This window comes from Rossellomorea vietnamensis (assembly GCF_008180615.1).
GTDB lineage: Bacteria > Bacillota > Bacilli > Bacillales > Bacillaceae_B > Rossellomorea > Rossellomorea vietnamensis_D.
This window is the reverse complement of sequence record NZ_VTEH01000028.1, coordinates 1-57,577: the sequence shown is the minus strand read 5'-3', so window position 1 is coordinate 57,577 and position 57,577 is coordinate 1. Positions and strand designations below refer to the sequence as shown.

Annotated in this window: 59 protein-coding genes, 2 pseudogenes and 1 riboswitch; of the genes and pseudogenes, 28 read left to right on the top strand and 33 right to left on the bottom strand. The window is 38.9% G+C overall.

Annotated elements, in window-relative coordinates:
- Positions 1–11: 11 nt before the first annotated feature.
- From FZC79_RS23405 to FZC79_RS22210, 3 genes and pseudogenes are all read left to right on the top strand, one after another.
- The gene (locus FZC79_RS23405; RefSeq protein WP_187442619.1) at positions 12–164 is read left to right on the top strand and encodes a DUF5348 domain-containing protein; all 153 of its coding nucleotides are present in this window, start codon (positions 12–14) and stop codon (positions 162–164) included.
- Between the two features lie 116 nt (positions 165–280).
- Positions 281–883: pseudogene (locus FZC79_RS22215) on the top strand (DUF3427 domain-containing protein); the annotation flags it as partial.
- Between the two features lie 24 nt (positions 884–907).
- Positions 908–1,744, top strand: coding sequence for a hypothetical protein (locus FZC79_RS22210; protein WP_252183438.1), 837 nt, complete (start codon positions 908–910; stop codon positions 1,742–1,744).
- An 85-nt stretch (positions 1,745–1,829) separates the two neighbouring features.
- Here FZC79_RS22210 and FZC79_RS22205 read toward each other — a convergent pair whose 3' ends face one another.
- The gene (locus FZC79_RS22205; protein ID WP_148948809.1) at positions 1,830–3,212 is read right to left on the bottom strand and encodes a reverse transcriptase domain-containing protein; all 1,383 of its coding nucleotides are present in this window, start codon (positions 3,210–3,212) and stop codon (positions 1,830–1,832) included.
- Positions 3,213–3,535: 323 nt separating this feature from the next.
- Positions 3,536–5,017 (bottom strand): hypothetical protein, encoded by a 1,482-nt coding sequence (locus FZC79_RS22200; protein WP_215727449.1) that lies wholly within the window; start codon positions 5,015–5,017, stop codon positions 3,536–3,538.
- A 351-nt stretch (positions 5,018–5,368) separates the two neighbouring features.
- On the opposite strand from FZC79_RS22200, the gene FZC79_RS22195 reads away from it, so the two are divergent.
- Complete coding sequence (locus FZC79_RS22195) at positions 5,369–7,027, top strand: DUF2075 domain-containing protein (protein ID WP_148948807.1); 1,659 nt, start codon at positions 5,369–5,371, stop codon at positions 7,025–7,027.
- Positions 7,020–7,328, top strand: coding sequence for a nucleotide pyrophosphohydrolase (locus FZC79_RS22190; protein WP_148948806.1), 309 nt, complete (start codon positions 7,020–7,022; stop codon positions 7,326–7,328). Before FZC79_RS22195 ends, FZC79_RS22190 begins: the two co-directional genes overlap by 8 nt.
- A gap of 233 nt (positions 7,329–7,561) precedes the next feature.
- Here FZC79_RS22190 and FZC79_RS22185 read toward each other — a convergent pair whose 3' ends face one another.
- The 4 genes from FZC79_RS22185 to FZC79_RS22170 form a co-directional block, all read right to left on the bottom strand.
- Positions 7,562–8,044 carry an EcsC family protein gene (locus tag FZC79_RS22185; protein ID WP_252183437.1) on the bottom strand — a complete coding sequence of 161 codons (483 nt, stop codon included), beginning with the start codon at positions 8,042–8,044 and terminating at the stop codon, positions 7,562–7,564.
- A gap of 258 nt (positions 8,045–8,302) precedes the next feature.
- The gene (locus tag FZC79_RS22180) at positions 8,303–8,974 is read right to left on the bottom strand and encodes a hypothetical protein (protein WP_148948805.1); all 672 of its coding nucleotides are present in this window, start codon (positions 8,972–8,974) and stop codon (positions 8,303–8,305) included.
- Entirely contained in the window at positions 8,961–9,338 is a 378-nt protein-coding gene (locus tag FZC79_RS22175) for a hypothetical protein (RefSeq protein WP_148948804.1), read from the bottom strand. Before FZC79_RS22175 ends, FZC79_RS22180 begins: the two co-directional genes overlap by 14 nt.
- Entirely contained in the window at positions 9,335–10,222 is an 888-nt protein-coding gene (locus FZC79_RS22170; RefSeq protein ID WP_148948803.1) for a ParA family protein, read from the bottom strand. Before FZC79_RS22170 ends, FZC79_RS22175 begins: the two co-directional genes overlap by 4 nt.
- A 478-nt stretch (positions 10,223–10,700) precedes the next feature.
- On the opposite strand from FZC79_RS22170, the gene FZC79_RS22165 reads away from it, so the two are divergent.
- Positions 10,701–11,423 carry a hypothetical protein gene (locus FZC79_RS22165; protein WP_148948802.1) on the top strand — a complete coding sequence of 241 codons (723 nt, stop codon included), beginning with the start codon at positions 10,701–10,703 and terminating at the stop codon, positions 11,421–11,423.
- A 120-nt stretch (positions 11,424–11,543) separates the two neighbouring features.
- Here FZC79_RS22165 and FZC79_RS22160 read toward each other — a convergent pair whose 3' ends face one another.
- The 5 genes from FZC79_RS22160 to FZC79_RS23725 form a co-directional block, all read right to left on the bottom strand.
- Positions 11,544–12,563: an ABC transporter permease gene (locus FZC79_RS22160; protein ID WP_148948801.1), complete on the bottom strand. Its 1,020-nt coding sequence runs from the start codon at positions 12,561–12,563 to the stop codon at positions 11,544–11,546.
- Positions 12,532–14,067 (bottom strand): sugar ABC transporter ATP-binding protein, encoded by a 1,536-nt coding sequence (locus FZC79_RS22155; RefSeq protein WP_148948800.1) that lies wholly within the window; start codon positions 14,065–14,067, stop codon positions 12,532–12,534. Before FZC79_RS22155 ends, FZC79_RS22160 begins: the two co-directional genes overlap by 32 nt.
- 69 nt (positions 14,068–14,136) lie before the next feature.
- Entirely contained in the window at positions 14,137–15,219 is a 1,083-nt protein-coding gene (locus tag FZC79_RS22150) for a sugar ABC transporter substrate-binding protein (RefSeq protein ID WP_148948799.1), read from the bottom strand.
- Positions 15,220–15,361: 142 nt separating this feature from the next.
- A riboswitch (SAM riboswitch) is annotated at positions 15,362–15,525 on the bottom strand.
- A gap of 372 nt (positions 15,526–15,897) precedes the next feature.
- Positions 15,898–16,488 carry a hypothetical protein gene (locus tag FZC79_RS22145; protein ID WP_252183436.1) on the bottom strand — a complete coding sequence of 197 codons (591 nt, stop codon included), beginning with the start codon at positions 16,486–16,488 and terminating at the stop codon, positions 15,898–15,900.
- 54 nt (positions 16,489–16,542) lie between these two features.
- The gene (locus tag FZC79_RS23725; protein WP_252183435.1) at positions 16,543–16,740 is read right to left on the bottom strand and encodes a hypothetical protein; all 198 of its coding nucleotides are present in this window, start codon (positions 16,738–16,740) and stop codon (positions 16,543–16,545) included.
- A 246-nt stretch (positions 16,741–16,986) separates the two neighbouring features.
- On the opposite strand from FZC79_RS23725, the gene FZC79_RS22140 reads away from it, so the two are divergent.
- From FZC79_RS22140 to FZC79_RS22130, 3 genes are all read left to right on the top strand, one after another.
- Entirely contained in the window at positions 16,987–17,793 is an 807-nt protein-coding gene (locus FZC79_RS22140) for a VOC family protein (protein WP_148948798.1), read from the top strand.
- Between the two features lie 86 nt (positions 17,794–17,879).
- Positions 17,880–18,347: a hypothetical protein gene (locus FZC79_RS22135; protein ID WP_148948797.1), complete on the top strand. Its 468-nt coding sequence runs from the start codon at positions 17,880–17,882 to the stop codon at positions 18,345–18,347.
- 269 nt (positions 18,348–18,616) lie between these two features.
- On the top strand, positions 18,617–18,961 hold the full coding sequence (locus tag FZC79_RS22130; RefSeq protein WP_148948796.1) for a hypothetical protein: 345 nt from the start codon (positions 18,617–18,619) through the stop codon (positions 18,959–18,961).
- A gap of 107 nt (positions 18,962–19,068) precedes the next feature.
- On the opposite strand, the gene FZC79_RS22125 is transcribed toward FZC79_RS22130, so the two are convergent.
- Positions 19,069–19,308: a hypothetical protein gene (locus FZC79_RS22125; RefSeq protein WP_148948795.1), complete on the bottom strand. Its 240-nt coding sequence runs from the start codon at positions 19,306–19,308 to the stop codon at positions 19,069–19,071.
- A 470-nt stretch (positions 19,309–19,778) separates the two neighbouring features.
- Entirely contained in the window at positions 19,779–20,222 is a 444-nt protein-coding gene (locus FZC79_RS22120; RefSeq protein ID WP_148948794.1) for an Rrf2 family transcriptional regulator, read from the bottom strand.
- Between the two features lie 338 nt (positions 20,223–20,560).
- Between FZC79_RS22120 and FZC79_RS22115 the strand changes: the two genes are divergently transcribed.
- From FZC79_RS22115 to FZC79_RS22090, 5 genes are all read left to right on the top strand, one after another.
- Positions 20,561–21,439, top strand: a complete 879-nt coding sequence (locus FZC79_RS22115) for an SDR family oxidoreductase (RefSeq protein ID WP_148948793.1) — start codon at positions 20,561–20,563, stop codon at positions 21,437–21,439.
- 340 nt (positions 21,440–21,779) lie between these two features.
- Entirely contained in the window at positions 21,780–22,790 is a 1,011-nt protein-coding gene (locus tag FZC79_RS22110) for a DUF3231 family protein (protein WP_148948792.1), read from the top strand.
- A 715-nt stretch (positions 22,791–23,505) separates the two neighbouring features.
- Positions 23,506–25,050 carry a spore germination protein gene (locus FZC79_RS22100; RefSeq protein ID WP_148948790.1) on the top strand — a complete coding sequence of 515 codons (1,545 nt, stop codon included), beginning with the start codon at positions 23,506–23,508 and terminating at the stop codon, positions 25,048–25,050.
- A gap of 17 nt (positions 25,051–25,067) precedes the next feature.
- Entirely contained in the window at positions 25,068–26,144 is a 1,077-nt protein-coding gene (locus FZC79_RS22095) for a Ger(x)C family spore germination protein (RefSeq protein WP_148948789.1), read from the top strand.
- 25 nt (positions 26,145–26,169) lie between these two features.
- Entirely contained in the window at positions 26,170–27,273 is a 1,104-nt protein-coding gene (locus FZC79_RS22090; RefSeq protein WP_148948788.1) for a GerAB/ArcD/ProY family transporter, read from the top strand.
- 417 nt (positions 27,274–27,690) lie between these two features.
- Here the strand turns inward: FZC79_RS22090 and FZC79_RS22085 are convergent, their stop codons facing one another.
- Positions 27,691–28,047, bottom strand: coding sequence for a winged helix-turn-helix transcriptional regulator (locus FZC79_RS22085; RefSeq protein ID WP_148948787.1), 357 nt, complete (start codon positions 28,045–28,047; stop codon positions 27,691–27,693).
- A gap of 638 nt (positions 28,048–28,685) precedes the next feature.
- On the opposite strand from FZC79_RS22085, the gene hxlA reads away from it, so the two are divergent.
- From hxlA to FZC79_RS22070, 3 genes are all read left to right on the top strand, one after another.
- Positions 28,686–29,318, top strand: a complete 633-nt coding sequence (gene hxlA / locus FZC79_RS22080) for a 3-hexulose-6-phosphate synthase (protein WP_148948786.1) — start codon at positions 28,686–28,688, stop codon at positions 29,316–29,318.
- Between the two features lie 8 nt (positions 29,319–29,326).
- Positions 29,327–29,884 (top strand): 6-phospho-3-hexuloisomerase, encoded by a 558-nt coding sequence (gene hxlB, locus FZC79_RS22075; RefSeq protein ID WP_148948785.1) that lies wholly within the window; start codon positions 29,327–29,329, stop codon positions 29,882–29,884.
- A 110-nt stretch (positions 29,885–29,994) separates the two neighbouring features.
- A complete protein-coding gene (locus FZC79_RS22070; RefSeq protein WP_148948784.1) occupies positions 29,995–30,714 on the top strand; it encodes a 3-ketoacyl-ACP reductase in 720 nt (239 codons plus the stop codon).
- 58 nt (positions 30,715–30,772) lie between these two features.
- On the opposite strand, the gene FZC79_RS22065 is transcribed toward FZC79_RS22070, so the two are convergent.
- Entirely contained in the window at positions 30,773–31,036 is a 264-nt protein-coding gene (locus tag FZC79_RS22065; RefSeq protein WP_148948783.1) for a hypothetical protein, read from the bottom strand.
- A 438-nt stretch (positions 31,037–31,474) separates the two neighbouring features.
- Here FZC79_RS22065 and FZC79_RS22060 point away from each other — a divergent pair.
- Positions 31,475–31,777: pseudogene (locus FZC79_RS22060) on the top strand (DbpA RNA binding domain-containing protein); the annotation flags it as partial.
- Positions 31,778–31,900: 123 nt separating this feature from the next.
- Here FZC79_RS22060 and FZC79_RS23720 read toward each other — a convergent pair.
- Entirely contained in the window at positions 31,901–32,188 is a 288-nt protein-coding gene (locus FZC79_RS23720; RefSeq protein WP_252183434.1) for a hypothetical protein, read from the bottom strand.
- 881 nt (positions 32,189–33,069) lie between these two features.
- Between FZC79_RS23720 and tnpB the strand changes: the two genes are divergently transcribed.
- On the top strand, positions 33,070–34,242 hold the full coding sequence (gene tnpB / locus FZC79_RS22050; protein ID WP_148948782.1) for an IS200/IS605 family element RNA-guided endonuclease TnpB: 1,173 nt from the start codon (positions 33,070–33,072) through the stop codon (positions 34,240–34,242).
- Between the two features lie 80 nt (positions 34,243–34,322).
- Here the strand turns inward: tnpB and FZC79_RS22045 are convergent, their stop codons facing one another.
- The 6 genes from FZC79_RS22045 to FZC79_RS22020 all read right to left on the bottom strand — a co-directional run bounded on the left by FZC79_RS22045 (position 34,323) and on the right by FZC79_RS22020 (position 39,569).
- Positions 34,323–35,222 (bottom strand): aldo/keto reductase, encoded by a 900-nt coding sequence (locus FZC79_RS22045; protein ID WP_148948781.1) that lies wholly within the window; start codon positions 35,220–35,222, stop codon positions 34,323–34,325.
- 145 nt (positions 35,223–35,367) lie between these two features.
- Positions 35,368–36,084, bottom strand: a complete 717-nt coding sequence (locus FZC79_RS22040) for an SDR family oxidoreductase (RefSeq protein WP_148948780.1) — start codon at positions 36,082–36,084, stop codon at positions 35,368–35,370.
- A 77-nt stretch (positions 36,085–36,161) separates the two neighbouring features.
- Complete coding sequence (locus FZC79_RS22035; RefSeq protein ID WP_148948779.1) at positions 36,162–36,674, bottom strand: type 1 glutamine amidotransferase domain-containing protein; 513 nt, start codon at positions 36,672–36,674, stop codon at positions 36,162–36,164.
- A 106-nt stretch (positions 36,675–36,780) separates the two neighbouring features.
- The gene (locus FZC79_RS22030; protein WP_148948778.1) at positions 36,781–37,299 is read right to left on the bottom strand and encodes a DJ-1/PfpI family protein; all 519 of its coding nucleotides are present in this window, start codon (positions 37,297–37,299) and stop codon (positions 36,781–36,783) included.
- Between the two features lie 250 nt (positions 37,300–37,549).
- On the bottom strand, positions 37,550–37,864 hold the full coding sequence (gene trxA, locus FZC79_RS22025) for a thioredoxin (RefSeq protein ID WP_148948777.1): 315 nt from the start codon (positions 37,862–37,864) through the stop codon (positions 37,550–37,552).
- 724 nt (positions 37,865–38,588) lie between these two features.
- Complete coding sequence (locus tag FZC79_RS22020) at positions 38,589–39,569, bottom strand: SDR family oxidoreductase (RefSeq protein ID WP_148939707.1); 981 nt, start codon at positions 39,567–39,569, stop codon at positions 38,589–38,591.
- Positions 39,570–40,088: 519 nt separating this feature from the next.
- On the opposite strand from FZC79_RS22020, the gene FZC79_RS22015 reads away from it, so the two are divergent.
- The 6 genes from FZC79_RS22015 to FZC79_RS21990 all read left to right on the top strand — a co-directional run bounded on the left by FZC79_RS22015 (position 40,089) and on the right by FZC79_RS21990 (position 46,229).
- Complete coding sequence (locus FZC79_RS22015) at positions 40,089–40,412, top strand: ArsR/SmtB family transcription factor (protein ID WP_148948811.1); 324 nt, start codon at positions 40,089–40,091, stop codon at positions 40,410–40,412.
- Positions 40,413–40,432: 20 nt separating this feature from the next.
- Positions 40,433–41,380, top strand: a complete 948-nt coding sequence (locus tag FZC79_RS22010; RefSeq protein WP_148948776.1) for a TIGR03571 family LLM class oxidoreductase — start codon at positions 40,433–40,435, stop codon at positions 41,378–41,380.
- A 161-nt stretch (positions 41,381–41,541) separates the two neighbouring features.
- Positions 41,542–42,567, top strand: coding sequence for an LLM class flavin-dependent oxidoreductase (locus tag FZC79_RS22005; protein WP_148948810.1), 1,026 nt, complete (start codon positions 41,542–41,544; stop codon positions 42,565–42,567).
- Positions 42,568–42,724: 157 nt separating this feature from the next.
- The gene (locus tag FZC79_RS22000) at positions 42,725–43,846 is read left to right on the top strand and encodes an NADH-dependent flavin oxidoreductase (RefSeq protein ID WP_148948775.1); all 1,122 of its coding nucleotides are present in this window, start codon (positions 42,725–42,727) and stop codon (positions 43,844–43,846) included.
- A gap of 248 nt (positions 43,847–44,094) precedes the next feature.
- Positions 44,095–44,895, top strand: a complete 801-nt coding sequence (locus tag FZC79_RS21995; protein WP_187442925.1) for an SDR family NAD(P)-dependent oxidoreductase — start codon at positions 44,095–44,097, stop codon at positions 44,893–44,895.
- A gap of 236 nt (positions 44,896–45,131) precedes the next feature.
- A complete protein-coding gene (locus FZC79_RS21990; protein ID WP_148948773.1) occupies positions 45,132–46,229 on the top strand; it encodes an L-dopachrome tautomerase-related protein in 1,098 nt (365 codons plus the stop codon).
- A 628-nt stretch (positions 46,230–46,857) separates the two neighbouring features.
- On the opposite strand, the gene FZC79_RS21985 is transcribed toward FZC79_RS21990, so the two are convergent.
- The 8 genes from FZC79_RS21985 to FZC79_RS21950 all read right to left on the bottom strand — a co-directional run bounded on the left by FZC79_RS21985 (position 46,858) and on the right by FZC79_RS21950 (position 52,184).
- Positions 46,858–47,157: a spore coat protein gene (locus FZC79_RS21985; protein WP_148948772.1), complete on the bottom strand. Its 300-nt coding sequence runs from the start codon at positions 47,155–47,157 to the stop codon at positions 46,858–46,860.
- A gap of 14 nt (positions 47,158–47,171) precedes the next feature.
- Positions 47,172–47,369: a hypothetical protein gene (locus FZC79_RS21980; RefSeq protein ID WP_148948771.1), complete on the bottom strand. Its 198-nt coding sequence runs from the start codon at positions 47,367–47,369 to the stop codon at positions 47,172–47,174.
- Positions 47,370–47,428: 59 nt separating this feature from the next.
- Positions 47,429–48,565 (bottom strand): zinc-dependent alcohol dehydrogenase, encoded by a 1,137-nt coding sequence (locus FZC79_RS21975; protein ID WP_148948770.1) that lies wholly within the window; start codon positions 48,563–48,565, stop codon positions 47,429–47,431.
- An 18-nt stretch (positions 48,566–48,583) separates the two neighbouring features.
- Positions 48,584–48,952: a spore coat protein gene (locus FZC79_RS21970; protein ID WP_148948769.1), complete on the bottom strand. Its 369-nt coding sequence runs from the start codon at positions 48,950–48,952 to the stop codon at positions 48,584–48,586.
- On the bottom strand, positions 48,949–49,215 hold the full coding sequence (locus FZC79_RS21965; RefSeq protein WP_148948768.1) for a spore gernimation protein GerQ: 267 nt from the start codon (positions 49,213–49,215) through the stop codon (positions 48,949–48,951). The genes FZC79_RS21970 and FZC79_RS21965 overlap by 4 nt, the downstream gene beginning before the upstream one ends.
- 370 nt (positions 49,216–49,585) lie before the next feature.
- A complete protein-coding gene (locus tag FZC79_RS21960) occupies positions 49,586–49,942 on the bottom strand; it encodes a DUF488 domain-containing protein (protein ID WP_187442924.1) in 357 nt (118 codons plus the stop codon).
- A 216-nt stretch (positions 49,943–50,158) separates the two neighbouring features.
- Entirely contained in the window at positions 50,159–51,076 is a 918-nt protein-coding gene (locus FZC79_RS21955; RefSeq protein WP_113928773.1) for a pseudouridine-5'-phosphate glycosidase, read from the bottom strand.
- A gap of 1 nt (position 51,077) precedes the next feature.
- On the bottom strand, positions 51,078–52,184 hold the full coding sequence (locus FZC79_RS21950; RefSeq protein WP_148948766.1) for a carbohydrate kinase: 1,107 nt from the start codon (positions 52,182–52,184) through the stop codon (positions 51,078–51,080).
- 328 nt (positions 52,185–52,512) lie between these two features.
- On the opposite strand from FZC79_RS21950, the gene FZC79_RS21945 reads away from it, so the two are divergent.
- On the top strand, positions 52,513–53,607 hold the full coding sequence (locus FZC79_RS21945; RefSeq protein WP_148948765.1) for a carbohydrate kinase: 1,095 nt from the start codon (positions 52,513–52,515) through the stop codon (positions 53,605–53,607).
- Between the two features lie 154 nt (positions 53,608–53,761).
- On the opposite strand, the gene FZC79_RS21940 is transcribed toward FZC79_RS21945, so the two are convergent.
- From FZC79_RS21940 to FZC79_RS21930, 3 genes are all read right to left on the bottom strand, one after another.
- A complete protein-coding gene (locus FZC79_RS21940) occupies positions 53,762–54,685 on the bottom strand; it encodes a hypothetical protein (protein ID WP_148948764.1) in 924 nt (307 codons plus the stop codon).
- A 431-nt stretch (positions 54,686–55,116) separates the two neighbouring features.
- On the bottom strand, positions 55,117–55,383 hold the full coding sequence (locus FZC79_RS21935; protein ID WP_148948763.1) for a hypothetical protein: 267 nt from the start codon (positions 55,381–55,383) through the stop codon (positions 55,117–55,119).
- 62 nt (positions 55,384–55,445) lie between these two features.
- Entirely contained in the window at positions 55,446–55,832 is a 387-nt protein-coding gene (locus FZC79_RS21930; protein WP_148948762.1) for a type II toxin-antitoxin system HicB family antitoxin, read from the bottom strand.
- A 486-nt stretch (positions 55,833–56,318) separates the two neighbouring features.
- Here FZC79_RS21930 and FZC79_RS21920 point away from each other — a divergent pair, with 486 nt between their 5' ends.
- Together FZC79_RS21920 and FZC79_RS21915 are read left to right on the top strand one after the other, a co-directional pair.
- Entirely contained in the window at positions 56,319–57,125 is an 807-nt protein-coding gene (locus FZC79_RS21920; protein WP_148948760.1) for a VOC family protein, read from the top strand.
- Between the two features lie 86 nt (positions 57,126–57,211).
- Positions 57,212–57,577 (top strand): hypothetical protein (locus FZC79_RS21915; protein ID WP_148948759.1); only part of this gene is annotated, 366 nt, incomplete at its 3' end.

Here is a 57,577-nt window from a genome sequence, read left to right as displayed (position 1 = left end):
AAGGTTACAAACTGAGGTGTGGCGAATGGTTCGAGCTGAATCTTGGTTATGGAAAGGTGTTGTCATGCAGGCTTGAGCTCGGCAGAGATTGGTACATTATCACCGGCAGTCACGAAGTCCGTTTTTATTTGAAGCAAAATGAAACCTATGAGGTAGATTTATAGATGTTTTGGGGAGGCCTCACAAGCCTCCCTTCTGTATCTTTAATAGGCAATAAATCCGTCAAGTTCAGGACAAAATGAGCCGTCAGTTTCAGGACATTATGGAGCGTCATTAACACTCTTCCATAATGGAAGGTATGGAAAAAGTATTGAAGCATCCTAGATTCAAAGAGGAAATTCAACAAATTATCGGGGTATTATACGACTCATTAGAAACGGTAGAACTGCAGCCTAACTTTGACTTCCCTTGCCCGCTTCAAGTCCACAGCCGCTACTCAACAGCACAAGTGCTGGCCGGATTTGACTACAACAACGAAGAGCAAAGCCCGGCGTTCCGGGAAGGAGTCAAATACTTCAAGGACAAGAAGCTCGACATCTTTTTCATCACCCTGAACAAATCAGAAAAAGACTTCTCACCATCAACACTGTACGAGGACTATGCCATAAACGAAAAGCTGTTCCATTGGGAAACACAGAGTAAAGTGGGCGAAGAAAGCCGGACCGGCCAGCGGTATATCCATCATCGCCAAACCGGAAACAAAATCGCCCTGTTTGTCAGAGAATACAAAAAAGAGAAAGGCAGCATTCCTTCACCTTTCATCTTTCTTGGTACTGCGAATTATATTAAGCACTCAGGAAACAAACCAATGAGTTTTGTTTGGGAGCTTGAAGAGGAAATGCCTTCTTATTTAGTGCCTCGGGCTAATAAGAATATCCTATAAGACTTTACTATTTAAAAATCAAATATGCTAAAAGGGGGATTTATCATCGAAGAGTATTTACCATATCTGCCTGTAGTTATTGCTATACTGGCAGCTTCTTTAGGATATATAAGTGGACAAAGAAGCGGCAAAATAAATAGGTTTTTATTACAAGTGGACACTAATCTAAAGGAAGTTTGTGGGCCATTAAACTTCACATTACAGCATATCTCTGAAACCAATGACCCTGCATTGCGAGAAGGACTAATTGATGACTTTTTTCGCGAATTCAACTCACTAAATCCCACTCTATACAAACTCGGTAACAAATTCATCATTCGCTGGCATTTTAAATGTGAAAAGCTATATCAGACATTTAAGATAAGTCGAGATGTTAAAGACTGGGAAGAGTTCTGGAGACAGTTAGAATCTCTTAGAATTATGGTAGATGAGGAATATTGGAAGAATTTTGATTCATTATATGGGGAGTATAGGTGGTTTCAGAGCACCTTAACCTCTAATATCTTCATTAAAATTTGCAAAGAAGTTCTCCACTTCCTATTTCAAGCTATTCACTTTACAACCTTAGCATCACTAATCTTTGTCTTTTATTCAATATGGGATTACTTTCTTATAAAATATTTTCCGAGTGGGACGATATTGCTATCTGTCCTTGTATTAACCTTATCTATAATGATTTATGGATTCTTAATGATAATTGGAGCAAGTATTGCTGGTTTAAGAAATCAACGAGAGTCACTTATTAAGAAGGTTCTTGAAAAACGCTCCCCAAAAATAATCGATTTTTGGGAGGATAGAGTTTTACGGAGTTCAAAAAAAGAGATCCCTGAGATGTATAAACAAAGGAATATTGAATTATAATTTGCACGCGTATTAAAACTGAGGATGAGAACGAGAAAAAGTTACCTCGTCTACATCCTCAGGTTTTCATTTATTAACTATAATTTTATTTCAATCTCTTATGCACTCTATACCAATGTCTTTTTACTTGTCTACGGATTAAACTATGACATGGCAATTGATTCATTTTCTCATGAGCTTTATAAGCATAGGATACAAAATTACCGTAGCCCTTGTAACGATGACCTAAGTGAGTATATAGATTATAAAGTTCTTTCTTAGGACCTGGTCGTTTGGTTGCTAACGATATCCGTTTGCTAGTTTTTGCTTTCCTAAAAGCTCTAGAATAATATTTAAATAAACTCTTTTCTCTTAAGCTGATAAATTCTCCATCAGTAACAAACCCTAAATAATCTAACTTAGATAGCTCTAGGTTTTCGGTATATATTCTCCCATTCTTAAATAGTCGAATTTCTGTCTTCTCTTTTTGTATGTTTAGTCCATCTTTTTTATATTTTTTAACAATATCTAATATTTGATCACTTATCGATTGGAAAGTATCTCTTCCTTCATCAGAAATAGGTATTACTAAAATAAGATCATCACAATACCTTCTATATAAGATACTCCTATTTTTTCTTTCTGCCCAGTTAGAAATCTCCTTATCAAATTCAATTAAGTGGACATTAGAACACACTGCACTCATACCAGAGCCTTGTGGAATTCCGAATTTTTCCCTATTCACATGCAAATTGCCTTTTTTAAACTCTCTAAATTCTTTAGGTGCCATAAACTTAGAGGGTTTTACTTTTTTCAGTTGCTTTACACCATACTTATTTTTTAAGAACTTATCCAAATCAGTTTTATTAACATATGTATATTTAGTTATATTTTTAAATATCTTGTACCAATCTTCTGGTAATTCATCAACATTTAAGACCTTTTTTAAATTTTGTTTTAATGTTTGATGGGTGATATTATCAAAAAAACTTGTGAAATCCATTGAAATAATAACTGCTTTCTCTTGCTTGAACATGTAATCGAATACCTCAAAAGAAAAGTCTACGCTATTCTTACCCTTTTTATTATTTCGATAAGCAGTAGCGATATTGTCTATTCCAATTGACTCAGCATATATATTATAAGCATTATTTAACAAATCTCCATAGTATTTATAAATAAAACTATCTTTATGAGCCGCATAAAAAATCTTACGAACTTTGCGTTTAATCTCTTTCCTTTTTCTCTTCTTTCCCTGGTCATCTCTCTCTGTGATAGTGATATACTTCTTGAATATTATTTCAAAATGAATCGACGGCAAAAAAGCATAAGAAGCAATCCAATTGCTGTCTTGGATTTTAGGCTTCAAATGCTCAATTTTCACTCGATCATCAATATGTATATAACTCTTTTGCTTGTATTTGGACCAGTCAATATTAGAAGAGCTAGGAAGGTTATGTAATCGTCGTGGCCCCTTACTCCGTTTCATAACAGAACAACCTCCTAGCATACTGTTTTGGGATCTATTTAAATAAAACAGATTGCCCGTTGACCACTTTATTTCACTTTGTAAAAAGCGAAAGTCTTTAAACATTCAATTATAATTACATTAAGGAGGTAACTATAACTGTGATAAGTTTGACTGATGTCCAAGAACTGCAATTAATTGTACAGTATTTAGAAACCGTCTGGTTGCTTGGGAAGGTTCTTTATGTAAAGAAGCTTGCCAAGCCAGAAACCTATCTCTCTTGTAACTATTTTTACAAGACTATTAAATTATACATTAAATTCCATTGCCGGTCAATTTATCCATCAAACGTCCATATCTTCAAGTTCAAATTCCTCTTCCATTTCCTCTATTCTTAAAGCCAAATACTCATTAATCGCATCAAGTACACCTTGAATGTCTTTAATAATAGATATTCCCGATTCGATATTTTTTTTATAAAATCTTCTATATGATTTTTTTTTGTTTTCCTTGTTTGCGCTTTTAGGTATTAAATATCTTTCAATACTATTATCTATATCACCTCTTAAATCGGCAGTATACAAAATTAAATGATAATTTTGAAACCAATATTGCTCCTCACCCATATTTTTAAGAATATCAATATCTTTTTTTTCAAAGAGTCCTTCTTTAAGATAATGTGATATTAACAGCTGATTGTTTGATTCAATTACACCATCCTTTGTTTCTGATAAGATATCTGAAAAACCAAACATCTTAATAGCATAATAAAAATATAATTGTTCTTCGTTAAATCGCTTTTGGAGTACTTCCTTATACCTCACATGAAGAAACTTCTTTAACCTTTCATTATCAAAGTTACTCATCCCATTAAATTTATCAGCTACAAATAACAATGATTCTGGAGATAATTTGAGTAGGAAACACAACTGATGGTAATCATAGTCCTTAACTTGATACCTCTCAAGATCTAACTCTCTAAAGTATTTCGTCTTGAAAAAGTTGTTAATGAAGACCTTCTTAAGTTTATCATCTTCCAATTTGGAAAGTCTGAAAACAAGTTGATTAATGAAATAGAGTTTGTTATCAGTTTTTTCATCATTAAAACGCAAATTGCAATGTGCGATAATTTTTTTCCAATACCTAGCAACTAGGTTATAATTATTAAAAGTCTCATAGGTCCAGACCTCCTTTTTAGCATCATTCCTCTCTAGTTCATATTTTTCTAAGACTTGATCGAAAATTTTTATTACTTCAGACTCATCAGTGCTGTTACAAAAGAAGTAAAAGTCATCGGAAAAATAAGAGAACTCACAGTCTATTCCCGATTCTCTTATTTCAACTTCTATTTCATGACTAATATTTTTTAAGTTTGTTTCTGCAAAATATAAGGACAAGTAATTCCCCATGATTAAACCGTTTGTCTTCCCAAGATTCATATTTGATAGAAATCGCTCTTGGTGATCTTCAAAATCTATTAAATGTGTATATATTCGTCCATAGTATTCCTTTATATCTACCTTGATTAAATAATCATATATACATAATCGGTTAAAATCTTCCTCTAGTTGCCTATCATATTCACCTGATACAAAGTCCCCAGTATTAATGTTTGCAGATAAACGTTTATGTAGAGGATCCATACCCTGGATAGTATCAAAGTTTGATAAATCTTTATAATGTTCATATGCAGCCACAAAGTTCAAGATATTTGGAATTTTTAGCGTGCGATATTTATCATCTTGCTTTTTTACTCTAAAATTAAAAGGTTCAACCCAGCTCAAATCGTTAATATCAAAGGACGAAATATTATCTGGATACTCCATACTGTCTATATCCAAAAAATACTTCACAGTGTTTTTAAAATTGTACAGATTATTAAGTTTCATATTTATCCACGCTTCTTTCAATGAATTTTTACTTATTATCATTCTATAACCTAGTCTACAAATATACATTAATACTATTATTTTACCGTTTCTTACACAAACTTGTTCTGTAAATCGCGTTATTATGCAACCATTTGGTATGGGTGAGTATCAATTAATTGATGGCTTTTTGCCACCATACTATATTATGGTGGCAACCGAAGTATTGGACTGAATAGATTCTACTTTGTTAAATTTTACCTTGTTGTTATGTTACTATTTAAAGAAAAGAAACTTGAGGTTATAAGAATGAACGAACTTATCGTAGAAAAGAAAGACTTCAATCATGACCATCTCAATCATGTAAAAACTGTCCACTTAAACAACTATCCAATCGTATATATTCTTTACAATGACAAGAAAAAGCCCTCTGCCTATATAGGACAAACGGTTCAAGCTGCACGGCGTTTGAAGAATCATTTAGAAGATAAAAGGCGGAAGAACTTAAATCGTTCGATCTTAATTGGTCATGAGAAGTTTAATCAGTCGGCGACCTATAACATCGAGTCTAATCTTATAAACTTCTTTATTGCTGATAATCGCTACCAGCTGCAGAATGTGAGCCAGACGAACTCCAGGGAAATGCACGATTACTATAAGAAATGCTTTTATGATGTAAAACTTTTTCAAGAGATTTGGGAGAAGCTTAGAGAAGAGAAGGTCGTTTATGAAACTATCGAAAACCTGAGAAATAAAGATATTTACAAGTTATCTCCCTATAAAGAGCTCACATCTCAGCAGCTTGATATTAAAAATGAAATTCTTGAGTTCTGCAAAGAAAATATCAACCGTGAAGGCAACCACGTGATTGCGATTGAAGGTGACGCCGGATCAGGAAAGAGCGTTCTGTTAAGCTCTTTGTTTAACACTATTCAAGACTTAGCTCATGATAGCAGCTCCTCCCTCCACGGAACGGATAATTACCTCCTGGTGAATCATGGAGAAATGCTGAAGACTTATAAAGGGATTGCTAACAGCTTGCCTAATCTAAAGAAGAAGAGCCTCATGAAACCTACACCCTTCATTAATCAGAAGACAAAGGAAGACTCGAAGGCTGATATCGTTTTAGTAGACGAAGCTCACCTTCTCCTTACAAAGGAAGATTCCTATAATAACTTCCGGTATCAGAACCAGCTGGATGAAATTATTAAACGCAGCAAAACCACCATTGTTATTTTTGACCCGAAGCAAGTGCTGAAAATTAAAAGCTACTGGGATGATCGATTGCTTGAGGAAATTACAAATCAGTACAATGCCAAAACCGTAAAGCTGACTGATCAATTGAGGATGAACGCCAACCCTGAAACAATGAGGTGGATTGATCACTTTGTTGCGAAAGAGTTGCTTCCTTTACCACCTAAAAAGGAAGATTCAAAGTTTGAACTGAAAATTTTTGAAGAAGCTTCAGCCTTTAAAGAAGCCATTGAGTGTAAGAATGATGAAGTCGGTCTTTCACGTATCGTCTCAACATTTGATTACCTGCATAAAAAAGATAAGAAGACCTACATCGTAGACGAAGAAGGAATCAACATGCCCTGGAATAGTACTCAAGATAACATCACGTGGGCGGAATATCCCGAATCCATCAAAGAGGTCGGCTCAATCTACACTGTTCAAGGATTTGACCTAAATTATGTCGGCGTGGTCCTTGGCCCCTCTGTCAGTTATGATGAAGAAAATGATCGGCTGGTAATTGACCCTTCAAAATATAAAGACACCGGAGCGTTTTTTTCAAGAACAGACCTATCCCCGGAAAAGAACCAGGAGATAAAAGAAGAAATCATTTTGAACTCTATCAACGTTCTGATGAAGCGCGGGATCAGCGGCTTATATATATATGCTACAGATTCTACATTAAGGAAAAGATTACTGGAGTTGCAAAGCAAAGGAGAAAATCAATATGAGTGATATACAGAGTCTAATTGATTCAGTAAATAAATTCAGGGATGACCGCAACTGGCGTCAATACCATAACCCTAAGGACCTTGCCATCTCCATCTCAATAGAAGCAGCAGAGCTTCTGGAAGATTTCCAATGGATCAGCAGCGAAAAAGCACTTCATGAAAATAAAGAGAACATCCGGGAAGAAATCGCGGATGTTCTCATCTATTCGCTGATGCTTTGTTCTGATCTTGATTTGGATGTGAAGAAGATTGTTGAGGAGAAGTTGGAGAAGAATGGTGTGAAGTATCCTGTAGAAAATAAATAATCCAAATTAAACTTGGGACAGGACCACCACCTTGTCCCAGAGTACAATCTGTCTATCAGGCAGAGAGGAAACGTTGAGAACCTTGCCCCTTTTTTAAACAAATACCCTCTTTGCTGTTTTTCCTATAATATTTGTACCAATTCCATCGACTGTCCCACCAATAAAGCCTCCAACTAGAGGAACAGCTTTTCCTAAGTTAACAACACCTTTTTCTCCAAATTTCGTTACCAGCCTTATACAACTGCTTTGTTTATTGATCTAATGATTTCTACAGGTATTTTTTTAATAGCCTGTGTTGTAAGGGCTGTACCTACTTTTATGCCGGTTTGTTTTAGTATGTCCGATGCTGCTTGACCTGTTAAACATACAAATACAAATGATTTAACTTGGTCATCTTTTAAATCGTAGCCTTTCATATGGGCAATGGCTGCAATCATTCTAATTTGTACATATGTAACAGAAGCAATATTAGCCGGAATAGCTACAGGCAAAGTGATCAATCCACCTAATCCTGATAAAAAACCACTTGTTGCAGATTTTGTGTTCTGCCAGCGAATAAGGCTATTAATAGCTTTATCTATTGAATCGTGCTTCGACATAAAATTCTCAGCTAATTCATAGGCTGTATCGGTGCCTGGTATTCCATTTACAGACTTTTCATAAGCCCAATCCAACAATTTACCTACTTTGCTTTCTGTTATTTCATGATCTGACATATAAGGCTCCCCCCCAAAAAAGGATGTATAGTAATTTTATTTTAATATACAACACATAATCAGTATATAAATCACTTCAATAGAAGGAGGGGTGTCCTGAAATATTTTTTCGCATAAAGGGAAGGTGGGACAGGTTCCTTGTCTAATCTATAGTGAATTTCTTGAAGACTCAATCCTCAAATTTCACATATTCGACAGGAGCATCGGAATAATCATTTTGTCTATTATCAACTTGGGACAGTTCACCTGTCCCTTTAACTAATCAAGTTTATACTGTTCGAATTTTTGATATGACTGTTGGCCAACTAAGAATTTTAATATTGTCTTCCTTCTGTGGTAAGCAGCGTCTACAATAGAATTTTGACTAACTAAAATTAAATCAAATAACTCTTTAATCAATTTGACAAGCACATTTAATTTTTGGGATAAACCTTTAATGGGTTTGTTTTCCATACAATTATTATAAAATTGAGCTAGCTCCATTTTAGCATCCTCATTTCCATGTACGTATAGACATGAGGTATTATACTCGTCTTTAATAATATCTAAGTTAATTTCTACACTGTGTTCACTTACTAATTCTTGAGTTTTTTCCATTATACTTGCATTACTTATTGTATCTTTAGAGGTGATACCATTTATAAGTCGCAGACTTTGTTCAATGATTGACCTTAGATTAAAATAATAATATCTTGTTTCCCCTTTTTTTATTGAACTTATTAAATACATAATGTCAGAAGTTAATGCGTTTAATCTGTAATCCTCGCCATTTTGTCTAATCAAATACTTCAAAAACACAATCCTTTTTAAAATGAATCTTAGATGGTTTTTCTCTTGTTCATCTAGATTATTAAACTCAAGTTCAATAAAACTATTTATTTCTTCTTTAAGATCTACAAGTTCTGGTAATGTTATGTCAATTGTGCCCATCTTTAATTCCATCCATCCATTTACTAAAATCATTATTTGAAGAGTTTTTCATTTCATTTATATGAGCAGACTTCTCTAAGTAAATACTTACAAAGTCTAGCAACCTTTTTCTTGCAGACTCGTACTCTTTGTTTTCCATTTTATAAATATCCCTAGCTGTCCTAGCAAGTATCATTGTTCTAGATTTAATAATATATTCTTTATAAGTAAGATTATAAACGGCGTCTAAAAAAGGAATTATATCCTCATTTTTTAAAAAAATAGAGGTATTCAAGATAAGTTCTGTTGTGATACCTATCAGCTTATACTTGGGAACATTCTTGGACTTTAGCTCGCTTCTATAATAGTTTAGCTTACTATTCATTCATCACTAACTCCTTGTTCTATTCTATCTATAAGCTCTGCACAAATATCTTCTAAATCTTCTCTAGATTTCTTATACCTAGTCGGAATTGGGCCTTGCTTTCCTACTTGAATATCCTTTACATTACTAGTATAAGAGGTAAATATATATATTTGTTGAACTTCTTCTTTTGCTTCAAAACTATCCTTCATCTCTTGTTGCTTTTGGGTCAATTCATCATCAAGAATAGTGTAAATTAAACCTAAACATTCTAAATTGATATCCTCTTCTCCTGTTAAATTTCCAATTGCCTTTTGTAATGATGATATACCAATTATTGAATACCTATCAATTCGGTTTGGAATTAGGTAATAGTCTGATGCAAATAAGGCACTATCTGTATATATCGTTAACGTTGGTGGACAATCAATAATTATCAAATCGTAAATTTCTCTAAGACTATTATCTTTTATGAATCTTTTCAGTCTCTTAATATGTGTATAATCACTTGATTTATTTGCTAGAACTAGACTTAAGTCACCACAAACTATATGTAAATTACTTGAAAGTTGTATAATCATTTCCTCAGGAGAAGGAGATTGATATTGTTGAGAGAATTGTACTTGAGGCTTAAATAACTTATTAATTGTTTTCTCCACTGGCAAAATATCTTTAAAATAATCACCCTCGTAATAACTATCTAATAAAGCTTGTGTTGCATTAAATTGTGGATCAGCATCAATTATTAATACTTTTAAATTAGTATCCCCTCTATAATGCGCTAAGAAGTCAGCAACTCCAACGCTTAGAGTTGTTTTGCCCACTCCACCTTTCATATTTATAAAAGACACGATTTTTCCATTTTTCCCTCTTTTTTCGAACGGTAATTCTATTTGTTGATACATTAATTCATCCTCCAATGGTCACAAAATTCAAAGTAATTATCTCATAAATCAAACTTTTTCAAAACATATAAATTGTAATTAAGATACAGGCCTAGTCCTAATGAGACCTTATTTGTGAATAAAATTGTAGTATATTGTTTGGTTAATAATTTTAGATAAGGTAGGTAGCCATTACATTTCAAAAAGTTGATAATGTCACATCTGCCCTATTCTTGAATTTAGTTGCAATCAACCTTATGTATTTCCCAGTTACGCTAATTTGATAATTAAGTAGGAACTAGTTCATACTTAGCAGTATATTTTCGTGAGTTATCTTGTAGAAGTGTTCACGAATAAAAATAGGATTTTTCCAGAGCCTACTCAACAACTGCCTTTGTTTATTCTCGGCCAATATAAAGAAATAAGAATAAATGTTTCCCTATCCTGATCCACTACATGGTAAGATATTCATATTATTTTAGAAAGGAGGAAGATAAAAATGAATAAAGCCGTGTTTTTAAAAGATTTTCTAATTAATAATATTGAACATTTAGAGACTAGCTCTTCTTCAGGTACACACGCTATATACCCAACATTCGATTTACACCCCAGGGATTTCTTGAAATTCGCAAAAAATGAACTAGAAAACTTCACTCAAAAGAAAGATAAATTAATTCATATTATCAATTGTCTCTCGCATCTAAAAAGAGCACTAGATTGTCAGCTTGACTCCTTCTTTCACCACTTTGGTTTGTATTCAATAGTAAGAAAGAACAACCTAAAGTTTGATAAGAAAATGGATTTTTTAAAGGACATAGGTGTAATTGAATCAGCATCACTTTCAAGACTAAACAGAATAAGAAACAAAATGGAACATGACTACAAAATTCCAGATATTCAAGAGATTGAAGTTTATTATGATTTAGTAGTAGCTTTTATCTCAGTAATAGAATCAACAATAACCATGTTTCTTTCTAATTATCATGTACAAATTGGGTCAAATAATGAGAATTCCTTTAGATTTTTCGATCTAGAATACAAATTTAATGACGGACCTAAAATTACTTTTTATATTGTTTATCAAGATAAGAAGAAATTCAACTTAGAGGTTAATGTAACCGAAAGAAAAGAATTTGTATATTTCTTGAGAGCATTAATTTTCATGTCAAAATTAGAATATATGAGACATGAAACTATCATTGAACACCTTAGTTCTGAGTAATTTAATGTTACAGCCACATCCCAATATTCGTCGAATGCTAATAAATAAAAAAGGCCTGACCCCCAACAAGTAAATACGTTCGTGTACTGGGGATCAGGCCTTATTTTCATCTGCCAATCATCAACCAGCACTCTTCATTTGCACTTTCGTACGCACTGATCTTTTCGCACTAAGCCGAAAATACGTAACCGTAAGCGCAAGAACAAGAACGGTACCTTTTACAATTTCAAATGCGTAGTATGGTAAATTCAGCATGGTCAGCCCATTGAGGAGCACTCCTATTAAAGCTGCTCCGAAGAAAGTTCCTAATGCATTGGGTTTTCCCGCTCCAAGAACGGAGAATCCGACGAAGACAGCGGCTACAGCCTCCATCAGCAAGGAAGCCCCTGAATCTATTTGTCCCGAGCCAACCCTCGCTGTAAAAAGAATTCCTGCCAGCGATGCAAATATGCCGGAAACGACATAAGCAAGGGTTTTCACCTTTTTTACGTTAATTCCTGACAGCCGGGCTGCTTCTGCATTCCCCCCGGTCATGTACAGGATTCTTCCCCACCGGGTTTTATTCAATATCACGTAAACAGCAGCCACCAATACCAGCATTAAGATTACAGGTACAGGAATTCCCCATAGCCTTCCCTGCCCGATCCAAAGGAAGCTTTGATAGAACTCCCCGGGTGCCTTTCCTCCTGTTGTCAGTTCCATGTGGCTGTAGATAGAATATCCCTCCGTGTATGTGCGGTGCAGCCCGGAAATGATATACATGACCCCTAAGGTTGCCAGCAGATCGGGTATTTTAATTTTTACAATAAGAAGGGAGTTAAAGAGCCCCACCGCAGCGCCCGCCAAAATCGGGAGGATCAGGACTGCCCAAAGCGGGAGCTGAAACCATACCATCAAAGAAGCGGTTATGACCGTCGCAAGGGACATTGTGGATCCTACCGATAAATCAAATCCGTCCACTATCAGGGTGAATGTCACTCCTAGAGCGAGCAGGGTGACAATGGAAATGGAACGCAGAATATCGGATATATTACTGTAAGAAAAAAATGCCGGGTTCACGATGCTGAAATAAATCAAAATCAGCGCCATCAATAGGATGGCACCATATTTATATACAAACTGAAACACTTGGCTGCTCATCGTTTTCCTCCTTTCCCCCGCTCGCATAAAGCAGGATTTTTTCTTGTGAGGCCTCTTCTCTTGAAAATTCTTTTACAATCATCCCGTCATACATCACTAAGATCCGGTCTGAGACAGTCAGGATTTCTGAGATTTCACTCGTTAGATAGAGAATGCCCTTCCCCTCGTCCGCCAGGCTTTGGATAAGGTCGAAGATTTCCTTCTTTGCACCAATGTCCACGCCTTTGGTCGGTTCATCGAAGAGATAGAGGTCACTGTCTGCTCCAATCCATTTTCCGATCGCCACCTTCTGCTGGTTTCCGCCGCTTAAATGAAGAACCGGGTCAGTGCTTCCGCCTGTTTTAACACCCAGGTTTTTAATGATTTTTTCCGCATGGAGTTTTTCCGATTTTCTATTCATGAAAAGGAAAGAGGAAAACGATTTTAGATGCGGGAAAGAGAGGTTATGTTGGATCGACTCATTGATAAACAATCCCTCTTTCCTCCTTTCTTCCGGGATTAAAACCACACCGGCACGTATCGCATCCGCCGGACTTTTAAAGGGACCCCTTTTCCCATTCATCGTTATTTCACCTGATTCTGTCTTCGTAAGGCCGAACAGTATTCGTGACAGCTCTGTCTTTCCTGCTCCCACCAGCCCTGCGACTCCTACGATTTCTCCTCTTGAAACCGAAAGACTGACATTTTTCACTAACCCGCCATCACTTATCCCATCGACTTCTAACAGTTTCTTCCCAGGTACCGTTTTTTGTTTTTCTGTGATTACAAGGTCTTTGCCAAGCATGGCTTCCACAATTTGCTTATGAGAAGCTTCCCTTGTTTTTACCGTCGCAATGGTTGCACCGTCTCTCATGACGGTAATGCGGTCACTGATTTCAAATACTTCCGGCAGCCGGTGGGAAATGAAGATGATGCCCACCCCTCTAGTCTTCAGCTTTCTCACCATGTTAAAAAGGTACTTTGTTTCCTCGATCGACAGCGGGGCCGTCGGTTCATCCAGAATGATGATGCCGGCTTCTTTGACCAACCCTCTGGCTATCAGCACCATTTGCTTTTGAGCGAGTGTCAATTGGGAGACATATTGGTCTACGAGTATTCCTTCTTCATTTAGGAGCGCCAGAATTTCTTCCGCTTTTCGTCTCTGCTTCTTTTTTGAGATGAAAAAGCCGCTTTCTCCGGCAAAGAAATCAAGCAGGATATTTTCCGCGACTGTAAGCTGCGGCACTAATGCCGTATCCACCTCCTGGTACACACAGTGGATGCCCAGATCCTTAGCTTCTTTAGGAGAATGGATGCTGACTGGCTTTCCATCAAGATAAATATCTCCTTCATCATGGCTGTAAGCACCTGACAAAATCTTGATAAGCGTACTCTTTCCTGCACCATTGGCTCCCAGTAAAGCATGTACTTCACCAGAGGCCAAATGCAGTCCAGCTCCCTTCAACGCTCTTACTGCACCAAAGCTCTTAGAGATATTTCTCATTTCAAGAAGTGATGCACCCATCACGTTTCCTCCTTTCAAAGGAAAACATCAGGCGGCCTTTCATCCCGGCAGCCTAATGTCGTCCATATATTATTTGCCATCTTCCAATTCCTTCAGCGTTTCGGTATATCCCTGGTCGCTGTTGCCCCAGCCTTCCACATACTCATTCAGCTCCGCAGTTGTGATTGGCTCTTCCGGCAGGTCATCTTTTGAAACGAACACCGGTGTTAATTTAACATTGTCTGGAGTCTCTTCTCCGGATAATTTTTGATAAGCATAGCGAACCTGAATTCTGCCAATATCCTTAGGATCAACGGCTGCAGTTGCCACCCAAGGAGAATTTTTGTCCTGAATCATTTGCAGATCTTCATCACTCATATCGATTCCGTACACTTTGATATCTGTCCGGCCGGCCTGCTGGATAGCACGAACGGCTCCTTTGGCAAATTCATCCCATGCTGCCCAAACCGCTGTAATCTGCCCTTCCTCCGGATACTGCTTCAGAATCGCTTCCATTTGTGATTGTGTATCCAAAGCCGTATTCTGCGTTGCTGCTCCAAATGCAGCAACTTCTTCAATCCCCGTGTTCTCTTCAAGGAATTCCTTATAGGCGACTTGTCTTCGCTCCATCGGGGCAAAGCCGGCGACCCAGATTTTTACGATATTTGCGTTTCCATTTGAGTCCTCAACCAGCTTCTCAAGAGTGCTCTCGGCCATCTGCTGATCACCCTGTTCAAGCACGGTTACACCAGGTTCACTTATCTCAGCGTCAAAGGCAACGACTGGAATTTCTTTCTCAATTGCTTTTTTTACTCCGGCCGCCAATGCTTCTTTCGTGCCATGGTCTATTAGAATCGCATCAAATTCCTGGTTGATCGCTGCGTCCAGGTTGGAAGACATTTTAGCCAGGTCCCCATCAGAAGTAAATACTGTCGTCGTTCCACCGAATTTCGTCACCTGCTCCTTTACACCGTCAATATATTGAGCAGAAAACGTACCAAGATTTTGCTGCATAATTAAAGCGACTTTTTTATTGGCAAGCTGGTTATCACTATTGGTTTCATTGGCTGCCGCCTCTCCTTCGGTGGTGACGCCTGTCTTTGGCTGGCACCCGGCTATAAGCAGGGCAACTATAATCATACTCAGTAAAAAGCTCCACGTTTTATTCATCATTTTCTCTCTCCTTTAGTGTTTTTTTTAATGCTTTTGCTTTGAATTTATTGCTGCTGGCCTGCCTATCACTCCTTTTTAGATATAAAAAAGCCTCTTTCTCCATAGAGAAAGAGGCTGAAGATTATGTATCAAATCTCCATACCTCTTATCTCCCAGAAAAGAATATCTTTTCTGTTGGAATTAGCACCGTGCCTTAAGGTATTTACATACCGGCGCAAAACTTGCTAGCGCCCCGTTTCACAACGGAATTACGGTCGGTTGCTGGGCTTCATCGGGCCAAATCCCTCCGCCTGCTCTCGATAAGAGTTGAAAGCTTGCTTTTCAATTTTAATTACCTGTGCTGAATATTATCATCAAAATTAAATGTGCGCAATATGTTTTTTGAATTTTTAATTATTTTTATGTCACAGTGACGTTCCACATTTGCCGATAATATAAAGGGGCCTTACCTCCGATACGTTAATACGTTAGTGTGCTGGAGGGTCAGGCCCTGAACCCGTATTTGCTTAGCATAAAATTTCAAATTATATTACATTTCCAACTTTTTTACAATAAAATTGTTGTGTTTTTTTGATTATTAGTTATAATAAAGGTGAAAATAATTATTAAGAAAGAAATGAGCTTGTTCTTTTCGAAGGCTTACGTGCCACGTAGGCTACTTAGTAGAAAAGAGGGGGCTCATTTCTTATATTTACTTACATAATCTGTGTTCAGCTTACGAGTAGAAGGCTGGAACTTCCAATGCCTGTAAGGGTGATCCCAGTAACTAGATATGCCCTCACCCTTACCAGTCGTTTCGCCTATATTGAAATTCGGATAAATATCTCTTATGCGAGCATTTATGTGCTTATATAGCTTTTCTTTGGCGATAGTTCTTTTCCCTCGAACCCTCTGCCCTTCTGGTTTTACCTTGTGTTTTTCATTCAACCTAAACTCCATGGCCCCTAGAACGATATCCAAACACTGCAGAATTACATGCTTATGTGAAACAGCTTCTGCAATGTCTTCTTTACTTTTGAAAACTAACTTTGCTTCTCTAAATTCTTCTCCATATTGTAAGGAATGAATATAATCAATAAATTCTTTATTTTTTTGTTTGGTATCAGGGAGCTGATCAAAGAAAATGTATAAAGAAATCAGATTACTAGTATTATTTGAATACTTAAGGCCAAATGCATGTTTGAAAAATTGATAATATAATAAAAAATACTCTTTATCCCTTTGTTCCTTAGACAAGTTTGTGGCCAGGTATCTATTATGAGTGAACATAATTCTAATCTTCACTAAATCGTTTTGAATAAAATCAAAGAAACAATCCATTAATTACACATACTTCTCCAAATAATTAGGAGTGACTTTTTGCCATTTCACTTCACCTAACAGATTCAGGGAAACTTTTTTATCTTCAAGTGTATTTTTCACAATATGGAAATCAGTTGAACGGACAAGAGCACCACCATAAAAATTTCCGTAAAATTTCCCAGTTTTCTCGGATTCATCACAATAAATTATATACTGCATATACTCACCTTAAAGTTTTGAATTATTAATCTATTATAACAAATGAACACCCCTAACTGTAATATTAAGGATGTCCAATCGTTTTAAAGATACTATAAATCTATTGATTTAATGTCACAGTGACTTCCCGACATTTGTCGATAAATATAGCCGATGCGTTAATACGGTAGAAGCAAAGACACTTAGATATTTCTGGAAACCTGCTAAAATAGAATCACATCACTAAACAGAAACGAGGGATACAAAATGACTTCACTCGCCTTTGACCACCTTGTCCACTTTTCATCTAACCCTGCATCCGCGAAAAATAAAATGCTGCAGCACGGCATCCAGGCTATTGAGGGTGGGAAGCATGAAAACTGGGGGACTCATAACACGCTTGCATATTTTGGTTTGAGTTATATCGAATGGCTCGGAATTCAGGATCGGTCTGTTTCCATACAGGTTGACGATAACCCGCTGATTCAACAGCTTGTGGCTGAGCTGCCTTTGGGTGACCACCCGGGGAGGATCGCACTCAGGACGAATAACATGGATCAACTTGCTGCCGAACTTAAAGAAAAAGGTCTTAAACTCCATGGCCCTGTTAAAGGTTCGCGGTTAACGGACAGTGGAGAACTTCTGCAATGGTCCATGCTGTTTATCGCAGAGGAGCATCCAACACTTCCCCTTCCCTTCTTCATCCAATGGGGAGAAGGTGATGCGGTTAGGAGAGAGAAACTGAAGGTACACTCCAGCCATCCAGCCGGCTCTCCTCAAATAAAGGATGTGTATTTTGCAGTTGAAGATTTGGATGATACAATTTTCAGCTGGTCTTCCCTTTTCGATCTGCAAATCGGAGAGACGTACATAAATGAGGAATGGGGTGCAAAATGCCAGCGCCTTTACTTGCCGCACGGAAACCTGTTGTTTTGTACTCCTGTTGAGGATGGCGTGGTTAAGGATTTTCTCCAGGCGTTTGGCGAAAAACCTTTTGGCCTGCAGCTTGAAAACGGCCGCCAAGACCAGTCCATTCTTTTACAGGGAGGAATGTATGAGATTACTAAAGAATGATTAGAGGGGGTCAAGAAGTCTGATTTCCTCAAAAATCCTTCAGGCTATTTCTGTATCTTCTAAAAACTGAGGTGCTTACCAACGTTATGACTGACTATATTGTTTTGGAAAAAGAAGAGATTATCTACTATGTCTACAATCTGAACTGGTTACTTCCTGAGGAACAGCAGGAAGTAGCAAAGAAGGTTCTTTTTCAATTGCCTCCTGATCAGGTGGATTTGCTGATTCCCACGTACGGAAAAGAATGCTGGGAAAATGGTGTGTCCCTATTAAGAACTATGGGCTACCCGCGAAACAAACAGGCATTACCCAAATTAGTCCGCTTATTACAGGACCGGAACTGGCCAGGTGCCATGGAAGCAATAGCAACTTTCAGGGATGTAGGTAAGGATATCAGCACTCCCTATATTGAGAAAGAATGCGAAGAAGCTGTCAACTGTGGAGATGATGACTGGTTGGAGCACCTCTATTATGCATGTGAGAGTTTGAATATATCTAAAGAGGATTTCAGTAATCCGGTTACTTTTGAAAAAATGAGAATAGCGGCAGAATAAAAGGGCCTGACCTGCGGTACGTTAATGCGTTAGTGTGATGGTGGTCAGGCCACGATTTCTACATACCTCATCAATTCAAAACACTAGAACTACTGCAGCATCAAATACACAACATCATTACAGAATTACTTGCCCCTATCATTCAAAGCCAGGGAAAAGTTTTGACTACCAATATGAATACGGCTTAAATAATAATGAAGCAAGTAGAATAGTAATAAGGCGGTATATATATAAAAAATATTATCGACCCACTCGCAAAAGAATTTACAATGCACGCAATCAAATTTGAGGAAACACAAAAAAGTGGTAAATATAAGGATGGAAAGTATTCCTCTGAAAGGATAATTGAAATCGGAGACATGATGAAGAGGGATCACCAACTAGCTAAAGATTTAATAGATCAATTACTTAAAAGCGAACTCCCTAGTGTTTTATCAAGCACTTGTGTTTATGCCTTATTAGTTGACTATAGAACACAAGAAGCATTAGAGACATTAAAGGAAATCGCAAATGGTGATAATGGAATTACAAGTGTTTCAGCAGAAGTTACAATAGTACTTTTTAATTCAGGAGAATTATTTGAATTACACGGCATTGAAAGATATGAAAAATAAGAACATGAAAGTCGGGTCCTGACCCCCAGTACGTTACTGTGCTGGGGACTGAGATTCCCCCTAAAAAACAGTAGAAATAGCCGCTAGACTTCGTTTGAAAATGTCGGCTAAAGAAACTCCATCCATTTTACTGATTCTGTAAAATACAAATCTTCCTTGTTAAAGTAATCACTCATCTTATTATCACCATTCCACAAAGCTCTTCCTTCGTTCGTATTAGAGATAAAATATTCTTTATCCATATAAATAAATTCTATTTCTCTTCCCTGTTCCAAATAAATCAGTAAGTGTTGAAAGCTGATGGTTCCACCCGCTGGGACATCCCGGAAATCTTCTTGATTTCTCATTTATATCTCTCCTTTCCTACTATCAACTCGATACAGGGGCCAGACTACCGTAAGTTAATACATTAGTGTTCTGGTTTCTTCCTCTGTCCAAATAGAATCCGAAATCCCCCTAAGCTTAATATGATGGAAAGACGGGGCCTGACCCCCGGTACGTTAATGCGTTAGTGTACTGGAGGTCAGGCCCTGATCTCCCTTTGCGATACTCTATAGACTAATAAGGATTGATATCTATTTCGTTTTATCTCTTATAGCCTTGTCCATTATTTTATCTGTGATTTTTGGCGTTATAGCTTTCATTAAAAAGACAGAAAAAAATATACTTGCTGGAATAGCCATTTATATCGCCCTTTTCAGTGCGGGGATTGGAAAGACAGTGCCTGACCCCCGTTACATTAATATGTTAGTGTAGCGGGGGTCAGGCACTAATTTTAATGAAAAAGGAACATTTCTGAAGAAATGCCCCTCACCCATTATTCAAGACTATTCACTTTTTCCTTTTCAATAATATCCCTTACTACATCATCAATCGTCACATGTCCCAGTGCTTTCTCCAATGCTGTCTGGGCTATAGTGAAAAGCGGACCAATCGTATCCTGAATATTCCTTCCAACCGGGCATTTAGGATTGGGATTTTCATGAATACTGAATAATTCCTGGTCCTCGACAACATTAACTGCCTTATACACATCCAACAGGGTAATGTCCGTTAATTCCCTGGCCGGCACGGCACCGGCCACACCCGGTCTTACCTTTATTAATCCGGAATTTTTAAGCATCCCCATGATCTTTCTGATGAAAGCGGGATTCGTCCCGACGCTTCCCGCCAGATATTCAGATGAACTTACCCCGTTCTTATTGTATTCCAACAGGCTTAGTATATGAATTCCCACAGCGAATCGGCTGCTGATTGACATCCTTGGTACCTCCCTAACATGTAGGACTAACATTTTTACCATGTAATCCATTGGGTTACAAGTTTATTATACTCATCTCCGGTTCAGAACAAAAGTGCAAGCGCCTTGATCAGCCCCCACAGGCATAAGACAAGTGGGTGGGAAGGTTGTTCTTTACCCTTCTTGACGGATCGGCTAATGACCCAAGGGGGCTAGGAGCTGGATGCTGACATAAATCATAATTTCCTTAGCAAAAATTAAAATCGAAAGTGCAAGCTGTTGACAGATAACCAACCTGTATCTATAATAATTACATGTAATCGAAATAATTACAACTAAACCATACTGGAGGTTATTTTATGAAACTATTAGTTACAGGAGCAACAGGAAAATTAGGTTCAAAAGTGGTGGAGTCCTTATTGAAAACCGTTCCAGCAGATAGGCTGGCTGTCAGTGTCCGCAACCCGGAGAAAGCGGAAAGCCTCCGTTCCCGCGGGGTAGATGTCCGTCATGGAGATTTTGATCATCCAGAAACATTGGATACTGCCTTTGCCGGTATAGACCGCCTATTGATTATTTCTGCCGATGGTGATAACGATACAAGAATCCGCCAGCACAGCAATGCCGTCAAGGCTGCCGAACGTGCCGGTGTCAAATTCATCGCCTATACCAGCATTGCCAATGCTTCGGAAAGCGACAACTTGATGGCCCCTCCTCATGTTGCAACGGAAGCTGCTATCAAGGAAACAGGAATTTCTTATTCTTTCTTGCGGAACAATTGGTATTTGGAAAATGAAACAGGGAGCATAGAAGGTGTTTTGGCTGGTGCTCCATGGGTTACTTCAGCAGGATCAGGAAAAACCGGCTGGGCATTGCAGCAGGATTATGCCGAAGCTGCAGCGTCTGTCCTTGCAGGAGAGGGACATGAAAATACCATATATGAGCTTTCCGGTCCGCTTTACACCCAAGAGGAATTGGTTTCTGCTCTTGGAGACGTGTTAGAAAGAGACGTGCACGTCGAGCAAGTCACGGAAGAAAAGTATGGTGAAATCATGAAAGGGCTGGGTCTACCTGACTTTGTAGTCTCTATTGTAGTGGGAATACAAGAAAGCATCCGCAACGGATCCCTAGCAGTGGAAAGCGAAGATTTCGAAAAAGTCCTTGGTCGTCCCGTTACACCGTTAAATGAAGGATTAAAACAAATAGTTGATGCTGTAAATCAAACGAAAGAACAATAAATGAACTGGCATTTTGATATGTGAGGTTGAAGACGAAGTCTATTAAACTAGGCTTCGTCTTCTTGATATTGTTTTAGAAATATTGTTCTCCTGCGATTTCCCTCCCTGTTTAAGCACACAAGACTGTAGAGATTTGTATACATAACAGTACCTAAAAAGACAGGGCTTCCCCCCAGCTATTACGTTAGTTACCGGTGGTCAGGCCCGGATTTTGTAATACTACCAGGGGGTGCGGCTCTTTTATATGTGTTATTTGAACATCTGCTTACAAGTAATTTCACGAATAAAAATATTGTTAATGGTAAACCTTTTTATATAAAGATTAGGAGGGGTACTTGAATTGGAACCGATTAATCACCAAACTAAAATTAATGCGGCTGAATATGCATCTATTTGGTCACAATATATTAATGACAGTTTATCCCATTGTGTTCTGCGCTATTTGTTAAATGATACTAAGGACGAAAATATTCGTAATTTACTTCAATTCGCCCTGGAATTATCAGAAACCCATCTAAAAAAAACAAAGCAATTTTTAAATCAAGAAAACCTTCCTATTCCAATAGGTTTTACAGATCAAGACGTTACAATAGATGCGCCCAGCTTATTTACTGATACATTTAAGATTGTTTATTTGCATATTATGGCGATTCACGGATTAACAAGATATGCCGGGGCCACTAGTGTCAGTATTCGAGAGGACATTAGAAAATACTTTATTGAATGTACTTCTCAAACATTGGATCTGTATGATAGGGTAACTAATGTTTCCTTGCAAAAGGGGATTATTAATAAACCTCCTAGTTTAAACAATCAACAAACGATAGAGTTTGAAAAGAAGCAAACTTATTTAACTGGTTGGTTCGGGAAACGCAGACCCATTAATGCAATCGAAATCAGTGGTGTACACCTTAATATGCAGAAGACAATGATGAAAATGGTTCTGGAGTTAGGTTTCAGTCAAGTTTGTCAGTCTAAAGAGTTACGAGACTATATGGAACGAGCTCGGAAGATTTGTATAAAACACTTTGATATTCTTGGCTCTATGTTAAAAGAGGATAATTTACACGTTTCAAAGAGTTTTGATTCAGAAGTAACAGATTCAAAAGTTCCACCATTTTCGGATAAACTCATGCTCTTCCATATAGTAACACTGCTTTCTGCTGCATTGGGTTACTATAGTGAAGCGTTATCAATGAGCCAAAGAAGAGACTTGTCTGCAGATTATGCACGAATGAGTACAGAAATATCCTTAGTTGCCGAAGATGGAATAAATCTTTTAATAGAAAAAGGATGGATGGAACAACCTCCGACTGCTGCGGATCACGAAGGCTTGGCAAAAGATAAATAAATGCACGAGAATTTAAGGAAGGCTGGAACAAAACCTTAATAAAAGGCTCTCTTCACAAAGATTGCGGATGAGTAAAAAGAATGGATTTCCGCTCAGGAAAAGCGGTAAATAACCTGAAAAGGAACCTGTTTTAATAGAGTTAAATAAAATGAAAAAACCGCATGAAGTCAAGTATATAACCTTGATCTCATGCGGTTTTATTTTCGATTATTTTAACTTACATCGACTAGTTTTCAACTTATGTCCCAGCCTTTTTCTATGCTTAAGAAATTATCCTCTATGGATAACTTATAGCTTTGTTATCCACGTCCAGCTTCAGCGCCTGAGGGTCCGTACCCACTGGAACGGACTTAGCACCTCGGGGTCAAATAACCCAAAGAGAATAAAAGGAAAGACCGCCTTTTTTTCTCTTTGGAACATTTGCCTGTCGGGGCTGACCAAGGCGCTTGCGCTTTTGTTCAGTCCAGCTTCAGCGCCTAGCCCCTCGGGGTCAAATAACCCAAAGAGAATAAAAGGAAAGACCGCCTTTTTTTCTCTTTGGAACATTTGCCTGTCGGGGCTGACCAAGGCGCTTGCGCTTTTGTTCTTTAAAGTCAGTATTGTTACCGATTGATTAAGCTCTTATGGATTATTAGATTGACAATAGAATAATCACATGGAAAGTTCATCATACTATACATAGTTATAAAGGACTTAAGGGTTTGAGGTGAATTGCATGTTTTTCAAAAAACGGTCAGCAGGAAATAAAAAGAAAGCACAAGCAAAAAATTCTCAAGCCACCAGCTATTCAAGTATTGAAGAATTGTTTGCTAAAACGAAAGAGTCTCATGATTTTCATCAACTTCCGGTAACCGACATAAAGGGATATTTAATCATTTCCTATTATGGTACTCTTGTCGATCATCTCCGACTGGAAGAGAAAGTTCTGTGTGTCTTCAGGTCTCCAAATTTTCATCCTGAAAAACTAAATGATATAGATGATATAAAAAAGATCATTCCGATTGAAGATATAGTTATTACAGAAGATATGAACGAGATTGAAACTAAAATCCTTAAAGGATATGTCGTTCTGCAGATTAGAGAAAAAGATCAAAAATGCGCCTTAATTAATATGGCTGATACAAAGGCTGGGATGCGCGAGGAAAACAACGTTGAAAATGAATACAGTGTGATCGGGCCAAGAATTGGGTTTGTTGAAAATATTGTAACCAATATTAATTTGCTAAGGCAGAATATAAATACTCCTAATTTAATTTTCAAAGAAATTCATATTGGTTCTTATTCACACACCAAAGTAGTCATCGCCTATATTGACGGGGTTACCAACGATCAATATATTCAAACAATGACTCAACGTTTACAAGATATAAATTTTGATGTGGTATTTGATTCATCTCAACTTCATCAAATAATAGAAGATAATTCTTTAACACCATTTCCGCTTTTTTTATCCACCGAACGCATAGACAAGGCTGCATTCGCTTTGATAAAAGGACAAGTGGTGGTATTTAATCATGGTTCATCTTATGCAATTACAGGGCCCTCTACCTTGCTTGATTTTTTTTCATCTCCTGAGGACTACTATCTGCCTTGGCTTCTTGGTTCTTTTTTTCGCTTAATACGTGTTTTCAGTGTTCTTTTCTCAATTTTTGCTACTCCTACTTACGTAGCCATATTAACCTTCCATTATGAAATCATACCTAGAATTATGCTAAATACCCTTGGCTTTTCACGTCATAATGTACCATTTCCTCCGGTATTGGAAGTACTATTTTTGGAACTTACAATTGAACTTCTGCGAGAGGCCGGAGCCCGACTGCCAACGAAAGTAGGTCAAACTCTGGGTATAGTCGGCGGTATCGTTATCGGTCAAGCATCCGTTGAGGCAGCTCTTACCAGCAATGTACTTCTTATTATGGTTGCATTAGCAGCATTAGCCTCCTTTACGACTCCTAATTATAAAATGTCGAATACGATTCGGTTTTTGCGTTTTCCTTTAATTTTATTTGCTTCTATATGGGGCATGCTGGGTATTGTTGTAGGAATCTGTTTTATACTAGTACACCTTACCCGGTTAGAATCATTAGGCGCACCTTATACAGTTCCCCTCTATCCATTCAGGCCAAAAGATTTTGGGGATACCTTTTTCCGTTTATCTTTCAGTAAAACAAATAAAAGACCAAGCTATTTACGTCCTAAATCAATTCTGAGATATCAACCGCATACCGAGAAAAAAAAGAAAAACGATTTTGATGAATAGCAGTTGAGGTGAAGCACATGCAGCGAATTTTTCTTTTTATGGTTAGTATCACAGTTTTCCTAGCAGGGTGTACCAATCAAAGAATCATTGATCGTGTTCAAATTATTCAAGTTCTTGGATACGATATTCATGATGATAAGGTCAAAGGAACTGTGATCTATCCTACTTATGAAGAACCAGGGAAAACAGCATTGCATACCCTGGACGCCGAAGCGGATACTTTTGATTATGTTCTAGAAAATATGAATACCAAATCACCGCACCCCATCGATACAGGCCAATTGCGTACAGTATTATTCAGCAAGGATTTTGCCGAACAGGGACTTAAGCCGGTAATTCAGTTTATGAGCAAGGATCCAATAGTGGGAAGCAGAATGCAGCTAGGCATCACGGAACCAACGGCAGAAAACATCATTCAATTAAGTGTAGACCAAAAAGTTCCCTCCCACTTATACGATAAGATTAATCATAATATAAAGCATGGAAGTTTGCCGAAAATGAACCTCCATGTATTTTTGACAGATTTTTATAGTGAAGGAAAGGATCCGCTTTTACCTTACTTCATTGTAGAGGATGGCATAGTCAAAATTGATGGGCTGGCTATATTCAAAAAAAGTAAATATATCAATCATATTAATTTGAAGCAGTCCTATCTTTTAAAAATGTTAAAAGACGGAACAAAAAATGGGCAATATGAAGCCCAAGTTAAAGATGATGATAGTGAAGGTTATGTTTTTTTTAAGAAACTGGATTCGAATGTAGAATATTCCATAAATCAGATTGAACAAATCCCTGAAATATCAATTGATTTAACAGTGAAAACTCAGATAAAAAGGGTTCCTGAGTGGCTTAACTTGACCAAAAATAAAGACATCGAAAAAACAGAGAAGATTTTGGAGAAACATTTTAATAAAGAGATCCAACAGTTGATTTCACTGCTTCAAGAGTACGAAGCAGATCCCATTGGAATTGGTGATAAGATGAGGGCTTCATCGAGAAAATGGAATTATGAACGTTATCTGAGCATATACCCTGATCTTAAGACCACCGTCAATACAAATGTGAAGATCATCCAAACAGGTGCAGAAGAATAAGCTTCATTTCGAAAGGAGGGCAAAAGTGAGAACTGTCATTGATGAACGTTTTTTAGTATCTCCTTATTTCGTTTTTTTTCTGATCTATTCCAATATTATAGGCATTGGGATTATGAGCTTTCAAAGAGAAATTGCCAGGGATGCTGGTTACGATGCCTGGATATCAGTAATCCTAACCGGATTAAGCATACATATATTACTTTGGATGATGTACCGGATACTCAAAATTGCAAATGATGATGTCATATATATAAACCGATTTTGCTTTGGGAAGTGGATTGGAGGATTAATTAATATTTGTTTCATCCTCTACTTTTTTGTATTGGCACTGATTGTTTTCCGTGTATATATTGAAGTGGTACAAGTTTGGATGTTTCCTCTAATGAAGACATGGCAGATCAGCTTCATATTCCTCATCTTGCTATATTATATTATTTCAGGAGGGTTTCGTGTAATTACCGGAATTTGTTTCTGGGGAACGATTATCCCTTTTATGATTTTGACCCCAATTAGTTCATTTGCCTTGGAATTTGCAGACATTAATCGTTTATTACCGATTTTTAATCATTCTTTAACAGAAATAGCAGGGTCGTCTAAATCGATGGTTTTTCAATTTCTTGGGATTGAAACTTTATTCATGTTTTATCCTTTTCTAAAGAATCCTGAAAAATCACAAAGATGGGCTCATTTTGGACTTCTGTTCACAATAATTTTTTATCTTTTTGTTACAATCATAACATTTTTGTACTTTAGTGAGCCACATCTTAAACATACCATTTGGCCCTCAATCACACTAATGAAAATAGCAGAGATTCCTATAATTGAAAGGTTCGAATATATTGTAGTTTCATTTTGGTTTCTTTTGGTTCTGCCTAATATCAGTGTTAAATTATGGGCAGCCTGCCGCGGGGTTAAAAAGATGATAAATATCAAACAGCGTACAATCTTGTTCATTTTTCTGCTTTTGTTTTTACTTTTTTCTAATCTTTTAGAGGACTTTAAACAAATAGAACAAATACAGGATATTTGTTCAAAGATTGGTTTCTCTCTTTTATATTTTTATATCCCTTTTCTCTTCGTGGTCATACAAGTGAAACATAAACTGTCGAAATATCGTGATATGTCATAAAACTCGTTGGTCTATTATTTATACAGATCATTGGCTCACGTCCTGATACAAAGTTATCACACGTGAAACAAACGTTTGGAGGTAATGTGAACTTTGGCGGAAATCTTACCCTAGTTCAATAAACGTGAATCTAAATGGAAAAACTGAGGATATCAAGGTAATAAAAATATACTCAACGGAAATGAACTGATGCAGCTTCAACAAGAAATTGAAACTGAATTAGAAATGAAAACTACGGATCACATAAAAAAATGCAAGAGCTGAAGGTGGATCCTCTTCAATTTTGTGACACACAACCCTTAGCCCCTTTTCCAAACCCATCAGCGAAAAGGTATGGTTAGCCGCTTGGGGGAAATTGAAAGAGGTTGACCCCCTTGGCCGGAGTCAACCTTAGATTACCATTTAAAATTACCTATTCTACTCTTTTTTTACTAAAGGATCCAAACCAGCAGTTTCCATATAATCTTTTCCCCAGTTATACATAGCATCGAGAATCGGCATCAAGCTTCTTCCTTGTTCAGTAAGCGAGTATTCTACTTTTGGAGGAACAACGGGATAGACTTCACGATTTACAATCAAGTCTTCTTCCAGTTCTCGCAATTGATTAACTAGCATTCTCTGCGTAATCCCTGGAATAAGAGCTTTCAATTCACCAAATCGCTTCGTTCCCTCTTTTCCTAGATGCCATAGTATAAGCATCTTCCATTTACCACCAATAACGGAAAGAGTTAATTCTTTTTCACAATTAAACATCTTTTCCTGCATTCGCGACATTTCACATCACCTCAATAGTTATTATACCCACAGTATACTTTTTTCACTATCTAAAATAAATGCATGTACTCACAATATCCTTTTATACAATCTATATTACAAGGAACATATCATTCTATTCTGCTGTTCAAGGAATGAGTTATAGAATGATGGAACAATTTTCAAGTCAAAAATATTACATTAAATGAGGTACCTCAGGTGATGATTTAATCAAGCTTTCTTATTCTGCGATTAATTATATAGGCGGTTTAGCTAGTATTCCAATTGAAAAATCGTCACAAACCTCCCTTTATTCCAGCAGATGTAGTCGGGTCGACAATTGGGGCAATTTTCAATCAACTAATACAGAAAATAAGCCATGCTGAATAGCGCATTGTTTCTTTTAAAGTTAATTGTAAGACTAAATTAACGGTATTTCTCATAGTATACTTTTCAACACTATGTAAAATAAAAGTGCGTACTTTTAAGATTGAACCATACCTTGTATACTTGCAATTGTTCAGTGAGAGAACATGATATTCCTTATTGCCCGCAGGTACAGATAGAGCACTATATGGATTATATTACTGTAAAAGTATTATCACACTTTGGAGATATTATCACTGAACAATAATAAAAAATTATAGGAGTGAGTATAGATGGAATTACAATTAGCATTAGATTTAGTAAATATCCCAGAAGCAATTGAGTTAGTTAAAGAAGTGGAGGAGCATATTGATATCGTTGAAATCGGTACACCGGTTGTAATCAATGAAGGTCTTCATGCTGTAAAAGCAGTTAAAGAAGCATTCCCTGACTTAAAGGTATTAGCAGACCTAAAAATCATGGATGCAGCTGGTTATGAAGTAATGAAAGCTTCTGAAGCAGGTGCAGATATCGTGACAATTCTTGGAACTGCTGAAGATATGTCAATCAAAGGTGCTGTAGAAGAAGCAAAAAAACATGGTAAAAAAATCCTTGTTGATATGATTGCTGTTAAAGACCTGGCTGGACGTGCAAAAGAAGTAGACGCTATGGGCGTTGATTATATTTGTGTTCATACTGGCTACGATCTACAAGCAGTTGGAAAGAACTCTTTTGAAGATCTACAAACCATCAAAGGTGTTGTAAAAAATGCTAAAACTGCAATCGCAGGTGGTATTAAGTTAGACACACTTCCAGAAGTCATCAAAGTACAACCAGACCTTGTCATTGTAGGCGGCGGGATTACTGGACAAGCTGATAAAAAAGCTGCTGCTGCCAAAATGCAGCAAATGATTAATCAAGGGTAATCCAGATCATGATTACAACTCAATACCTAGCTGAAATCATAAGAGAGTTAAATCGCTCCGTAGATTTAATTTCGAATGATGAAGCTGAAAAATTAGTTAATGGAATTCTTGAATCCAAAAAAATCTTTGTTGCCGGCGCAGGTAGATCTGGATTTATGGCCAAATCATTCGCCATGCGAATGATGCACATGGGGATAGATGCCTATGTGATTGGTGAAACAGTAACCCCTACCTTTGAAAAAGATGACATCTTAATCATTGGATCAGGTTCAGGTGAAACGAAAGGTTTAGTTTCCATGGCTGAGAAGGCAAAAAGCATCGGTGGGACGATTGCAGCTGTAACCATTTTTCCTGGGTCCACTATTGGACAATTAGCTGATATCACAATTAAGTTGCCTGGCTCACCCAAAGATCAGTCGGAGAGTGATTTTAGGACGATTCAACCAATGGGCTCATTATTTGAGCAAACACTTTTACTATTTTACGACGCTGTGATTCTTCGGTTCATGGAGAAAAAAGGTTTGGATACCAATAAAATGTACGGTAAACACGCCAACTTAGAATAAATATATTATTCCTTGAGTTCTAAATCGGAAAGACCGCAAGTTGTTTCCATACAAGATTGCGGTCTTTCTGTTAGAATGAACTACTTCAATTTGTAATTAGGAGTTAAAAAATGATTTCTATAAAAGGAAAAACTGCAATAGTTACTGGAGCAGGAAGAGGCATTGGACGTGCTACTGCCATCGCCTTAGCAAAAGAAGGCGTTCATTTGGGCCTAATCGGCTTAAATATGTCTAATCTAGAAAAGGTAGCTGCTGAACTAGCACAATTTGGTGTAACGGTTTCTGCAGCAACAGCTGATGTGACCGATATTGAATCAGTTACCCATGCTGTTGATCATATCAAATCAGACTTAGGTCCAATTGATATCCTCATCAACAATGCTGGTGTTGCTAAATTTGGTGGGTTCCTTGATTTAACACCAGAAGAATGGGAAAAAATCATCCAAGTCAATTTAATGGGTGTGTATAATGTAACAAGAACAGTGTTACCAGGAATGATCGAAAGAAAATCAGGAGATATCATCAATATCTCTTCATCAGCTGGCCAAAAAGGTGCTCCTGTTACAAGTGCTTACAGTGCTTCTAAATTCGCTGTTTTAGGGCTGACAGAATCACTAATGCTTGAAGTAAGAAAACATAATGTCCGTGTTACTGCTTTAACACCAAGTACGGTCGTTACAGATTTAGCCATTGAAACAAATCTTGTTAAAGGCAATGAAGAAAACGTAATGCACCCAGAAGACCTTGCAGAATTAGTCGTAGCTAGTTTGAAATTTAATCCAAGAGTATTCGTTAAAACAGCTGGATTATGGTCAACAAATCCATCCTAAAACGAAGCAGGTCCAGTGGGGTCTGCTTTTTAGTTCGTAAATGATACTCTTATATGTATCAGTGATATAAGGATATTACTTTCTCTAAATCAACAATTAACTGGTTAACTTCATTCTGTGATAAGCGTACAAGCATTTGATCGTATAAGGTAATAATTTGTCCATCCTCTTCCTGCTGATGTTTTTTTAAATAATCATAAATATTATTTAATTGGTCTTCATTAAGGACCGACTCTGTTCCTAAATTTTTGACTTTCTGCAAGGAAAATTCATTGATAGTCGAATCAAATTCACCTGCAATAATGTTCCCTTTCACGTACATCCTCTCACTCCTCAAAGTCAGTATAGGATAGTTTTCCCACATAATATGTTAAATAACTCTTTCCTCCTCCATTTTAATGAATGTAATGGGTTTGCAAATGTTTGATTTTATACCTTGGCATCAAAGATTAAGGATTTCTTTTTTGTGTTTTTATTAAATGTGATAATAAGATGGTTCATTGATTTAGTTTCCATTTAACACATTAGAACAAAAAAGATCTAGAGTAATGTCATTGAACGATTAGGTAACAATTACTGTTACCTGGATTTTATCTTAGCCATTTGCTTTTGTTATTTGACATTGAGGTGTAAACTCGTCTCTTATTCTTGGATTTTCAAATATGAAAAAGTCACGATTCTTTTGTGTGCTCAACATACTCATAAAAGAAAAACCGTATGTGGCATAATTGAACTCTTTCTTGGAAGAAACATCATGACCTTTGAAGAAAAAATCAGCGGACGGCGAGTTGTTAGGAATAATAAAACAGCACGCATCTATCAAGATATTCTGAAACTTCATTTCACCGACTGGAGAAAGAAGAAGATGATTCGTACGGTTGATTTTGTCGGAACGATCGCCAAAAACCTCGGCGTCACAGCAGAGGATATCGGCATTATCACCTTCCATAATCAAATGTCTTATGCTGATATTCTGAATGGAAAAGGCTCGCTGGTTTTACAAGCGATGGGGAATGCAACGATCGAGGGGAAGAAGTTAAAGGTTAGTAAAGCGATTAAGTAGAAAAAGCAGTATCCCCTTCACTTTGTTGAAAGTAAGCGGGTACTGCTTTTTATTAACTATGAACACAAACCCTTCAATGGAGGTTTAATTTGTTTCTTCTACGGTAATTTCTAATAAGCCTCATCACTTATGGGACAGTTCTTTCCGTACAGTCTCTAATTTCCCCACCTTCATCTCATTTCCATATGAGAAACGGATTACGGTCCATCCGTCAATCACCAATTGGTTTTGACGTTCCAGACTATCGGAAAATTGCCATCTGCTTATTTTCTGTAAATGAGGGCCGTACCCGTCAATCTCAAAGCAAATCTGCATGGTTGGACGAATATAAGCAAAGTCCAAGTATCTTTTCCCATCCTTAAAATCATTGATTTCATATTCTGGATGCAGAAACCGAAAATGCTGAAACAACGGCCACCACACTTGTTTTAAAAACAACATTTCAGCTGTTTGTGACCTTCCTCTAAGCGCAGCAGCCGTTCTCCAGTTCTTGACTGTAAGTGACTATTCATAAAGTTCTGATATTCTTTTTCAAATCCCATAGCATCCCTCTTCCTATCCAATGTTCATGTTTATTATAAGACCCTTAAATTTGATATTCGGAAAGTTTTTTTTGTTAATGCGAGTAAGAAAAGCAAGTTCGTGTGGTATTAATTTGGGGGAGAAATTAAGATTAAGATTTAGCTTATGGAAGAAACTTGAGTGGAGTACTATTTTTAGTTTAATGGAATTCCTATATTTGTAAATCTATTCTTTTTATATTTCAATGCTTCTACTCTTATCATTTCTACTTAGCGATAGGGAAATTTGGGACATGGGGAAGGTGAATTTACCCACAAAAAATAATTAAGGACAAGTCCCTCTGTCCCACCGAAACATTGTCATTAGTCCCACTTCAGTCAAGCGAAGAATTGAATTAATCTCATCGACTGTAAGGGATTGGATAATATGTTTCTTTCAATATACTTAATATGATGTTCTTCAATAAATTGGAGGAGACAAAAGGGGAAAGCATGTGAAGAAATATACTTTAGGACTCTGTGGACAAATCAGATTTTGAGAAGGGACATTGACAGGTTCTCCCAGGAAAAGAGTACAGATTCTTTGTCCCCATTCATTTTATCTAAAAATGGCGAGAAAACTCCCTCTTCAAGCGTGTGAAGGGCATAGCCCAACGGTAAGGGGGAGATGAATCGCCTGCCCTTTGGTCTCTACTAAAAAAACTTCGAAAGAACATATGTTCCCAAGGCACCATCTTTCTTGGTATAATTACTACAAGGAGGTGAAACTATTTGAATGTTAAAAAAACCTTTAAATTCAGGATCTATCCAAATCATGAACAGACTGAATTAATCAATAAAACGTTCGGTTGTTCCCGGTTCATCTACAACTATTTTGTTGGGAAACAAAAGAACAAAGACGCTTATTGGTCTATCGTAAATGAAATGGTACAGAATGGGCAGCTTTCACAGAACAATTGGAAAGGTGAATTTTTCAACAAGAACCAATCCATCAAAGCTGTTCGAGAGCTCAAGAAGACCTATTCATTCTTGAAAGAAGTCGATAGTATCGCCCTTCAGAAATCAGTTGAAATCGTTCATGATTCCTACACACGGTATTACAAGAAACAAAATCGTTTACCTCGCTTCAAATCGAAGAAGAATCCTGTTCAATCCTATACCACAAAGTTTGTGAACGGGAATATACAAGTGAAAGATAAACACATCAAATTGCCAAAACTCGGCCTAGTTCGCTTTGCTAAGAGTCGTGAGGTGGAAGGCCGAATAATGAACGCCACCATAAGACGAAACCCTTCAGGTAAGTTCTTCGTTTCGATTTTGGCTGAATCAGAAGTTCAACACTATAAGAAAACCGGCACCTCTGTCGGAATCGACGTGGGTTTGAAGGATTTCGCTACTCTTTCAGATGGCACAACCCATAAAAACCCCCGCTTTTTCCGTAGACTAGAAAAGAAAATAATGAATGCCCAACGCATTCTTTCTAGGAGGCAATTGGGTTCTTCGAATTGGACTAAACAAAAAAAGAAAGTTGCCCGGCTGCACGAAAAAATCGCTAATGCAAGAAAAGATTTGTTGGACAAAATCTCTACCGAAATAGTCAAAAACCACGACATTATCGGCATTGAAGATTTGTCCGTCAAAAACATGTTAAAAAACAAAGACCTTTCAAAAGGAATCAGCGAAGTAAGCTGGGCCCAATTCAGGTCTATGTTGGAATACAAATCATTATGGTACGGCAAACAGGTGATAGCCGCAGCGAAAAATTTCCCTTCGAGCCAGCTATGTTCTGTATGTAATTATAAGTATAAAGCCGTTAAAGATCTTGCGTTGCGTGAATGGACGTGTCCAAACTGTAAAAGCAGCCATCAAAGGGATCTTAACGCAAGTATAAATCTTCGCAATGAAGCATTGCGATTAACCGCAGGGACTGCGGGGATAGCCTAACCAAAAATGAACCGATAGGTTTGTGTTCTTAGGAATCCCCCACTTCAAGCGACCTGTAAGGGCGGTAAGTGGTGGGTAGTTCAAATAATATCCAAAGGTCTTTTTCTTGTTGGTTTTGGAAATACCGCATCAAGTCTGTTCAGATCTTCCATGGTCAATTGAATAGCAGCAGCTTGAGCATTTGCTAAAACATGTTCTTCCTGAACAGCTTTTGGGATTGCAATTACGTTGTTTGAACGAATGGTCCACGCAAGAGCAATTTGTAATGGCTGTACATTGTATTTTTCTGCAATTTCAAGGATGGTTGGATCGCTTAGTAGTTGTCTTCTTAAGCTCCCTCCTTGGGCCAGGGGACTATAGGCCATAGTTGGCATGTTATGTTCAAGATGCCATGGCAGCAGATCATAATCAATTCCTCTGGAACCAAGATGATATAACAATTGATTTGTCACACATTTTTTTCCGTTATCGGTATCCCACAACTCTTTCATATCATCCGTATCAAAATTAGAAACTCCCCATCTTACAATTTTACCATCCTTGCGCAGTCTCTCCATTCCTTCAATCGTTTCTGCCAGCGGAACCCTGCCTCTCCAGTGTAAAAGATACAAATCAAGATGATCTGTTCCTAGTCGTTTCAGGCTATTTTCACATGCTTTTTCAATCAAATTCAACCCGGAATGATGAGGATATACTTTCGATACTAAAAAAACGTTATCTCTTCGCCCCTTGATTGCCTCCCCAACTAAAAGTTCGGAATCACCATTTCCGTACATTTCAGCCGTATCGATGAGCTTCATGCCTAGCTCTATTCCAAGTTGCAAAGCTTTGATTTCTTTGTGTTTCGATTGAGGATTTTCACCCATGTACCATGTTCCTTGACCAATGCTTGGAAGAACGGTTCCATCAGGTAAAGTTAGTACACGTTTTTCAAGTGAATGCTTGATTGTCAATATTTTTTCATGGTCGCGTAAACTCAATTTTCATCATCCTTTCCTATCTCATCTTGCGTTTCTTTAACTTCAATTCTTCAATTAAATACCAGAAGAATTGGATTGTTATTTTCAAAAAAAATGTGGCTATACTTGTTGTAGTATAGCCACAAAAATAACATTATAATTTCACTTACACCAAATGAGCCCCGCCATCAATAAGAAGAGAAGTACCAGTTGTAAAACCATTTTTCACTAAGTACACATAGGACTCAGCAATGTCTTCAGGCTGTGCCACGCGATTAACAGGCAGCTGCTGTGCAATTTGGCTGTATAAATTCTGTCTTTGCTCGTCAGGCATCCCTCCGTAGAGCGGGGTGTCCACAATACCAGGTGAAACGACATTTACCCTTATAGGGGCCAGGTCTACTGAAAGCCCCCTGACCAATCCATCGATCGCTGAATTGATCGAAGCAAGTGTAGTTGCCCCCTGTGGTGGACGGATTCCATAAACACCAGAGGTCAATGTGATAGAACTGGTATCATTTAAGTACGGAATAGCAGCACGAACGGTTAAGTATTGCCCCCAATACTTACTATCGAACGCTTCTCTAACATCCGCAACGGGTAAGTCACTAAAATGCCCCATTGCACCTTCACCTGCCGTAACGACAAGGTGATCAAAATTCCCTACCATTTTAAAAAAGTCAGCTAGTTTATCTTCACTGCGAAAATCAATATTGTATGCTTCCACATTACCACCGAGTACATTCTTTGCCTCTGATAGTTTCGCATCAGAACGACTTGCAATAATGACTTGAGCAGATTCATCAAGAAATGCCTTGGCTGCCGATAACCCGATACCAGAAGTACCTCCTATGACGACTACACGTTTTCCTTCTAATGACATTGCATGAACCCTCCTTAAAAAATTCTTTTTAGGTTGAATCTGAAAAGATATTACAGATTGCTTTTAGTGGAAATATTTTATTTCGCTAAAAGTTTCAGCGCTTCACGATTGAATGCCGGGATATCATCTGGAATACGGCTGGTCACAATATTATTGCTTACCACAACTTCTTCATCTTTATAGTTAGCCCCTGCATTTCTTAAATCATTACGAATAGATTTGAAACCAGTAATGTCCACACCTTTTAATAGATTTGTATCGATCAAGACTTGTGGTCCATGGCAAATAGCAAAAACAGGCAGGCCTTCTTGGATGAATTCTTTAGCGAATTGACCAAAGCGGTCATCTTCACGCAGTAAATCAGGAGAGAAACCCCCTGGAATAAGCAAAGCATCAAAGTCTGCAGGATTGACTTCATCTATGGCTTTATCAATTTTTACAGTTGCGCCTTTTTTACCAGTTACTTCATTTCCTGCATGTTTATCAATTGTAATCACTTGATGACCCGCTTCTTTGAATGCTTTTGCCGGTTCTGTAAATTCAACATCCTCAAATAAATTGGTGATAAGTGCAGCAATTTTTTTGCCCAAACTAAAAAACCTCCTTATTTTCCTCACAACAAATGCTCTTATTTAATGGAAGCAGCGGGTTCGAAATTCACTTCCGAACCACACTCTATCCAACTAAAATGTAGAACTAACGTAATGCGTTGACAAGGGCTTGTCCAAATTCTTTCGCACCTTCTGGACCATCGCCAGTAATAATGTCATCATGGGCAACAACATGTTGTTCAACATAATTAACGTCAACAGCTGTCAATTCGTTCTTTTGAACATCTACTGGATAGCAAGTTGCTTCTCTTCCAGAAAGCAAACCAGTTTTAGCAACTGTAACAGCTCCTGCACAAATTCCTGTTACAAGAACGTTCTCATTATAAGTTTGCTTCAAAAAGTCTTGTAATTTTTGATTTCCCCATAGATGATCATTTGTACCAGATCCTCCAATTACCGAAATAACATCAAAATCTGTGGACGATACGTCTGAAAAGATAACCGAAGCAGTTGCTTTCCCATCATAGTCACCAGTAACTTCACCTGCAACGGTGCTGGCAATGGTTACTTCGACTCCTGCATTTTCAAGCTCTTCTTTTGGTTTGAATAACTCATCTTCATTAAAACGTTCTGGCGGTATAATTAAGAGTGCTTTTTTACTCATCATTTTTTCCTCCTCAAAAAGAAAAAGATTTGTTGATAACATTTTTTTATAAATTTGTATTTTCACTTGTGGCTGTTAACAAATCCATCTGAAATTTCAGCGAGCTGTGCAAGGTCTTGTGTATGGTAAAAAGCATCACCTGGAGAACTTCCAACGTGCAATCGATGATAGATCCAGCAATGAGAATGGTATCTCAAACACTTTTTTGTATGCTCAGATATAGAGTCATCCTCTTGCTAAAAAGTGTTTATTACAAATGCTTTGAAATCATTTCTGTTAAAGCTTCTTTAGAATTGAACCCGATAACCTTATCTACAGCCACTCCGTCTTTGAAAAGAATCAACGTTGGAATACTCATGACTCCAAATTCCCCTACTGTTCCTGCGTTTTCATCTACATTAAGCTTGATGATTCTAACTTTGTCTCCCATTTCATCATCAATTTCCTCCAATACAGGAGCAATCATTTTACAAGGACCGCACCATGGTGCCCAAAAGTCCACTAAAACTAATCCCTCTTTAATTTCAGTGCTGAATGTTTGATCTGTTACGTGTGCTATAGCCATTATTATATCCTCCAATTCATTCTTATAATTTTAATCAAACTAGTTTTTAAAGTTTACAAAAAATATTAAATTCCCCTCCTTTTTAATGTAACAAAAAAAGTTACAGTTTAGTTTTTATAGTACGCACTTAATAAAATAGTTTATAGAATAGACATTACAAAGAAATGGTCTGGTAAATGTCCCTTATAAACTAAACTATTTTAATAGCCGCTTTTTGAATTGATTGCTTCCTGTTCAACAGGATAACTGTAATATTAATACTTACAGTTTAGGAAGTCAATAAAAATTCACTCGACATTCTCAAATCCACTATTGTCGGGATACACAGACGAGAAGTTCTCATTTCATATCAACGCTGGCGATTAAATCAGGATGCATTGTGTCTAAGAAATACAAAGCTCACCTTAAAGAACAAATCGCCAACGCGACTTAAAGCAGTCCCAAGTGAACAACATTCACTTGGGACTTTCCTCGCTTCAAACATGGTGCCGCCGCAATTCGGACTTCCACTGTGTATAGAAGTCTTTTTGTCTGGTCTTATTTAGATTATTGGATAATTCAGCTCGTAACTTGGGTAGCAATAGTATGGTGGTCTAAGTCCAATTTTTGACATTGGCCAGGAATCTTCGATATAGACCATCTTTACTTTTTCATTTGAATGGTTGACTAGCAGCAGCTTTACTTCTGGATTAAATTCATATCTCAATATGGTACCCCCCTTCCATTAGGAATTTGTGGATTCTCCCCCATCAACATGAAGGACTTGACCAGTTACAAAACGAGAATCATCAGAAGCAAGATAGACATAGGTTGGTGCAAGTTCAAATGGATGGGCAACTCGTTCCATTGGATTAAACGCTCCATATACAGCGACTTGGTCTGAGGAGAAACTTGCTGCAATAAGCGGAGTCCAGATTCGGCCGGGAGCAACGGCATTGACTCGGATCCCTTGTTTCACGACATTTTTAGCCAAGGCACGTGTCCAACCAACTATTGCCCCTTTTGTGGCAGTATAATCGATCATTTGCTGCTCACCTACATACGTCACCACTGAAGAAGTGCCAATGATTGAGCTGCCAGGCTTTAAATGAGGAAGCGCTGCTCTTGTTGTGTAAAAATGAGAGTATATATTAACTTTAAAGGTATCATCGAATTGCTCATCTGTAATGTCAAGCAGACTTAGTTGTTGGAATTGGATGCCAACGTGGTTACAAAGAATATCGAGACGTCCAAACGTATTTACTGTTTGTTCTACAATGGAGATGCACTGTTGTTTGTCCCGCAAGTCACCAGGCATTAGTAAACAACGCTGTCCGAGTTGTTCAATCCTCGTTTTGGTTCTATTTGCATCCTCATGTTCATCTAAGTATGAAATAGCAACATCTGCGCCTTCTTTAGCAAACGCAATTGCAGCTGCTGCACCAATCCCACTATCCCCCCCTGTAATGAGTGCTACTTTTCCTGTTAACTTTCCACTCCCTATATAGTTCGGATTTTCAATAATTGGAAGGGGCACCATTAATTTTTCAACCCCGGGGTGGCGCAGCTGGCGCTGTTCAGGTAGACTTATCGGAATTTCTTCGTAACGTGTGATTTTCCCATAGTTAGGGTACATGGGATAAGGTTGAGTTTGCATGTTCGCTTTAAACATTTGCTGCATTTGCTTTATTTGCTCTAATTGACGACTTTGATCATTTTGGTCCATAGAAACCTCCTATAATGATTTTCTTCTAGACAATGTATATGTTATTCACTACAAATAAAGTAATAAAAGTGTGAAAAAGTGGTTTACTTTCAGCACAGAAGCGTTTTCTTCTTCAAAAGAGATACCTTTTCACTTTATTGAACTGACCTTTAGGACAAGGACGTTTAACTCAACATTCCTACATAACATCTTTAAATCACTGATTTTCCAGAGTGGCACTCAAACAGCCAATTCGTTTCCTCACTCTTCATCCATCCTTTTAAAGTCTTGATTTTTCCAATCTATATACCTTCCCAAACCATTTAAAAGATGGGCAAAATAATCCTTATTTCTCCGCCAGCTGTTCTCTAAGCCGATTAAGTTAGTTCCTTTAAAACCGTTTCCCAGCCCTGTCTAAAGCAAAGAGTTTGATATTGGTTTAAAAAGATAATAATATAGAGATATCGCAAATTATCAATATCCTTTGTTAGATTAGTTAAGATAAGAAAGGGGCTGGCAGTGTTGAATCGTGAATCGAATATGATCAATGACGAACAGGCAGTTGAAATTTTCAAGGCTCTGTCAAATCAAATAAGAGTTAATATCCTGCAAATGTTGAAAGAACCTGATCATAATTTTTCCACGCAGGCCCATGTCATCAAAGAAAAAGGCTTTGATGGCGGAGTTTGTGTTAGTGATATTCGCAGTACAGTAGGACTATCACAGTCCACCACCTCCCAGTATTTGTCTATCCTATTGCAAAGCGGGCTGGTGGAAATGAAACGAATCGGACAGTGGACTTATTATCGACGCAATGAAGAAACGATTAAACAGTTTGAAAAGTATATAGGCTTAAAAATCTAACCTTTTAAGGAGGACCAACAGTGAGTTTTCAAAATCATCGTGCTTATAACAGCATGTACCAGAAAGACAAAATGACACTCGGATTTGTCCTCCCGACTGCCAGGATGTCTAAAAATCCGATTATGGAGAATCAGCTCGAGCTTGCACGGAAAATTGAGGAATATGGCTTTGCTTCATTATGGCTCCGTGATATTACGATGCAGAATTTGAATATTGATGATAACGGCCAAAAGTACGATTTATGGATTTATTTGACGTATCTTGCTGCCTATACGAAGCACATTGCGTTAGTCACAGGAAGTGTAGTTCTCCCTTTGCGCCACCCTGTCAGAGTAGCCAAGGAAGCTGCATCAATCGATGAATTGTTTCCAGGTCGATTGATTATGGGAGTGGGATCTGGGGACAGGGAAAAAGACTTTACAGCTTTGGGGATATCCAAGCAAGAAAGTGGTCTGTTATTCAAAGAAAATTTCGAAATTATCGATCGGCTTTTAAAAGAAGATCAGCCGACAATCCACAGCCGCACCGGGCTGATCGATGGTACAGGTATGAGGTTAATCCCAAAACCCGGATCTTCCATTCCGACCATGGTGACTGGATTTGGCAGTCAGTCTATGGACTGGATAGCCATGAATGGAGATGGGTGGATTCAATACCCAAGAAGCATTATTCAACAGGAGCAGATTATCCAGGATTATCGTGCATTAACTGAAGTTCATGCTCCAGGAGATTTTAAACCCTTCTCTCAAAGCTTGTTCATCGATTTATCGGAAAATCCCGATGAAAAGCCTGTCTCCATACCTTTAGGCTATTCCGTGGGAAGAAACCGTTTAGTTGATTTGCTTCATCAATTTCAAGCGATTGGTGTCAACCATTTGGCATTTGTTCTGTATTTTTCCAAGCGCCCTCCAGAGGAAGTAATCCAGGAACTTGGAGAATTTGTTTTACCCTGCTTTCCGACCCATTAAGGTACAAAAAGTCTAGTCTAATAAAGGATGTATTTTCTGCAGATATTAAACCAGTTACATTATTGTGATTTAGATTAAAGCAGTAAAAGAAGACAAAGAAAACAACCTGTAAATTCGTTTATAGGAGTTAAATGAAATTTTTAAAGAAAGAAGATGAGCATATGCCTGAAAATGACACAAAACAAATTACGGATATTCCATTCTCTGTCCTTGACCTCTCTCCAATTGCAGAGGGAAGTACGCCGGCTGATTCTTTTGGCAATACTTTGGAGCTGGCCCGGCTCGCTGAAAAACTGGGGTATAACCGATATTGGCTCGCTGAGCATCATAATATGCCATTTATCGCCAGCTCTGCAACATCGGTAGTCATTTCCCATGTTGCAGCAGGCACTTCAAAAATCCGGGTAGGTTCAGGCGGCATTATGCTGCCGAATCATGCACCTCTTGTTATTGCTGAGCAATTTGGGACTCTGGAATCATTATATCCAGGACGTATTGATCTCGGCTTGGGCCGTGCACCAGGCACTGATCAGCTAACCGCACGTGCATTAAGACGGGACTTGAGAAGTTCAGGAGAAGATTTCCCTGAGCAGCTGGCTGAGCTCCGGAATTACTTTGACCCTTCCCTGGCACAGGGATATAGCCATGTTAAAGCAATTCCGGGTGAGGGATTAAACATACCTATTTGGCTGTTAGGTTCAAGCGGCTACAGTGCCCAGCTGGCAGGAGAGCTTGGACTGCCGTTTGCATTTGCGAGCCATTTCTCGCCTAATAACACACTTCCGGCTATCCAGCTGTATCGCAGTTCGTTTAAGCCTTCCAAAGTACTGGAAAAGCCGCATGCAATGGTAGGGCTGAACATCATTGCGGCCGACACAGATCAAGAAGCCGAGCGGCTCGCTACAACATTGCAGCAGCAGTTCTTGAATTTGATGCGCGGGAAGGAAGTCCCATTGCAGCCGCCAGTGGATAATATTAATGATATAGCGAGCGACTATGAAATAGCTGCTCTTGAGAATCAATTAGGAACTTCGATTGTCGGCAGTCCTCAAACTGTAAAAGAAAAGCTGGAAAAGTTTCAGGATGAAAGTCAAGCCGATGAAATCATGGCAATCGCCCAGGTTTACGATCATAAGGCCCGCCTCCGTTCCTTTGAAATATTGGCAGAAATCACTCAGCTAAAATAGGTAAAAACCAGCCGATTCTTATGGCAATGTATCTCTATATATTTTTTGTATCTATAAAAAAGTGCCCGTCAAAGAAATTTTTGCAGTCTATGTTATCCATTTGCTAAATAGCAATACCCTTTAACAAATTAGATGCAAACAAAAGGAGAAAAAAAAGATGAATTCAAAATATGAAGCTGCTTTCAAACCATTTACCTTCCGATCTGGAGTGGAAATAAAGAACCGTATTACAATGGCACCCATGACCAATACGGCGGCACATGAAAATGGTGAAGTATCAGACGAAGAAGTTGCGTATTATCAAGAACGTGCCGGTGGTGTGGGAGCAGTAATCACCGCATGCACATACGTCACCAGGAATGGAAAAGGATTCCCGGGTGAATTTGGTGCAGATTCCGATTCCCTAATCCCTAGTTTAGGACGTGTGGCGACAGCTATACAGGAAAGAGGATCGAAGGCGATTTTACAAATTTTTCATGGTGGCAGAATGTGCCCGCCAGAAGAATTGCTCGATCGTCAACCAATTGCTCCGAGTGCAATAGCAGCGGAACGGGAAGATGCCGTGATACCTCGGGAAATGACAGCTGACGAAATCGATGAAATCATTAAAGCATTTGGTGAAGCAACTAGAAGAGCAATCGAAGCTGGGTATGATGGAGTTGAAATCCATGGTGCCAATACGTATTTGATTCAGCAATTCTTTTCTCCACACTCAAATCGCAGAACGGACAAGTGGGGTGGAACTCTGGAAAAACGTATGTCCTTCCCGCTTGCTGTAGTTGACGTTGTTAAAAAAGCAGTTTCAGACCATGCAACAAAACCTTTTATCATCGGCTATCGCTTATCGCCTGAAGAAAGAGAGAATCCTGGTATCACCATGGAAGACACGCTGCAATTAGTGGATAAGTTAGCGGACCAGGACCTGGATTATCTCCATATTTCTGTCGGCGGCTATTGGAACGGATCAATCCGTGATGATAACGATCAGTCATCCCGAATTGTTATGATCCACGAACGTGTCGGCGATCGTGTCCCTGTGATGGGTGTCGGGATGCTGCGGACACCCGATGAAGTGATGAAAGCATTTGAAACAGGTGTACCTTTAATCGCTTTAGGAAGGGAATTGATAATGGAACCTCAGTGGGTACAAAAAGTAGAGGCCGGTGAAGAAGACAAAATCCGTACAACATTATCTAAAACAGATCAAAAAGAACTGGCTATTTCTGATAAAATGTGGGAGTACTATACTGGCATCCCTGGCTGGCTTCCTATTGTATAAGGAGTTCCCTTATCTCAGTCCACCTCTGCTTCCTTGAATTGTTCAGAAAAAAATGGGAATCATGTTGATAATTGTCCAGCAAGTATAAGAAAAATGACGGAACTTTTTAAAGGGAAACCATCTTAGTGGTTTCCCTCCTTTATTGAGTATTAGAGCAGAAAATATGAAATCGTTCATTTGTTTATGACTGGAAGTTATTGTTACTATATAACCAACAATAGACACCCATAGAAAGGATTGTATCTAAAGTGAACCTTGGATTAAAAGATAAAACGGCACTCGTGACAGGCGGCAGTAAAGGTATTGGAAAAGCAATTGCCATCGCGTTCGCCAAGGAAGGCACCAATGTTGTAATTTGCGGCCGTGGTGAAGAAGCATTAAAAGAAGCAGCAGCGGAAATTGAAAAGCTGGGAGGCAATGTGCTTGCTGTTCAGGCTGATTTAACAAAACAATCTGATGTGGAATATCTGGTCTCCTCTGCAACGGACCGCTTCAAATCAATCGATATACTAGTAAATAATGCAGGAGTAGCCAGTGGATTTGATGATTTTGAAACATTGGATATAGAGGCATGGCAGCATATATTTGATGTAAATGTATTTGGGACTGTCCGCGTAACCAAAGCAGTTATCCCTTTTATGAAAAAAAACGGATTTGGACGCATCATAAATATTTCATCGGAATCAGGGCTTCAGCCTGATGCGTTTATGCCTCATTATAATGCTTCAAAGGCAGCAATCATCAATTTTTCAAAGAGCTTATCAAAGGCGTATGCCGCACAGGGAATTCTGGTGAATACTGTGTCACCAGCATTTATCATGACACCGATGCTTGAAAATCTATTAAAAGATAATGCTAAGCAGCTGAATATAACCTATGAAGAAGCTACTCAACAATTTTTAAAGGAAAACCGTCCACATGTCGAAGTAAAACGGCCTGGAACAGTTGATGAAACAGCTTCTGCTGTTGTTTATCTTGCTTCTGAGCAGGCTTCCTTTATTAATGGTGTAAACCTTCGGGTAGATGGCGGTTCGGTTGCGAGTTTATAACTAATCTTAAGTAAAACCTAAACAAAAGGCATCTTTGTCGACAAATTGAAAGAATTACCATTCAAGTGAAAATGGTAATTCTTTTTTGTTTTCCTTACCGACAGGAGAGTATTTATATTATGTGCACTTCCATTAAGTAATTTAGGTATATTTTTAGTCAATTAAGAACAATGCACTAAAATAAATATAAATCATATATAGTTGATATCCCGTGCGTGATTTTTGAGGAGGATATCATGAAACCTATGTTACCTATGGAAAAATATTTCGGTAAGTTAGAGCTGGTCCATGAATTTTACGGGGCTATGCCGACAGGCGTCAGTGTATCAGAAACCGGTCGTATTTTCATTTGCTTTCCGAAATGGGGAGACGACGTTAAGTTCACAGTGGCGGAAATTGTTGAGGATACTTTGCAGCCTTATCCTAGTTTAGAAGCCAATGTGAGTAGCCAAGGTAATATCACAATGTCTTTCATCAGTGTCCAAAGTGTAGTTGCGGATGGAAGGGGAACACTTTGGGTGTTAGATACAGCGGCGCCGAATTTTTCCGAACCAATTATAGGAGGGGCAAAGTTAGTCGCTGTGGATTTAAAGACCAATACTATAAGAAGAGTATATACCTTTAGAGAAGATGTCGTCCTGCCAACAACTTATCTGAATGATGTCCGATTTGATTTTCGAGTTGGAAAAGCAGGTTATGCTTATATAACGGATTCATCTTCCAAGGGACCAGGAGCTATTATCGTTGTCGATTTAGAAAGTGGCAATGCGTTCAGACGGTTAAATGGAGCAAATTCAACCTCACCCGACCCTTATTTTTTACCGAAAGTAGAAGGAGAAATTTTGATGAACCGAAACAAAGATGGTTCAACATCTCCATTTAGATTGGCATCTGATGGCATAGCGATTTCTCCCGATGGTAAAGTTTTATTTTATTGTCCACTTTCCAGCCGGCACTTGTTTTCTATCTCAACAGAAGCTCTAAGAGACCGAACCATACCGGACACCTATTTACCTTATCGGGTGGAGTACTGGGGAGAAAAAGGTGCGTCTGATGGAATGATCACTGGTGCAAAGGGTACCATTTATGCCGGAGACTATGAAAACAACAGTATTCGAAAAATATTGCCCAATGGCACAATGGAAACCATCGCTCATGATCCGAGAATTTTATGGCCGGATACCTTTTCAATTGGGCCGGATCAATACTTATATGTCATTGTGAACCAATTACATCGGCAGGCAAGGTTTCATTATGGAAAAGACTTGCGACAGAAACCATATAGTTTACTTCGTATGAAAATTGATGAATCCCCTGCTCCTACCTTTTCGTAGTAATAAACGGGGCCTGACCCCTGATACGTTAATCCGTTCTTTTACCGGGAGTCCGCTCCTTGCTCTTTTACAACTCCCATTCGTACTCCCCTTTCAACAAAAGCATTCAAATAAAACGGCTCTTTTCGTAAACTTTGTTGCTATTTGATACTAATTCCGAAAAAGTAACCATATTAAGAGGGGAAAATCTGGGAACACTGAAAAGAAAAGAGCTACTCTCCCCCGATAAGAGATAAAACGCTTAGTATCCGGGGAAAATCCGGCTCTTGGAATTTTTCCGAAAGCAACAATATATGCGAAAACAGCCAATAAAAAAAGGAAGTGACCTTCTTCACTTTAAAAAGTGAGGGAGGTCACTTGTTTTCGTTAAGATTTATAGTCAACAAGTGTATAAATTTTTATTTATATATTCAGCCGACAACAAATTGTATTTTAATTTTAAATATCTAGTGTACTCCATCAACAAGCTGATTCATTATGGAGTAGTAAAGGACAACCACTGGGAACCAGCCCGATTTCACTTCAAACAGCCAATAGTTTCACTTTTATGACAAGCTAGTTTTGTGTAATGCAGATTAACTAAAACCAAGGAACAGTTGATGGTCTATCAAATCTGCTCCTTGGTTTTTTATAATGTGGGCAGTTTTAATGCAGTGTCGATATTCTGCAGGTTGAGATCAAGCTGTTCGTTCGTATCATAGGCATGATACCAGCCCCGTTCCACCATATAACTCGAGATTTTCTCGTGCAGGTCAAGGGCTTCTTCCAAATGCTTTGTCATTACTTCTTTTATTTCAGGTGAACCCGTTTCCGTGATGGCCATCGCATAATTTCGGACGCCGCTTTTGGCTGCAATCAAAAGGTCTGTTGCAACTACCTGGTCTGTCAGTGCCTTCATGCCTGTTAAATTTTCAGCTATAAAGTTCATTTTTATTCAACTCCTCATGATTGTTTTGCTTTGGAAAGAATAGCGGAGAATTCCTCCAGCTGCCGGGTAGATGTTTGCACATCCTGCTCCATGATTCTCTTGAGTTTCTCATCGGCAACAAGGGCTCTCATGGTTTTGGACTTGGTCAAACAATTTGTCTTAAAAGCAGCCATTTCCTGGACTTCCAGGACTTCATGCAATACATAATCCATTTCATCAACCTCCTTTGATTTTGCGGAAGTTCAGTCTAAACTCCCGCAGACAGCTTTTTTTATGGCTTCAGTATGACTTTAATGCAATTATCTGTCTTCGTATCAAAAATTTCATATCCGCGCTTGGCTTCGCTCAGTGGCAGTACGTGGGTCACTACATCACCAAGGTCAATTTTGCCGGATGTAACCAAATCATACATATGAGGCATAAGGTGAATCATCGGTGCTTGTCCTGAGCGGATATTGACATTTCGCTGCATGATGTCCCCAAGCGGGAAACCGTTATATCGTCCGCCGTATACACCTGTGATTTGGATGGTTCCTGCCTTCCGTACAGCCTGAGATGCGATGACGAGAGCACTCATGGTACCGCCTTGAAGCTTTAATCCACTTGCAAGGAACTCCATATCGTTCATCTTTCCGTCCATTCCGACCGCATCAATAACAACATCAGCGCCGCCTTTTGTGATTTCCTTAAGATAGCTGCCAACATTTTCGTGGTCTTCAAAATTGACGATTTCTACTTTGTTTGTGCGCTTGGCATGATCCAAACGGTATTTGACATAATCTACAGCTATTACCCGTTTTGCGCCCTTCATCCAGGCAAATTTCTGAGCAAATAATCCAACCGGGCCGCAGCCAAGAATAATAACCGTATCTCCGTTTTTAACACCCGCATTGTCAACACTCCAAAATCCTGTGGACATTGCATCTGCAATACAGCTTAATTTTTCATCCGGTTCCTCGCAGGATTCAGGAATTTTAAAGTGGGTGAAATTAGCAAAAGGGACTCTAAGATACTCAGCCTGCCCGCCAGCAAAACCGCCGGTAGTACCTGAATAGCCGAAATAGGCTCCCATATCGCCATTGTCATTGGAATTATCGCATTGGCTTTCCAGTTGATTCTTACAATAAATACATTCCCCGCAGGCAATATTGAATGGTATGATGACTCGGTCGCCTTTTTTCAAATTCTTTACATCTGGACCAACTTCTTCGACAATTCCCATAGGTTCATGTCCGATGATATAGTCTTCCTGCATGTTTGGGATCATTCCATGGATCAAGTGGAGGTCCGAGCCGCAAATGGCAGTACTTGTGATTTTGACTATCATGTCATCCGGCTTTTCAATCTTTGGATCTGGAACTTCTTTCACTTCGACATTCTTGATGCCTTGATAGGTTACTGCTTTCATGCTGATTTACCTCCAGTGTTATTGTTCATCGGGTGTCCGGTCAAACATTCCTTTTCTGTTAGAGTCAACAGGGAACAGGTTCATATTTGCAATCATGTTTGTATTCTTGGCAGAGAGCTGATCCAATTGATACTGTTCACTCAGGTCATGAGGATGGAACCATTTTTTCTGGACCATCAGCTCTGTGATTTCCTGGTGCATGGCGATGCCTTGAAAAAGCTGTTTCCGAAGAGCTGCTCGCAATTCAGGTGTGGTGGTTTCCGTTAAAGCAACAGCCGTATTTCTAACACCCTCTTTTGCACGAATGAGAAAATCCATTGCAAATGTCATGTCAGCGAGTTCCGGCATATTCAGTGCATTAATGGGATCTAAATTATCTTGGTTCAATGTACGTTACCCTCCTTATCATCAATGATTGGTGTCGGGCGGCTCTGGGGAACCGGGGCTTCGAATGGTGCGTGTTTATAGATTTGCTGTAATTCAGCAAGATCCAGCATGGATTGCTGCACATCTTTTTCCATCAAATCTCTCAGGTCCTGATCAAAAACAAGACCCTGCATCAATTTTGACTTTGCAACACATAAAGTTTTAAGATTAATCGCTTCATGCAGGTCCAATGATTCGTGTGGTGCCAACTGATACTTATCCAATGAAAATGACCTCCTTTTTATTAGTTTTTTGAGTGTTTGCTTAGGGATCTATCGGATACATGGTCTTCGGACGGCATCTTTTAAGAATATGTCTCCTTCAGAGGCTGTACTTGTTTAAGTTACCTGAAGATACCCCTTTAATATTCTCCTTAAGAAGGATAGTATACGTTTTGTATAAATAAGGAAATGTATTGATAGCTGGAGGGGCAGATCGGTTGCCCCTCTAGCACATTAAAAGGGGACGGAATCCCGTCCCTGCGTACAGTTATTTGATAGGGGGGCCTGACCCCCTGTACGTTAATACGTTAGTGTATCGGGTCAGGCCATGATTGCTGCAAGAAATCTGCTGTTTTTTTGCCGTTTCCCATTCTTATATCCGGATAAACAACTGTCCCATCTTCTTCAATGATCGGTATGGCTCCCCATTTCCCAATTCATGAGTGATAACCTCGGGATCCCCCTTGGAGTCTGGAATGAGATGGTTCACATCCCACCCATTTGTTTGCAGCCAGTTGCTGATGAGAATTCGGTGGCATCTGGCCGGGTGATGTTCTGAGCACAAATAGACGAGCATTGTGGCGATGGCTTGTTCCCTGAGTTCTTCCAAAGCATACTGAAAATCATCCGTCAGTGTGGAATTTGCATAGTTGTGAAATGAGTGGTTATTCCATATTCCTTCAACTGCTCTCCTACCTGTCCCGACATGTTCCTTCTTCCGCCGGTGCACACAGGGGCCTGACCCCCGGCACGTTAATGCGTTAGTGTATTGGGGGTCAGACCCTGATTTTGTACCTGCCCCTCTGTCTCCTTTATTAAACAAACGTTTGATTAATAACGTTCTCTTGCTTATATCGTTTAAAAAAAGACCTGATCCACCAATACATTCATGTATCGGGGAACCAGGCCCTATCTTCCTTTTATAAAAGTTTCCACTTACATTAACTCAGTTAGTTTTTTCATTAAAACTAACCGCAATCTCCGCTCCTACTTTCGCATTGTGCTTGACCAATTCGATGTTGGCAACAAGGCTTTTGCCTTCTGTTAGCTCTTTGATTTTTCCTAACAGGAATGGTGTGCTGTCTTTTCCGATGATGTTATTTTCTTCTGATTCTTTGATTGCCTGGGCGATGATCCCGTTGATGTAGTCTTCGTCCATGGCGTGTTCTTCAGGGATTGGGTTGGCGATGACTGCTCCGCCTTGAAGGTTCAGGTCCCATTTTGTTTTTAGCGTTTCGGCAATGACGTCGATGGAATCGGTAGAGAAGTTTAATTTATGCTCGCTTTTTCTGGTATAGAATGCTGGCAGGAAGTCTGTTGTATAGCCGATGACAGGGACTCCTTTTGTTTCAAGGTATTCGAGTGTGAGTGCAAGATCCAGGATGGATTTGGCGCCGGCACAGATGACGGCTACGTCTGTTTTTGCTAATTCATCCAGGTCCGCTGAGATATCCATCGTCGTTTCTGCCCCTTTATGGACACCGCCAATGCCGCCTGTGACAAAGATTTTGATGTCGGCTAAATCAGCGCAGATCATGGTGGTGGCAACCGTGGTGGCCCCTAATTTCTTTGTGGCGATAATTTGCGCCAGGTCACGTCTGGATACTTTCGCTACGTCTGAGCTTTTACCGAACAGTTCCAATTCATCGGCTGTTAACCCGATTTTGATCTTGCCTTCAATGATGGCGATGGTCGCCGGGACAGCACCGTTATCACGGACGATCTGCTCCACTTCGCGAGCTGTTTGTACGTTTTGCGGATAAGGCATACCGTGAGAGATAATAGTCGATTCCAGTGCAACGATTGCTTTGCCTTCCTCTTTGGCTTGTTGTACTTCTTGGGATAATTCAATGTATTGTTCCATTTTAAAACTCCTCCATATCCAGCATAAATTGTTTTTGAGTTAACTCTTGTCTGACTGTATATTTTGACAGGATGGTTTTGTGAGAGTTGACCATACCTGACTTTATTGTGTAATCGAGTGCTTTGTTTTGCAGCCAGGAATAGATCACTCCTGAGCAGAATGAATCTCCCGCACCGGTCACATCGACTACTGATGTTGTTTCGATCGCTGGGAAATGATGAATCTCTCCATCTTCTCCTCCAGCCATTACACCCTTTGAACCGTTCGTGACAATCACATTTTTCACACCTAATTCTAACCACTTTTTAACCGACTCTTCCCAATCCCGATCATCATTGATTTTCATTTTCATAAAGCTTTCTGTTTCATCTTTATTGACGATGAGCCAGTTCACTGCACTCAAATCTTTTGGAAGTCTATTCATTTTTGGCGATGAAACCGGGATAACGACTAATGGAATAGTGTGTTCAGCTGTAAATGAACAGAGAAAATCAATTGTTTCACTTGGACAATTCAAATCTACTACAATACATTTCGCTCTTTTGAGGATGTGACTGCTTCCTATCATCAACTCAGGAGTGATATTTTCATAAACATCCATATCTGCCAATGCGACGGATAAGTCACCTTCTTCATCCAAAACGGCCGTATAGGAACCTGTTGATGAATGTTCAAATGGAGAGACATGTTCTAAATTCATAAAGGGTGCAGATAAATCATAAATCTCTGTCCACTCCGAATCATTCCCTCTTGCAGACAGTAAGACGACTTCCTCTCCTAATCTCCCAAGGTTTTCGGCAATATTTCTGGCAACCCCTCCTACAGATGTAGAAGACGTGACGGGATTCGATGTCGCCTGAATCAGTTTCTGTTTGGCATAAAATTTCCGATCAACGTTCGCTCCGCCAATACAGACAATCGGCGCTGCTTCATTCAACACATAAGCCTGTCCTGATACAAGTTCTTTCTTAACCAAGGCAGAAAGGTGATCCGCCATGGTGGACGGGGACATTCCTGCTAATTCTGCTAACTCCTGCTGAGAAACAAATGGATTTTTCCGAATCATATCGACTAGTAATCTTTCATTTTCGTTTCTATCATCCGCCATTTTACATCTCCTCTCATTACAAAAGTTTAAATAGTAAACATAAGTTTAGTATACGCTTTCGTTTTTTCTTGTCAACAGGTTTTTTGGGACGGAGGAGGCTCGTCCCGCCAAAAACGTATCTCTCTGTTAAACGACAAGAATCAACTTTTAGGAGCTGCCTTCTTGTAGGCTCAATATGAAAAATGAGACAGTTCATCTGTCCCTCTGCCTCCATTTACAATTTCATTTGTATGCCACATGCCTATTACGTATAATTTGTTTATCGGGAGAATGAAGTTTTATAACGATTGGTTAAAACGATCGTTCTAAGAAGAAATGAGGATTTATCATGGATAAAGAAAAACAAATTTTACATCATATAAAAATGAATCCCTTTATATCACAGCAGGATTTGGCAGCTAAAGTTGGATTATCACGTCCTGCTGTCGCAAATTATATTGCCAGCTTGACGAGACGCGGTGAAATCAAAGGGCGCGGCTATATTATACGGGAAGAATCATCGATTGTTTGCATTGGCGGGGCGAACACCGACCGCAAAGCCCGTACAGATCAGAAGGTTAAACTATATTCATCCAACCCGGTCGAGATCACGGAGGCTTGCGGCGGGGTGGCACGCAACTTTGCCGAAAATTTAATCCGGCTTGGTGTCAGCACTTCCCTCATGACGTGCGTGGGAGACGACAAAGAAGGTAACTGGATACTGAAAGAAACGAAAGGCCAGGGAGTGGATGTCAGCCAGGTATGGGTATTGCCAACCGAACGGACAGGCACTTTCACCACTTTGTTAGATATTGATGGCGAAAGTATTGTCTCTATGGCTGATATGAATATTTATGAGAAATTAACAACTTCGATGTTCGAGGAAAAATGGTCCCACATTGCTGCCTCACAAGCTGTGTATCTGGATACGAACATTCCCAAGGACTGTATAACCTATTTGATTCAACGCTGTAAAGAGGAAAGCATTCCTTTGTATATCGACCCTGTATCCCCCGCCAAGGCACGAAAACTTCCCTTCCGTCTTGACGGAGTGGAGCTGTTACTCGCAAACCGGGAAGAAGCGGAACTGCTTGCCGAAATAAAAATTGACTCGCTTGACGATTGCCAGACAGCCTCTGAAAAACTCAGACAGCGCGGCGTTCAAAAAGTGATCATTACACTCGGTGATCAAGGGGTGTATTACGCTTCTCCTGAGGAATCCGGCCATTTGCCAGCTTTTCAAACAGATGTAGTCGATGTTACAGGAGCGGGAGAAGCTTTTTCCTCCTGTGCGGTTTACGGAATCATGAATGAGGAATCGTTAGTTCAGGCCTGCCAATTAGGTCTGGCAGGCGCTGCCCTTACACTTCAGACGGAAAAATCGATATCCTCGCTTTTAAATTCTGACAAAATCCATGAACTTGTTGATTTAATGTCACAGTGACGACCCGGCAAATAAAAAAATGCTGAACTCTCAGTCTGAGTCTCAGCATTTTGGGAAAGACAAAGGCCTGATTCCGGCACTTATGTTACTCGGAGATCAGGCCCTGATTTCTTCTATTGCAACTAAATTTGTCATTTGGTTTTTTAATCATATTTTAGTCAATAGCTTGTGGATCAGCAGTAAAATCTTTGACTTCACCATTAGTAATATCTACTGCATATCGCCCATTTGTAGAGGTATGGCCAGAAAGTAACGTAGCATATCTCACAATGACCTTAGCGTTTATCTCTCCATCGTATGCCAGGAAGTGATCTTCATCTTCTACAAAATCATCATAGGTATTACGCAAATAGTCTCTGGCTAAGGAAATGGCTTTTTTCTGGTCTTTTTCAGGGGTATCTGTTTTAATGTCACTATCCTCATTACCACTTTGAGTATTCGAGTGAGCTTTATTCTTTTGCTTAATCTTTTCAATTAACGTGCTGATTTCTTCATCGCTGCGTGGTTCTATGTAAACCTGCTTTGTATTAGTGATAATATCTTTTGTATACTCTTCCATGGACGTATCTATCTGTTTATTGCTGGGCCAATGTGAAGGAAGGTTATATACATTAATCGTACCGTCCCCATTACCGCTATAGGTTACTGTTCCATCTGCCACTACCTTTCCGCCCAATGAAATGACATCTTCCGGATAGTTGACGCTGTCATCATCATAAGGATTGACTTGATCTCCTGCCGAAATATGGACAACATTTAATACCTCTATATCTGGATTTCCGACAATCTGCAGCCAGACGCGGGCATATTCAATTTCTTCAGCAGAGTACCCGGACAAGGCTTCACTTTCCGTAGAATCTGCGCTCGTGTTTTCATTTGATCCTGTATCATCATTATTGGTAGTACTTACTTCATCAGCATCATTATTTGACTCATTCCCATAGGCATTCTCTTCTTCGGCAGCATTCTCTTGATTGCTGCTATTGGCATCATTTTGAGCAGACGAACTCCCGCAGGCGGATAAAAATAGAGTAACCAGAAAAACTGTTAGTAGAATGATCACGTTCTTGTTATTCATTTAGTATTCTCCCTTACCACTTATTGGTCATGATTTTAATGTCACAGTGACATCCCGACATTTGTCGAATGATATTGGATTTTTGTTATTATACCTTTTGAATTTTAAGACACCGAAGGGGATTGGCCAACAAGCTTCTTCTAAAAGTGGGATGGTGGACAGGTTCCACGTCCAGCGTAAGACGCATCTCTCCTCAAAAATACAGAGAATCAACTTTTGGAGATTACTTTCTTGAAGGTCATCAACTAATTTTATATATATATTCGGCAGGCGCATAGGAGTTATTACTATATTGATATAATCAAATATAGGGCAGTTCCTTCTGTCCTATTCAGTGGTCTAAACCTGTCTCACTGTCCTGCAAAAAAAGACATGTTGCGGACATGTCTTTTTTTGTATGAAGAACAGTTGCAAGGACTTGGTGCTATTCTCTATCTATACACCATTTCTGCCACTCTTATCAGGCTAGCGTCATTATGAGAACCAAGTGTTTTCGAGAAACCGGTAACATAAAGGTTAACATTCCTTATTTCTCCATTTTCCACACGGAAGTTCAAGTGACCTTCTTGATTTCCGAAAACAACTTTGTATACAAAGAAATCACTTTCACTTTTTGTTAGGTCAATCTCATGTCGGAACAGTCTCCAATTGTCCATAATTTTATTACCAGTTCCAACTGTGTCAGATAAGCGCTTCATAATATTAATTCTCCCTTTAACCTAAATATTTCAGGATACGTTTTCTTGCAAATTACAATAAATTATTCATATTCATTTTCTTTGCTATCTAAACTCCTGGATAATTTATATATCATATACTGATTTAATGAAACTCCTTCTAGAGCAGCTTCCCCAGCAAGCCGCCAGTGCAAAGTTTTCGGCATTCTTAATACAATTTTTCCACTTGGCATTTCATTAGGTTCAGGTATTTTATCATTATGCTCTAATTTAATCTTTAAATATTCTTCCTTAACTTCCTCTAGATCTTCCATTAATTCATCTACAGTGTCTGCATCGGTATGACAACCTTCAAGCTCGGCAATTTTCCCAAAATAATATTCATGATCGTCCTCTTTAACCTTATTGATAACAATGGAGTAATCCAAGGAAAGGTAATAATTTAAATCTTTTGCGGTCACATTGCTCATTAATATACTCTCCTTTATAGTAAGGATTTGTTTTCTATATATAGTTATTTATATTAAATGGCAGGAGAGGGGGTTACTCCCCTACCCTATCCAGAATTTCATTTACATAGGTAATCACCATTATTAAGTCGCCAGCATCATTGCGAAAGTAAAGATGAGAACCTCTACTTCGTACAAGAGTATAACCATAATAGATAATAAGGACTCTCTCAGCTTCCTTAAAGGTTATACCCCTTGGCTGCCGCTTCATTTTAGCAAGTATTTTGTCAATGCTGGTCAAATTTATGTACCTCCCCTCCAAGTAAATAGTACCATATACAGTATCAATATACAAAAATGGTTCAAGATTTAATGTCACAGTGACGTCCCTACATTTGTCGATAAATATAGCCGATGCGTTAATATACTAGAAGCACAGACTCTTAGATATTTCTGGAAACCTGCTAAAATAGAATCACATCACTAAACAGAAACGAGGGATACAAAATGACTTCACTCGCCTTTGACCACCTTGTCCACTTTTCATCTAACCCTGAATCCGCGAAAAATACGATGCTGCAGCACGGCATCCAGGTTATTGAGGGTGGTAAGCATGAAAACTGGGGGACTTATAACACGCTTGCTTATTTCGGTTTGAGTTATATCGAGTGGCTCGGGATTCAAGATCGATCTGTTTCGATACAGGTTGATGATAACCCGCTGATTCAACAGCTTGTGGCTGAGCTGCCTTTGGGTGACCACCCGGGGAGGATCGCACTCAGGACGAATAATATGGATCAACTTGCTGCCGACCTTAAAGAAAAAGGTCTTAAACTCCATGGCCCTGTTAAAGGTTCGCGGTTAACGGACAGTGGAGAACTTCTGCAATGGTCCATGCTCTTTATCGCGGAGGAGCATTCAACACTTCCCCTTCCCTTCTTCATCCAATGGGGAGAAGATGATGCGGGTAGAAGAGAGAAACTGAAGGTACCCTCCAGCCATCCAGCCGGCTCTCTTGAGATTAAGGATGTGTTGTTCGCCGTTGAAGATTTGGATAATACAATATCCAGCTGGTCTTATCTTTTCGATCTGCAAATCGGAGAGGCGTATATCAATGAGGAATGGGGTGCAAAATGCCAGCGCCTTTACTTGCCGCACGGAAACCTGTTGTTTTGTACTCCTGTCGGGGATGACTTTATTAAAGATTTCCTAGATGACTTTGGCGAGAGACCCTTTGGCCTTCAGCTTGAAAATGGCCAACAGAACCGATCCATTCTTTTACAGGGGGGAATGTATGAGATTACTAAAGAATGATTAGAGGGGGTCAAGAAGTCTGATTTCCTCAAAAATCCTTCAGGCTATTTCTGTATCTTCTAAAAACTGAGGTGCTTACCAACGTTATGACTGACTATATTGTTTTGGAAAAAGAAGAGATTATCTACTATGTCTACAATCTGAACTGGTTACTTCCTGAGGAACAGCAGGAAGTAGCAAAGAAGGTTCTTTTTCAATTGCCTCCTGATCAGGTGGATTTGCTGATTCCCACGTACGGAAAAGAATGCTGGGAAAATGGTGTGTCCCTATTAAGAACTATGGGCTACCCGCGAAACAAACAGGCATTACCCAAATTAGTCCGCTTATTACAGGACCGGAACTGGCCAGGTGCCATGGAAGCAATAGCAACTTTCAGGGATGTAGGTAAGGATATCAGCACTCCCTATATTGAGAAAGAATGCGAAGAAGCTGTCAACTGTGGAGATGATGAC

Excerpts from the sequence above, each read along its gene's own strand:
- FZC79_RS22210 (WP_252183438.1), top strand. The coding sequence starts at position 908 with ATGCTAAAAGGGGGATTTATCATCGAAGAGTATTTACCATATCTGCCT.
- FZC79_RS22205 (WP_148948809.1), bottom strand. The coding sequence starts at position 3,212 with ATGAAACGGAGTAAGGGGCCACGACGATTACATAACCTTCCTAGCTCT.
- FZC79_RS22200 (WP_215727449.1), bottom strand. The coding sequence starts at position 5,017 with ATGGAGTATCCAGATAATATTTCGTCCTTTGATATTAACGATTTGAGC.
- FZC79_RS22195 (WP_148948807.1), top strand. The coding sequence starts at position 5,369 with ATGAACGAACTTATCGTAGAAAAGAAAGACTTCAATCATGACCATCTC.
- FZC79_RS22190 (WP_148948806.1), top strand. The coding sequence starts at position 7,020 with ATGAGTGATATACAGAGTCTAATTGATTCAGTAAATAAATTCAGGGAT.
- FZC79_RS22185 (WP_252183437.1), bottom strand. The coding sequence starts at position 8,044 with ATGTCAGATCATGAAATAACAGAAAGCAAAGTAGGTAAATTGTTGGAT.
- FZC79_RS22180 (WP_148948805.1), bottom strand. The coding sequence starts at position 8,974 with ATGGGCACAATTGACATAACATTACCAGAACTTGTAGATCTTAAAGAA.
- FZC79_RS22175 (WP_148948804.1), bottom strand. The coding sequence starts at position 9,338 with ATGAATAGTAAGCTAAACTATTATAGAAGCGAGCTAAAGTCCAAGAAT.
- FZC79_RS22170 (WP_148948803.1), bottom strand. The coding sequence starts at position 10,222 with ATGTATCAACAAATAGAATTACCGTTCGAAAAAAGAGGGAAAAATGGA.
- FZC79_RS22165 (WP_148948802.1), top strand. The coding sequence starts at position 10,701 with ATGAATAAAGCCGTGTTTTTAAAAGATTTTCTAATTAATAATATTGAA.
- FZC79_RS22160 (WP_148948801.1), bottom strand. The coding sequence starts at position 12,563 with ATGAGCAGCCAAGTGTTTCAGTTTGTATATAAATATGGTGCCATCCTA.
- FZC79_RS22155 (WP_148948800.1), bottom strand. The coding sequence starts at position 14,067 with ATGGGTGCATCACTTCTTGAAATGAGAAATATCTCTAAGAGCTTTGGT.
- FZC79_RS22150 (WP_148948799.1), bottom strand. The coding sequence starts at position 15,219 with ATGATGAATAAAACGTGGAGCTTTTTACTGAGTATGATTATAGTTGCC.
- FZC79_RS22145 (WP_252183436.1), bottom strand. The coding sequence starts at position 16,488 with ATGTTCACTCATAATAGATACCTGGCCACAAACTTGTCTAAGGAACAA.
- FZC79_RS23725 (WP_252183435.1), bottom strand. The coding sequence starts at position 16,740 with ATGCAGTATATAATTTATTGTGATGAATCCGAGAAAACTGGGAAATTT.
- FZC79_RS22140 (WP_148948798.1), top strand. The coding sequence starts at position 16,987 with ATGACTTCACTCGCCTTTGACCACCTTGTCCACTTTTCATCTAACCCT.
- FZC79_RS22135 (WP_148948797.1), top strand. The coding sequence starts at position 17,880 with ATGACTGACTATATTGTTTTGGAAAAAGAAGAGATTATCTACTATGTC.
- FZC79_RS22130 (WP_148948796.1), top strand. The coding sequence starts at position 18,617 with ATGCACGCAATCAAATTTGAGGAAACACAAAAAAGTGGTAAATATAAG.
- FZC79_RS22125 (WP_148948795.1), bottom strand. The coding sequence starts at position 19,308 with ATGAGAAATCAAGAAGATTTCCGGGATGTCCCAGCGGGTGGAACCATC.
- FZC79_RS22120 (WP_148948794.1), bottom strand. The coding sequence starts at position 20,222 with ATGTCAATCAGCAGCCGATTCGCTGTGGGAATTCATATACTAAGCCTG.
- FZC79_RS22115 (WP_148948793.1), top strand. The coding sequence starts at position 20,561 with ATGAAACTATTAGTTACAGGAGCAACAGGAAAATTAGGTTCAAAAGTG.
- FZC79_RS22100 (WP_148948790.1), top strand. The coding sequence starts at position 23,506 with ATGTTTTTCAAAAAACGGTCAGCAGGAAATAAAAAGAAAGCACAAGCA.
- FZC79_RS22095 (WP_148948789.1), top strand. The coding sequence starts at position 25,068 with ATGCAGCGAATTTTTCTTTTTATGGTTAGTATCACAGTTTTCCTAGCA.
- FZC79_RS22085 (WP_148948787.1), bottom strand. The coding sequence starts at position 28,047 with ATGTCGCGAATGCAGGAAAAGATGTTTAATTGTGAAAAAGAATTAACT.
- hxlA (WP_148948786.1), top strand. The coding sequence starts at position 28,686 with ATGGAATTACAATTAGCATTAGATTTAGTAAATATCCCAGAAGCAATT.
- hxlB (WP_148948785.1), top strand. The coding sequence starts at position 29,327 with ATGATTACAACTCAATACCTAGCTGAAATCATAAGAGAGTTAAATCGC.
- FZC79_RS22070 (WP_148948784.1), top strand. The coding sequence starts at position 29,995 with ATGATTTCTATAAAAGGAAAAACTGCAATAGTTACTGGAGCAGGAAGA.
- FZC79_RS22065 (WP_148948783.1), bottom strand. The coding sequence starts at position 31,036 with ATGTACGTGAAAGGGAACATTATTGCAGGTGAATTTGATTCGACTATC.
- FZC79_RS22040 (WP_148948780.1), bottom strand. The coding sequence starts at position 36,084 with ATGTCATTAGAAGGAAAACGTGTAGTCGTCATAGGAGGTACTTCTGGT.
- FZC79_RS22030 (WP_148948778.1), bottom strand. The coding sequence starts at position 37,299 with ATGAGTAAAAAAGCACTCTTAATTATACCGCCAGAACGTTTTAATGAA.
- trxA (WP_148948777.1), bottom strand. The coding sequence starts at position 37,864 with ATGGCTATAGCACACGTAACAGATCAAACATTCAGCACTGAAATTAAA.
- FZC79_RS22020 (WP_148939707.1), bottom strand. The coding sequence starts at position 39,569 with ATGGACCAAAATGATCAAAGTCGTCAATTAGAGCAAATAAAGCAAATG.
- FZC79_RS22015 (WP_148948811.1), top strand. The coding sequence starts at position 40,089 with ATGATCAATGACGAACAGGCAGTTGAAATTTTCAAGGCTCTGTCAAAT.
- FZC79_RS22005 (WP_148948810.1), top strand. The coding sequence starts at position 41,542 with ATGCCTGAAAATGACACAAAACAAATTACGGATATTCCATTCTCTGTC.
- FZC79_RS22000 (WP_148948775.1), top strand. The coding sequence starts at position 42,725 with ATGAATTCAAAATATGAAGCTGCTTTCAAACCATTTACCTTCCGATCT.
- FZC79_RS21990 (WP_148948773.1), top strand. The coding sequence starts at position 45,132 with ATGAAACCTATGTTACCTATGGAAAAATATTTCGGTAAGTTAGAGCTG.
- FZC79_RS21985 (WP_148948772.1), bottom strand. The coding sequence starts at position 47,157 with ATGAACTTTATAGCTGAAAATTTAACAGGCATGAAGGCACTGACAGAC.
- FZC79_RS21980 (WP_148948771.1), bottom strand. The coding sequence starts at position 47,369 with ATGGATTATGTATTGCATGAAGTCCTGGAAGTCCAGGAAATGGCTGCT.
- FZC79_RS21975 (WP_148948770.1), bottom strand. The coding sequence starts at position 48,565 with ATGAAAGCAGTAACCTATCAAGGCATCAAGAATGTCGAAGTGAAAGAA.
- FZC79_RS21955 (WP_113928773.1), bottom strand. The coding sequence starts at position 51,076 with ATGGAACAATACATTGAATTATCCCAAGAAGTACAACAAGCCAAAGAG.
- FZC79_RS21950 (WP_148948766.1), bottom strand. The coding sequence starts at position 52,184 with ATGGCGGATGATAGAAACGAAAATGAAAGATTACTAGTCGATATGATT.
- FZC79_RS21945 (WP_148948765.1), top strand. The coding sequence starts at position 52,513 with ATGGATAAAGAAAAACAAATTTTACATCATATAAAAATGAATCCCTTT.
- FZC79_RS21940 (WP_148948764.1), bottom strand. The coding sequence starts at position 54,685 with ATGAATAACAAGAACGTGATCATTCTACTAACAGTTTTTCTGGTTACT.
- FZC79_RS21935 (WP_148948763.1), bottom strand. The coding sequence starts at position 55,383 with ATGAAGCGCTTATCTGACACAGTTGGAACTGGTAATAAAATTATGGAC.
- FZC79_RS21930 (WP_148948762.1), bottom strand. The coding sequence starts at position 55,832 with ATGAGCAATGTGACCGCAAAAGATTTAAATTATTACCTTTCCTTGGAT.
- FZC79_RS21920 (WP_148948760.1), top strand. The coding sequence starts at position 56,319 with ATGACTTCACTCGCCTTTGACCACCTTGTCCACTTTTCATCTAACCCT.